A 55177-nucleotide genomic window follows, 5' to 3' on the forward strand; every position below is an offset into this window, starting at 1 on the left:
CGGGAGGGCGCGGCGCCGGCGGATAGTCGGCGGGGAGTTCGTCCTGGGTTCGGCGGCCACCGGGCAGGATGCCGGAAATGATATCGCCGATCGTCGTCGACGGAGAGTCCGGCTGGACTGCGGCCGGCGGCGGCAGATCGAGGCCGCGGCCGGTGCCGAACAGCGGCGTCGGCGTATAACCCTTCATCGCGGACGTCATATATTCCTTCCAGGCCTTTGCCGGCAGACCGCCGCCGGTTACCTTCTTCATGAAGGCGCCGTCGTCGTTGCCGAACCAGATGCCGGTCGTCATGATGCTGGTATAACCGACGAACAGCGCGTCGCGGAACGACTGGGTGGTGCCCGACTTGCCGGCTGCCTGCCAGCCGTCGATCCTGGCGGCCTTGCCGGTACCTTCGTTGATGACGCGGTTCATCATGCCGTTCATCGTCGCCGCCACCGGCTCGCTGAGCACGCGCGGCGGGTTGGCGTAATCGGCCTCGTAAAGCACCTTGCCATCCGGATCGATGATGCGCTTGACGATATGCGGCGTCGCCTTGTAGCCGCCGTTCATGAAGGATGCGTAGGCAGACGTCAGCTCGACCAGCGAGACTTCCGAGGTGCCGAGCGCGATCGAGGCATTTGCCTGGATGTCGGAATCGATGCCGAGCCGGTGGGCGAGGCTCACCACCTTGTCGGGACCGACCTGCATGGCCAGCTGCGCGGCAACCGTATTGAGCGATTGCGCGAAGGCCGAGGCGAGCGTCACCGGGCCGCGGTATTTCTCGTCGAAATTCTCTGGCGACCAGTTGCCGATCTTGACCGGTGTATCGTTGACCATCGAGTCCGGTCGGGCGCCGGCTTCGAGTGCGGCGGCATAAACGAAGGGTTTGAAAGCCGAGCCCGGCTGGCGCTTCGCCTTGACGGCGCGGTTGAACTGGCTCGTCGCATAATCGCGGCCGCCCACCAGCGCCCGGATCGCGCCTGTCGCATCGACCGAGACGAGGGCTGCCTGCGAGGCGTTGAGCTTGCCGCCCTCCTTCTTGAGAACATCGTTCAGCGACTTTTCGGCGGCGGCTTCAAGGCGCATGTCGAGCGTGGTCTCAACAGTCACATCGACTTTCGGCTCGCCGATCAGGCTCTTCACCTCATCGACAACCATGTCGGCGGCATAATGCTGGGCGCCGGTCCAGTAGCGCTTTGCCTTGGCCGGCGGCTGCGACATGGCACTCTTCAGGTCGCTGTCGGTGATGTAGCCTTCCTCGCGCATCGTGCCGAGCACGACCTGGGCGCGCGCCTCCGCTGCCTTCGGATCGCGGGCCGGCGAGAGGCGGGAAGGTGCCTTGAGGAGACCGGCAAGCGTTGCCGCTTCGCCGAGATTCGCGTCGCGGGCAGACTTGTTGAAATACCGCCGCGAGGCGGCCTCAACGCCATAGGCGTTCGAACCGAAGAATACCCGGTTCAGGTACATGGCGAGGATCTGGTCCTTGGTGAACTTGTGCTCCAGCCAGAAGGACAGGAGCACCTCCTGGATCTTGCGTTCGAACGTGCGGTCCGGCGACAGGAACAGGTTCTTGGCGAGCTGTTGGGTGATGGTTGAACCGCCCTGGATCGGCTGGCCGGTCAGGTTGTTGACCAGGGCGCGCGCCAGGCCCAACGGATCGACGCCGAAATGCGAATAGAAACGCCGGTCCTCGATGGCGATCACCGCCTGCGGCAGGTAGGGCGACATTTCTTCGAGCGCCAGGGCCTCGCCGCCAGTCGAGCCGCGATTGGCGACGACCGAGCCGTCGACCGCGGTGATCTTCATGTTCGCAGGGCGGTCCGGGATCGACCAGGTACTGGCGGCCGGCATTTTCGCACCGTAATAGAGCACCAGCCCGCCGACGGCGATGCCGGCCCAGATGCCGAGCACGAAACACCAGTAGACCAGCCGCTTGAGCGGCGAGAAGAGCCCGCCGCCCTGGCGACGGGTGGAGGCTTTCCTGTCGCGGGAGGGACGGGCGCGTTCAGGGCGATCGGAACGCTCGTCGCTTTCGGCTTTCGATGGACGTCGGCCAGGCCGGCCGTTGCCCACGATTCGCTCATCCGCGTCGAGACGTAAATCGCCACTCGGCCGCGAACCTTCGAACGACGGTTCAACGCGTTTGTCTGATTTGCCTCTGGCTGCCATGGTGAGCCGGCATACCCCCGTTACGCGCCTGTCAAAACAGGCTGTTACTCGAATGTCTGATCGCCCAAGCCTTTGGCTGGACTCTAAATGCGGCGATTTAAGGAGGCGTAAAGGACGCGCTTATTTGGCCGGGTCTTGAACCGCTTGACTTCCATCTCCATTTATGAGAACAAATAGAGAACATTTAGAGGTGCTGATGAGCAGAACCGAACAGGTGATCGAACGTGCAATGGCCGCAGTCGCGGCATCGAAGGCTCTGCGCGAGGCTGAAGCGCAGCGTCGGCGCGAGACGTTCCAGAAGATACAGATCGCCAACCGGCGACGTCCGAATATTCCCAAGGGCATCCAGCTGCCGCTGGACCTTCATTGAAATGCCGCAACGCCCTGGAAGGCCGGGCGTTGGCCTATGTTACAAAAGCTGCCCGATACCGCATCCAACCTTAAAAAAATCCGATTCCTGATGGAACAAGGAGGCAAGATCCGCGTTACGACGGATTCCACCTTGGAGGAGGGGAGGATATGCAGAAAATCGTCGAGGCAGTCGTCCGAAATGGCGACCAGCGCGTCCCGGTCGGGCTGGTCAGCGTCAAGCAGGCACTTGAAATGCCTGAAAGGGGAATGCTGGAGTTCAGCCACCCTGCTTATGAAGCCGGGAAGACTGATATTTTCGTCAATCGCGAAACCCTTTCAAAACTGATGTAATCGCCGCGAAGCGATGAAACAGGCCGTATGAGGCAACCTGAAAACGCGAATTCGTGATTTCGGGTTCATCGCACTACGGGTTACCTTTGCACCCGCAACCACAGCGAAAGGAGAATGGCATGAAGACAGTTCTCGTCATCGCCGCCGTGCTCGGCCTGTCGTCCACCGCAGCCCTTGCGGAATGCGCCGGCCACGACGTCACGGCTTCCGCCAAGGTGGACAAGGAAGTCACTACGGCAAGCATCGCGCCTCCGAAAGTGGACCCGCGCGAGGAAGCCGTCGTGCTGAAGCAGTCTGAAGGACAGGCTAAAGTCACCGAATAATGGTTTTGCCCGCGCCGGCCCTGTCGGCGCGGGTTTTTCATTCCCTTCAGACAAAGGCCTGCCCTTTCAGATGGGAAGCTGGAGACGGAACCTCGCGTTCCGTTTGGGTGTTGTTTCCGAAAAGGAGACTTCAATGGCCAAAAAACCTCTCGCTGCCGGCTTTACCGGTGATGTCGCCGAAGAGACAGGCGTTGGTGCCCGTACGAAATCTGCCGTTCATCATGTCAAGGACGAGGCGGGCATGGTCGCCGCCCACGCCGTCGACCATCCGGCCGCTACCGGCTCGGCAATTGCTACCGTCGGTCTGCTCGGCCTCGCGATAGGCTACATGCTCGGCATGTCGTCCGCCTCCCGCGACCGGCGCCGGTATCGCTGAAGGCGAGTGAGGTTTTCTTCGGGAATACTGGCCGCCCGCGGAACTGTGGCTGGCCTCAGTCGTTGGTTTCCTGACAGGAAAAGGAGGCCATCATGCCCAATCGAGACCCTATCCCCGCTCCGAGCCCTCAGCCGCGCGGGCCGACACCGGCGGGCGGCGTACCCGATCGGACCCAGGAGAAGCCGCCATTGACGCCTGCGCAGGATCCCGGCGACAGCAAGAATCCGCAGGATCCGACGCTCAATCCCGCCCTGATGCCGACCGGCGATCCGGCGGGCATGGCATAAGCCGTCGTTGGACCTTCATGCCCGTTCGTGGACACCTAAAGGACCCGTATAGGTAGTAACCCGTACGGGTCCACCCTTATATTACACCCGTCTATTATTGTTATTGTCAATTTATTAGCCAAGGCTCAAAATCCTCCCTCCTGTGGCTTGTAGACCTTTTTGTTCCTCGGGCGCCGACAAGGCCGGCGCAAGTCTGTCGCAATAGAAGGCCGCTGGTAAGTTTCTCCAGCCGCCATTGTAGAGCAGGGCGAGGAGAATGGTCCGCCGGTCGGGCACCGTATGATCGGGAGGGTTATATGCCTACACAGATGGTTAGAAATCCTGTCAATCCGGACCAGCTCAGCTTGCTGCAGCAGGTCTTTGACCAGGCTTGCGCCGAACACCAGATCGACAAGGCGAGCCCCGATGCCGAGGCACTCGCGCTGATCCTCGTGAACTCCCTTCAAAAAGGCTCGGACGACAAGCAAAAGCTCTCGGCGCTGGCCGAGGCGCTGGCGAAAAGCCGATAGGTTCTTGCTTTAAACGAGGAACCTATCAGTCCTTCGGCAGTTGAACGGTCTCTTGAAAAACGCAAGGAGGCCGTAATGGCAGAGCCCGTCAGAAACCTGAACACCCCCGCGAAATCGAATACGCCCTCTTTCGATCACGAACCCGGCGAAAACGTTAGGACCGAGATCGCGACGCTGCGTTCCGAGATTGCCAACCTGCGCGAAATGCTCTCCGAAAAGACCGGTGCAGCCTATGGCAAGGTCACTGAGCGCGCCGGCAACGCTGCGCATTACGTACAGAACGAAGCAAGTTCGGTTGCCGGCACTATCCGCGAACATCCCGCTGCGACCACGACGCTGTTTACCCTGATCGGCGCGATCGGTTTTGCCATCGGCTATGTGGTTGCAACCGCTTCGGCGGAAAGCAAGCACGCCTGGTACGACCGTTACTTGAGCGGCCGCCTCTAAACCGGATCCTGACCGACATCGATCCAGGTCGCTGCGGTCAAGTCCGCCATGCGGTCGGGGCTGATGCGCACAGCAGCATTGGTGGCGCCGGCCGCAGGCACGACTTCCGGGAATTTCCGCAGCGACACGTCGCAATAGATAGGGATCGGGGAAGGCAACCCGAACGGACACACGCCGCCGATGGGATGGCCGGTGATATCGGCCGTCTCGTCACCGCCGAGCATGCGCGGCTTGGCACCGAAATGATCCCGGAATTTGCGGTTGTCCAGGCGGCTGGTCCCCGACATCACCACAAGCACGGTGATTTCCCCGGCGCGCACGCAGATCGTCTTGGCAATCTGCTCGGGCGCCACCCCGTGAGCGAGGGCGGCAAGCGGCACGGTGGCCGAGCTTTCTTCGGTAATGATGACGTGGACGTCGGGGGCGTTGGCGGCGAAGAAGGCGCGGACGGATTCGAGGCTCATGCACTCAGACTGGCGCAGGATGGAGCCGGCTGCAAGAGGACAAGGGAGCCATGCGAGAATTGCAATGCTGCACTGCGATATCGTGACTGTTTTTTAAGCTTCGCTCCTGTATGTTCAATTCATCGACGGGCGCACTCCTCCTCCCAGCGCCCCAGATGGGACCGACAACACCTCCTCCTCCCAGTTGTTGGTCAGTTTCGGAAACCCGGCGCACCTCCTCCCGCGCCGGGTTTTCTGTTTTATGCGCCTTGAAATCGCTGGCTATTTCGCCCTTGAAAGCGCGGCTTAATTTTCCCGATCTTGACCTTTTTGACCGGAGCCATTATCTGGTTCGCCATCGATATTTGTTTGATAGCCAGCACTATGCGCCTCGCGGCGTTTGCGACGATCTCTCTTCAAATACGAAACTTCAACGTTCCAAGCGCTCGAGCGTGGAATAGTCGGTCATATTTGCAAGGGAAAGGCATCGTTATGGCTACCGGTACTGTAAAGTGGTTCAACGCAACCAAGGGCTACGGCTTCATTCAGCCTGACGACGGTTCGCAGGACGTTTTCGTTCACATCTCCGCCGTTGAGCGCGCTGGCCTCGGCCAGCTCAAGGACGGTCAGAAGATCTCCTACGAACTCGTCAGCGACAAGCGTTCTGGCAAGGTTTCCGCAGACCGCCTCCAGGGCGCATGATCTGCTGAAGACCTGAGTGTCGAACTCGCGAAAGGCCGGCTTGTCCGGCCTTTCTGCTTTTCTGGAGCAGGCTCCTCCAGTGTTTAGAGCGATTCTAAACTTAACCCCTTGTAAACGGAAACCTTAGCTCCCATCTTGGGTTCAATAGCGTTTCCGACGCACCGCATGGTCGGGGCTCCAAAGGCCTGAGCGAGCATGTGTGTTACGGCAAATACGGGCGACCGTGCCGTCTTGAGGCAGTTTTCATATCCGCGTTAACGGGATGTTTACTTAACCGAGGGACGATGACCGCTAGAGCCGCAGTGATCTGAAAAGGTCGAAGAGCGGCCGCGTCGGAAATGCTTGTCCCATTTCGAGTGACCACGGATGTACTGGCACCAGTGAATGGGAGTGGAAAGGTCGGGCTTGCCCCGGCCTTTTTGTTTTTAAGGGCCTGACGCGGAGACGCGTCGGGCCCTTCTCCGTTTCAGGCCTGCAGAGGTCAGTCAGCCAGCGCCGCGATGATGCGCGCCCACGAGCGGATACCCTTGTGGAAGGAGCGCAGGTCGTATTTTTCATTCGGCGAGTGGATGCGGTCGTCGCTGAGGCCGAAGCCGACGAGCAGCGATTCCATGCCGAGCGTCTTCTGGAAATCGCCGACGATCGGGATCGATCCTCCGACGCCGACAACCAAGGCCGGCTTCGGCCACTCCTCGGAAAGCGCCGTCTTCGCCTTGGTGAGCACCGGCGAATCGTAACCGAGCTGGATAGCCGGCGAGCCGCCATGCGTCAGGAACTCGACCGAGCAGTCAGCCGGGATCTTCGAGCGCACATAGGCGCGAAAACTCTCGCGGATCTTTTCGGGGTCCTGGCCTCCGACGAGACGGCAGGACACTTTGGCCGAAGCCTTCGACGCTATGACGGTCTTGAAGCCCTGGCCTTCGTAGCCGCCGCTGATGCCGTTGAATTCGCAGGTCGGCCGCGCCCAGAGCAGTTCGAGCAGCGAACGGCCCTTTTCTCCGGCCAGTTCCGACAAGCCCACCTCTCCCAGAAAGTCGTCGCGACCGCTGACCAGGTTTTCCCAGGCCGCCTTGATGTTGGACGGCGTCTCCTCGATGCCGTCGTAAAAGCCTTCGAGCGTCACGCGGCCGGTATCGTCATGCAGTCCGGCGAGGATTTTCGACAGGATCTGGATCGGGTTTGCCGCAGCGCCGCCGTACATGCCGGAATGAAGGTCGCGGTTGGCGGCGGTGACGATGATTTCTTCGCCGACCAGGCCGCGCAGCGACGCCGTGATCGCCGGCGTATCCGCATCCCACATGCCGGTATCGCAGACGAGTGCGTAATCGGCCTTCAACTCGGCGGCATTGGCGTCGAGGAAGGGTTTGAGCGACGGCGAGCCGGATTCTTCCTCGCCTTCGAAGAGGATGGTGACGCGCACCGGCAGCGAACCATGGGCATCCTTGTAGGCCCGGCAGGCTTCGACGAAGGTCATCAGCTGTCCCTTGTCGTCGGCGACGCCGCGGCCCGTCACCACCTTGCGGCCGGCACCGAGTTCCTTGACCTTGGGATCGAAGGGATCGTCCTCCCAGAGATCGATCGGATCGACCGGCTGGACATCGTAATGACCGTAGAACAGCACGTGCGGCGCATCAGCGCTGGCGCCCGGGTGGTGGCCGACGACCATCGGATGACCGGTCGTATCGCGAACCGACGCCTCGAAGCCGAGATCCTTCAGTTCGGCCACCAGCCACTCGGCCGCCTTGCGGCAATCGGATTTGAAGGCGGGGTCGGTGGAGATCGACTTGATGCGGACGAGGCCGAACAGGCGCTCGAGGCTTGCGGGAAGGTTCTGGTCGGCGCGGTCGAGGACAGCGGAAAGATCGGTCATGGGAAATCCTGTCTTTGAAATGCGAGACCTCGAGCCCGGGAGGCAAGAAGCGGCCCATCGTTTCGAATGCCCGACCTTGTTAGCAAGTCAGGGGCAGCGGAGACAATGGCAAAGACGCCAACGCCGTTGGCTTAGATCTTGCGTGCGTTCTCGACGATCATCCGCATGTATTCGATCATCAGCTCGCGCTCGAAGCGACGAAAGCCTGAGAACAGGGCCGCATCCGCTTCGGAGGCAGCTTCCACGGCTTGGACTTCCAGCTCGCGGCCGAGCGAGGTCAGCGTGATGATCTGTGCCCGGCGGTCGTTCGGATGGGGGGTGCGCTGGATGAGGCCGTCCCGCTCCATGCGGGCGAGCGTGTTGGCGAGCGTCGCCTGTTCGACCTCCAGCTTGTCGAGGAGCTGCTTCTGCGTCAGCCCGTCTTCCTGCCAGAGTTCGAGCAGGACGGGAAACTGGCCGGGGGAAAAGCCAAGCACCATCGCCCGCTTCTGCAAGGAGCGCGCAAAGCCTTTGGCGAGTTGGCCCGCCAGGTATGTCGCAGAATGCGAGCGGTCGAATCCCATGGCTGGTCTTCATCCCTCCCTGAACGAGCCCGTTTGCGAGCAATATCTGCCAGATATATCGCACGCCATGCTTTCGCCAAGCCTGTGCGAAGATGGGGGAAATGACAAGTCTTTCCTGCGAAAGGGCAATAAAAAACCGCCACGGCAGGGAGGGGACAGCCGTGGCGGTTTCTGATGGAAGGACAAAGGCCCGGAGAGGGGGATAGGCCTTTGTCCGGTCTGGTTCGGCGGGGGACAGGCCGGCTGCCAGACTGCGGCGTGATCAATCGCCGGTGAGTAGGAAATGTGGGGCCGAGCCGGGCTTTTCAAGAGAAGGCATATTACAAATCGGTAACGTTCCGGTGAGGGCGGGAGGCTTCGCGGCAGCGAAGTTTTCGTGGACGGATCAAAAGCCCCACGCTATTCCTTGCGCCATGAAAAAAGGCGATCATCTTTTCCTTATCGACGGTTCCGGCTTCATTTTCCGCGCCTTCCACGCGCTGCCGCCGCTCACCCGCAAATCCGACGGCCTGCCCGTCGGCGCCGTCTCCGGCTTCTGCAACATGTTGTGGAAGCTGCTGACCGATGCGCGCGACACCTCGGTCGGCGTGACGCCCAGCCATTTCGCCGTCATTTTTGACTATTCCGCCAAGACCTTCCGCAAGGACCTGTACGACGCCTACAAGGCGAACCGTTCGGCGCCGCCGGAAGAACTGATCCCGCAATTCGGCCTGATCCGCCAGGCGACCCGCGCATTCAACCTGCCCTGCATCGAGACCGAAGGTTTCGAGGCGGACGACATCATCGCGACCTATGCCCGCCAGGCCGAGGCGACCGGCGCCGATGTGACCATCGTCTCGTCGGACAAGGACCTGATGCAGCTCGTGACGCCGAACGTCCATATGTACGACAGCATGAAGGACAAGCAGATCGGCGTTCCCGACGTCATCGAGAAATGGGGCGTGCCGCCGGAGAAGATGATCGACCTGCAGGCGATGGTCGGCGATTCGGTCGACAACGTGCCGGGCATTCCGGGCATCGGCCCGAAGACGGCAGCCCAGCTTCTCGAAGAATTCGGCGATCTCGACACGCTGCTTGCCCGCGCCGGCGAAATCAAGCAGGTGAAGCGTCGCGAAAACATCGTCGCCAATGCCGACCTCGCCCGCCTTTCGCGCCGGCTCGTCTCGCTTCGGCTCGACGTGCCCCTGGACCTCGATCTCGACGCGCTGGTGCTGGAGCCGCAGGACGGCCCGAAACTGGTCGGCTTCCTGAAGACCATGGAATTCGGGACGCTGACGCGTCGCGTCGCCGCCGCCTGCAACTGCGATGCCGATGCCATCGAACCTGCCGTCGTCAACGTCGAATGGGGCCAGGCCGCCCGCGGCCCGGACCTCGATGCCGGCGGCGTGGCAGCGGTCGACACCGGCGAGGCAGCGGCGGAAGCGCCGGCTCATCCCGCCAAGGCGCCGGTCGCCAAGGGCACGGAGGCGGCAACGCCGACCGCATTCGCACAGACCCGCATCGAAGCCTTTGCCAAGGCCAAACTCGATCCGAGCTGCTATGTGACCATCCGGGACCTGACGGTGCTCGACGACTGGATCCGCGCGGCGCAGGAAACCGGTCTCGTCGCCTTTGACACGGAAACCACATCGCTCGATCCGATGCAGGCGGAGCTGGTCGGGTTTTCTCTCGCACTTGCCGACAATATCGCCAATCCGTCCGGCCTTGAGGTCCGCGCGGCCTATGTGCCGCTGATCCACAAGACCGGCGTCGGCGATCTGCTCGGCGGCGGGCTTGCCGAAAACCAGATCCCGATCAGGGAAGCGCTGGCGCGCCTGAAGCCGCTTTTGGAGGACCCGTCGGTCCTGAAAGTGGCGCAGAACCTGAAGTTCGATTACCTGCTGATGAGACGTCATGGCATCACCGTCGAGGGTTACGACGATACGATGCTGATGTCCTATGTACTGGAGGCCGGCAAGGCGAACCACGGCATGGACGCATTGTCGGAGCGCTGGCTGAACCACAAGCCGATCACCTTCAAGGAAGTTGCCGGCAGCGGCAAGGCGGGCGTCACCTTCGATTTCGTCGATATCGACAAGGCAACCGCCTATGCGGCGGAAGACGCCGACGTGACGCTGCGCCTGTGGTTGGTGCTGAAACCGCAGCTGGCGGCCGCGGGGCTGACGCGCATCTATGAGCGGCTCGAGCGGCCGCTGGTTTCGGTGCTCGCCCGCATGGAAGAGCGCGGCATCACCATCGACCGGCAGATCCTGTCCAGGCTTTCCGGCGAGCTCGCCCAGCGAGCCGCCGCCTTCGAAGACGAGATCTACCAACTGGCAGGAGAAAAATTCACCATCGGTTCGCCGAAACAGCTCGGCGACATCCTGTTCGGCAAGATGGGCCTGCCGGGCGGCGCCAAGACCAAGACCGGCCAGTGGTCGACCTCGGCCAGCGTGCTGGAAGACTTGGCTGCCGAAGGTCATCCCCTGCCGCGCAAGATCGTCGACTGGCGTCAGCTGACAAAGCTGAAATCCACCTACACGGACGCGCTGCCGGGTTACGTTCACCCGGAAACGAAGCGGGTCCACACCTGCTACTCGCTTGCCTCCACCACCACAGGCCGGCTTTCCTCTTCGGAACCGAACCTGCAGAACATCCCGGTGCGTACGGCGGAAGGCCGCAAGATCCGCACCGCCTTCATCTCGACGCCCGGCCACAAGCTGGTCTCCGCCGACTACAGCCAGATCGAGCTGCGCGTGCTTGCGCATGTGGCCGATATTCCGCAGCTGCGCCAGGCTTTTGCCGATGGGATCGACATTCACGCGATGACGGCCTCGGAAATGTTCGGCGTGCCGGTCGAAGGCATGCCGAGCGAAGTGCGCCGCCGCGCCAAGGCGATCAACTTCGGCATCATCTACGGCATCTCGGCTTTCGGGTTGGCCAACCAGCTATCGATCGAACGCTCTGAGGCGGGCGACTACATCAAGAAGTATTTCGAGCGTTTCCCGGGCATCCGCGATTACATGGAAAGCACCAAGACCTTCGCGCGCGAGAACGGTTACGTCGAGACGATCTTCGGCCGCCGGGCGCATTATCCGGAGATCAAGTCTTCCAACCCTTCGGTGCGTGCCTTCAACGAACGTGCGTCGATCAATGCGCCGATCCAGGGTTCGGCCGCCGATATCATCCGCCGCGCGATGGCGAAGATGGAGCCGGCGCTCGAAACGGCCGGACTGAACGGAAGAGCCCGCATGCTGCTGCAGGTGCACGACGAACTGATCTTCGAGGTCGAGGATGAGGAGATCGACAAGACCTTGCCGGTGATCATCTCGACCATGGAGCAGGCGGCCATGCCGGCGATCTCGATGCGGGTGCCGCTGAAGGTCGATGCTCGCGCCGCCAGCAATTGGGACGAAGCGCACTGAGCCTAAGGCTCAGTGTTCCTGCGGATAGAGGGACAGAAGCGCGGTCGAAAGCAGTTCGTCGGCGTAGGTGCAGGCGGTGAGCCGCGCATCCTCCGGCATGTTCATCTCGTGACAGCGCTGGTGCACGGCTTCGAGAACGAGATTGCTGATCCCGCGGGCGTGTTCGATGTCTGCGTTCTCGGACGTGTCCATGGCAAGCGCCAACGCCGTCATGGAGACGATTTCCAGAACAACGACGCGCGCTTCCAGATCGATGGCAGTTGCCCCATCGGGACGTTGCCCTTCGCGCGGCTTGCTCTGGCCCATGATTTTTCCTTTCCTAACATAAGAAAAGGCAAATAGAGGCGGATCAGGGACTTTAAAGAACGATCGAACGTTTTTCGCTAACCAATCGGGTGGCTCGCAAAGCAACCGTTGAGGGCCTCGACCAAGGCCCTGCCGGCATCTTCCAGCGATCCGCTATTGTCGATCGTCACCACCTGGTAGTCGCCGGTCACGGTCAGCGAGCTGCGTTCGAGACGCCGAAGTATTTCCTCGCGCGTTTCCCGTCCGCGCGCTTCGAGCCGGGCCGCGAGCACGTCCAGGCTGGCGGTGATATTGATGACCACCAGCGACGGATAGGTATCCTTGAACCGGGCAAGCGCGGAACGCGAGCCGTTGGCGACGGCCAGCTGGCCCCTTGCCATGGCCTCTTTCGTCTCGACGGGAATGCCGTATCGCAGGCCGTGGGCACCCCAGGAGACCGCAAAACGGCCCGCCTGTTCCAGAGCCTCGAATTCCGCTTCGGAAACGCCGTCATGGTCTTCACCGCCGGCGGCCGCGTTGCGGGTGATGACGCGCCGTACGAAGACGACGTCATCGCGGCCCTCGAAGAACCGGGCGGCATAGGCCATCAGCGTGTCCTTGCCGGCCCCGCTGGGACCAACGACCGCGACCATGCAGCCGCTTCGCTCCGGTTCCGTTGCTGTCGGCCTGGCGTCCATCAGGCGACCCGCCGGCCTTCCCGCCAGACGGCGCGGGAGACGGGAACCCCCTCCTCGTGATGGACGCGGACGATATCGGCACGCAGGCCGGTCGCGATCCGGCCCCGGTCGTCGAGGCTGACGGTGCGGGCAGGGGTCGAGGTGACCATGGCGAGGGCCTTCGGCAGCGAGATGCTTTCAACCTCCGAGGCGAGCACGAAGGGCGCATGCAGCAGGCTGAGCGGCACGTAATCGGAGGAGAGCACGTCGAGCACGCCACGCTCGGCAAGGTCGCGAGCGGCGATATTGCCAGAATGCGACTTGCCGCGAACGATGTTCGGGGCACCCATCAGCACGCTCATGCCCGCTTCGTGCGAAGCCTTTGCCGCATCGAAACTGGTCGGGAATTCCGCCAGCCGAACGCCGTTGTCGATCGCTTCGCCTACGTGAGAGAGCGTCGCGTCGTCATGGCTTGCGACTGTAATGCCCCGCTCGGCGCAGACCTTGGAGATCGCAGCGCGGTGTGGTGTTGCGTTGCGTACCGATTCTTCCTGGCGTTTGGCGACGAAAGCGGCGAATGCCTCGTCGCTGAGGCCGCGCTTCTTCTGGTAGTAGAGCGTGTATTGATCCATCGTCTGGAACTGCCGCTGGCCCGGCGCGTGATCCATCAGCGAGACGAGCCGGACATGCGGATCGTTCTCGAAGTCGACGAAATGCTCCATGCAATTGTCGGCGGAGACTTCGCAGCGCAGATGCAGGAAGTGTTCGGAGCGCAGGCGGCCATAGGCGGCGGCAGCGGCAATCGCGTCCGCCATGTCGCGCATTTCGCCATGGGCAAAGCCGCCGTCCTCATCGGCGCCCATGCGCAGGCAGTCGAAGACGGTGGTGATGCCGGAGGTTGCGATCTGTGCGTCATGGGCCTGGATCGCCGCCGTGGTGTTCCAGCGGACGCCCGGACGCGGCGAATAATGCTGTTCCAGATGGTCGGTATGAAGTTCGACCAGGCCCGGGATCAGATAATCGCCCTCGAAATCCTCGCCAGTAGGGACATTGCCTTCCGAGATATCGGTGATCTTGCCGTTCCGGATCTGGACTGAACCGGAGATCACGCTGTCCTCGAGCACGATGCGGGCATTGGTGAGCACGAGTTCGGCGGTCATGATGCGGTCTTTCTGTTTTCGAAGGCGGACGCCAGCGGAAGCCAGCGATGGGCGATGAAGGGTGCGCCGCGCTCCGGCTCTACGAAGATGGCGAGCCCATCGACGGTCAGCGGCGCGTTGGCGAAATCGGCAAAGCGGCGGTCGAGCTCGCGGCGCATGATGGGCGCCTCTTCGGGCGGGACCTGCCCGGTCAACGTCATGTGGAAGCGGAACTCGTCCATGACATAGGGATAACCCCAGCGGTCGAGATTGGCGCGCTGGGCCGAGCTTAACATATCAGGTTTGCGCCGTGCGATATCGATCTCCGACAGCGGCGCGCGAAAATGTTCGAACTCTTCGACGACGCGTCCGGCAAAATGCTGGAGCTCCGGGTAAATGGTATCGGGAACCAGCGCGAAGAACCGCCCGAGCTGGCCGACAATGACGTTCGGGATGTCGAAGACCGTGGTCTCGGCCGCGAACCGTTCGGCGGCCTTGATCAGCTCGGCTTCCGTCCGGTCCGGATGCAGCTCGAACGGCGCCTTGAATGTCGCGTGAAAGGCGTAACGGCGCGGATCGGCGGTCAGTTCATGGACGGTGTCGCGGGACAGGCCTTCGACATCGGGCGTCGGAAACGTCTCGCCGGTAAAGGCGTCACGGCCGAGCCAACGCGCTGCCGCCTTCGTCAGCGGATGGTTCTCGGCGGGCGAAAAATAGAGAGCGTAGCGCAAAACGGGATTCCGGAATCAGGAGAAGGCCGGCCGACTTTACCTGCACGCCGGCCCGCGAAACAGGACCCTCGGCTAAAAGATTTCCATGACAGAATGATGATAATCCGGCCTGTCAGTGGCCCTTTTTGCCCATGACGCGCGAACGCAGCGCATTGGAGAGGTTGTCGAAGACGAAGACCACCAAGAGGATCAACAGAACCATGTAGGCGACCTTGTCCCAATCCGCATTGGTCTTCATGGATTCGAGCAGCTTGAGGCCGATACCGCCCGCGCCGACAGCGCCGATTGCGGTTGCCGAACGGGTGTTGGACTCCCAGAAATATAGCGATTGCGAGATGAAGATTGGCAGGACCTGCGGCACGACACCGTAACGCTGCACGATGACCGGCGCGGCACCCACGGACTTGACGCCCTCGCGCTGCTTGTCGTCGACATTCTCCAGCGCTTCCGAATAGACCTTGCCGAGCGCACCGGTATCCGTGAAGAAGATGGCGGCGATCCCCGGGAGCGGCCCCGGCCCGAAGGCGCGGGTGAAGAACAGGGCCCAGATCAGCATGTCGATCGAGCGCAGGAAGTCGAAAAAGCGCTTCATCCCCCAGTTCATTGGCCGGCTCGTGGTGATGTTGCGCGCCGCGATGAAGGCAAGCGGGAAGGCGATGAGGGTGGCGAACAGCGTGCCGACGAAGGCCATGACCAGCGTCTGCATCAGCTTGGAGAGAATATCGCCATGCTGCCAGCTGCTATTGTTCAAGAAGTTATCGAGCGCCAGCGAGGCATTGGAATGGCTCGGGTCGAGCCGCTCGCCGAAGAGCATCAGCCCGGCAACGCTGGTGACGCTGCGACCCCAGAACGGCGATTGGGTGTCGAAGAAGAAATTCGCCCAGCCGAGGAAACGCCGCTGCACATAGACCTGGCTGTTGCGGATTTCCGCCTGGCCGGCAAAGCCGAACCGGACATTGACTTTGTTGCCGTCCTGGACCATCCGCGCCGGCGCACCGGCCGGCAGTATCGCCCGGTCCCCCCTGATCGCGACGGGATAAAGCTTGCCGTCGATATAGGCGTCGACCTGGCTCGGGGTCACGTCAAGCCGGTCGTCGCTACCGAAGATCACCGTATAGCCGCCGTTGGAGGTCGGCTTCAGCCAGTCGATCGCCGCGCCGTCCGGATATTGCCCGCGGCTCGTCCATTGCGGCACGACCTGACCGTTCTGGAAGCGCAGGCGGGGCTGCGCGCGCCATGAATACCAGTCCTGGAGGTAGATCGCCGCGCGATCCCAGTTGCCGTTGACGAAGGTCGGGATGACGTTGAAGAAGGAGAAGCAGAAGGCGAGGTAGACGAAGACTGCGACGGCGGCGACCGCCAGGCCCCAGCGCTGCATGAAGCTGCGGTGAAAGACTTCCGGATAGGTAGCGAGCAGGCGTTCGCGATCGGCGGCGTTGACGGCGAGATTGGACATCAGGCAGCTCCCCGGCCGAATTCGAATGATTGCTTGCCGATCAGCCGGCGGCGTAGCCAAGCCGAGAACTGGTCGACGCAGATGACCGTAATCAGAAGAAGAATGATGATCGCATAGGTCTTGGCGGCATGGTCCCGGCCGATCGACAGGCTGAACACTTCCCCGATGCCACCGCCGCCGACGGCGCCGATAATGGTCGAGGCGCGCACGTTGATCTCGGTGCGCAGCAGCGTGTAGGAGACGAAATTCGGCAGGACCTGCGGCAGGATCGCGAAGCGGACGCGCTCCAGCCAGCTGGCGCCGGACGCGCGCAGGCCTTCGTCCGGCTTCATGTCGGCATTCTCGACCACTTCGAAGAACAGCTTTCCGAGCGCGCCGATGGTATGGATCGACACGGCGATGATCGCCGCGATCGGACCGATCGACAGGATCGCGGCCAGCAGGCCTGCGACAACGATTTCCGGAAAGGCGCGCAGGATTTCCATGATGCGTCGCACCACCCAGCGCGTGAGACCGGCGCCGACGAGATTGGTGGAGGCGAAGAAGCAGAGAAGGAAGGCGCCCGTGGCGCCGAGGATGGTCGAAACGATGGCGATGTTGATGGTGATCGCCAGTTGATAGAAGAAGTTCGGAATATAGAAACTGTCGGTGATCCAGACCCGATCGCTCGTATAGTCGAACTTGATCGATCCGTCCGCATAGGGCGACGGCAGGTCGAACATGGCGCGGAAGATCTCCAGCGGACTGTTCGGCACGAAACTCTTCAAGAAATCGAAGAAATAGGGAAGGCGTTCGAAGAACTTGCCGGAATTGGCTTCGTTGGCGAAATCCAGCGACGCGCCGAGCACGATCAGGAAAACGACGATGGAGACGACGGTATAGATCCGCCGGGTCCGCACCTGTTGCTGATAATGGTCGAGGATGGTGCGGGAGCTTTCCTGCAGCCCGCTGTACTGAGCGGGTCCGGCCACGTGCGCCATTCTGGGTATCCTTGTTGAACGAGCGGCGGCATCCTCATGATGCCGCCGCCAAGATATTGATCAGACGTTGGATCAGCCGCCGATGACAGCCTTACGAGCGTCGATGATGGTCTGGTAGAATTTCTGGTCGACCGGCGACCAGTCGACGTAACCGCCGCCCGTGAAGCTCTCGAAGCAAGTCTTGTCCTTCTTCGGCAGTTCGGCGAAGTAGGCGGTCACCTTCTTCTTCATGTCGTCCGAAAGCTTGTTGGAAACCATCAGCGGGCCGTTCGGGATGAGCGGCGACTTCCAGACCTGGACGATGTCGTCCATGTCGAGTAGGCCCTTGGAGACCATGATGTGCAGGTTGCCGGACGAGTAACCCTGTGCCCAGTCGCCGACGGCCGAGCCGAAGGTGGTGCCGACGTCGAACTTCTTGTCGAGAATGCCGAGAACGAGGTTCTCATGGCCGCCGCCGAAGCCGGTTTCGGAGAAGTACTGCTTGACCGGCATGCCAACGTCCTTCGGTAGGGCGACGTTCGGCACGAGGTAGCCGGAGGTCGAGTCCGGATCGGCAAAGCCGATCTTCTTGCCCTTGGCGTCGGCGAGCGTCTTGATGCCCGAATCCTTGCGGGCAACCATGATCGAGTAGTAGCCGGTCGAACCGTCGGCCTGCTTGGTGGTCAGGACCGGGCTAACGGCGTTCGGGTCCTTGATGTAGATCGCTGCGTAGGAAGCAGCGCCCATGACGGCGAGGTCGATCGTGCCGCCGAGCAGGCCCTGGATGACGCCGTTGTAGTTCGGCGACGGGAAGAGCTTGACGTCCGAAGCGCCGGTCGCGGCGATCAGGCCCGGCTTGACGCATTCGGTGCGGCGGATCTGGTCGGCTTCGTTTTCGCCGCCGTCGAGGCCGATACGCAGAACCGGTGCGCTCTGAGCGTGGGCCTGGCCGGCAACGGCGGCGACGGCGATCGTCGCCATCAGGATCTTGCGGAATGCAGACATGGAAGTCTCCTTTGGTGATTGGGTTGGTCAACCCGGAAAGGGCGTCAGTCTTCCGGCCGCGGGTCGGCAGCCGGAAACGGGTCAGCGCATGGCGGCGGCGTCGGCCACCATGCCGGATGTGTCGATCGCGACCGGAGCCTCGCCGCGGCGGGCGGGGGCAAGGCTGGTCGATGTCATGGTCTCGTCGATCCCGGCGCCATCCTTGTCGGAGCCGTAGATCTCGCGCACCGCATTGGCGTTGAGCTGCTGCGGCGGACCGTCGAAGACGACGCGGCCGCCCGCCATGCCGATGATCCGCTCGCAATAGCTGCGGGCCGTATCGAGCGTGTGCAGATTAGTGATGACCGTGATGCCTTCGCGCTCGTTGATGTCGCGCAGCGCATCCATGACGATCTTGGCGTTGAGCGGATCGAGCGAGGCGATCGGCTCGTCGGCGAGCATCATTTTCGGTGCCTGCACCAGCGCCCGGGCGATCGCCACGCGCTGCTGCTGGCCGCCCGACAGCGTTCCGGCCGCCTGCAGTGCCGTCTGCTCGATGCCGAGCCGCTCCAGCGCCGCCATCGCCATGACGCGCTCGTCGCGGCTGAAGATCTTCAGCAGGCTCATCGTCGTCGAACGGTGATTGAGACGGCCGAGCAGCACGTTGGTCATAACGTCGAGGCGCGGGACCAGGTTGAACTGCTGGAAGATCATCGCGCAGTCGCGCTGCCAGTTGCGCAGCGCCCGGCCCTTGAGGGAGGAGACTTCGGCGCCGTTGAAATAGATGGAGCCGGAGCTCGGCTCCTGCAGTCGGTTGATCATGCGCAACAGGGTAGACTTGCCGGCGCCGGAGCGGCCGATGATGCCGACCATCTGGCCCTGGGGAATCTCGACGTTCACGGCACTCACCGCGATACGATCGCCGAAACGGCGGGTGATGTCCCTCAATTCGAACTTCATGCTCTCTCGCCAATTCAGCTTTTTTTCTGAGAGCTCGATAGCGATGGTTGATGAAGTCTGAATGTCGGATTTATGTCGGTTTTATTATATTCCGGAAGCGCCCGCCGCGCTTCCGTTACCTGGCATGACGGGACACGAATTCCTCTGCCGAAAGTGCCCGGAAGTCGTCGAGAGCAGCCCTCAGTTTCAGGTGATCCCAGTCCCACCAGGCAAGCCGGTCCATCGCTTCGCCGATCGCTTTCGTGAAGCGCTCGCGGATGAGCTTTGCCGGCACGCCGCCGACGATCGTATAGGGCGCGACGTCCTTCGATACGACCGCACCGGCGCCGATCACCGCGCCGTTGCCGATGGTGACGCCCGGCAGCACTGTGGCGCCATGGCCGATCCACACGTCATGGCCGATCGTGACGCGATTGTCGCGCCGCCATTCGAAGAAGCTCTTCTCGTCTTCGGCATCGTCCCAGTAGCTGGCGGCGCGATAGGTAAAGTGGTGCAGCGTCGCCCGCCACGTCGGATGGTTGGTGGCGTTGATGCGCACGGAAGCCGCCATATTGACGAACTTGCCGATCGTCGCACACCAGATCGAGCCGTCCTGCATGATGTAGGAATAGGCGCCGATCTCGGCCTCGCTGATGCGGCAGCGCTCGGCAACTTCGGTATACGGGCCGAGCGTGGAATTGCTGACGTTTGCCGTCTCGTGGATCGCGGGCTCGAGCCCCACCTTGACGCTCATGCAGCGACTGCCTTTCGCGGAGAAAATTGGGAGACGTCGAGAACACGGTCGGCCACCGCCTCGCGCACTTCTTCGTCGTGGAAAATGCCGAGAAGGGCGACGCCCTCGCGTTTCTTGTCCGCAATCATGTCCACGACGACGCGCCGGTTGACCGCGTCGAGTGAAGCGGTCGGCTCGTCGAGGAGCAGGATGCGGTGGCTGGTGATGAAGCCGCGGGCGATGTTGACCCGCTGCTGTTCGCCGCCCGAAAACGTCGCGGGCGGCAAGGTCCAGAGTTCTCGCGGCAGGTTGAGCTTGGCCAGGAGCTCGGCTGCCTTGTCACGCGCTTCCGGCGCTGCGATGCCACGGGCGACGAGCGGTTCGGCGACCACGTCCAGCGCGGAGACGCGCGGGACGGTGCGCAGGAACTGGCTGACATACCCGAGCGTATGGCGCCGCACGTCGAGCACCGTGCGCGGATCGGCGCGGGCGATATCGACGATCCGGTCCTTGTGATCGACGAGGATCTGCCCGGCATCGACGGCGTAGTTGCCGTAGAGCATCTTCAAGATTGAGCTCTTGCCGATGCCTGACGGGCCGCCGAGCACGACGCATTCGCCGCTCGCAACGGAAAAGTTCACATCCTTGACGACCGGCAGCTTGATGCCGTCGCGCAGATGCATGGTGAAGCTCTTGAAGACTTCGGAAACGACGAGAGGGGTGGCCATCGGTATTCTCCTCAGACCTGAAGGATGGAAGAGACGAGAAGCTGGGTATAAGGCTCGCGGGGGTCGTCGAGCACCCGGTCGGTCAGCCCGTGTTCGATCACATGGCCGTCCTTCATCACCATCATCCGATGGGACAGGAGGCGTGCGACCGCGAGATCGTGGGTGACGACGATCGCCGACAGGCCGAGATCGTTGACGAGGCCGCGCACCAGATCGAGCAGGCGGGCCTGGACCGAGACGTCGAGGCCGCCGGTCGGCTCGTCCATGAACACCAGGCGCGGGCCGGTGACGAGGTTGCGGGCGATCTGCAGGCGCTGGCGCATGCCGCCGGAAAAGGCGCGCGGCTGGTCGTCGATGCGGTCGGTGCCGATCTCGACACGGGTCAGCCAGTCGCTCGCCGTCTCGCGGATCTTGCCGTAGTGCCGGTCACCGATGGCCATCAGCCGCTCGCCGACATTGGCGCCGGCCGAGACCGTCATGCGCAGGCCGTCGGCCGGGTTCTGGTGCACGAAGCCCCAGTCGGTGCGCATCAGGAAGCGCCGTTCAGCCTCGCTCATGTGGTAGAGGTCGCGGAAATTGCCGTCGCGCATCCGGTATTCGACACTGCCGGTCGTCGGCATCAGCCGGGTCGACAGGCAGTTGAGCAGGGTCGTCTTGCCGGAGCCCGACTCTCCGACGATGGCGAGAACTTCGCCCGGCCACAGGTCGAAGGAAACGTCCTTGCAGCCGATCCGGCTGCCGTAGAATTTCGAGACGCCGCTGACTTTGAGAAGAGGGGTGTCGGTCATTCCGCTGCCTCCTTGGCTGGCGCCAGCATGGCGCCGACATGGCCGTGTTCGCGGCGGTCCTCGCAATTGTCGGTGTCCGAACAGACGAACATGCGGCCGCCCTTGTCGTCCAGCACCACTTCGTCGAGATAGACGTTCTCGGCGCCGCAGAGCGCGCAGGGTTTGTCGAAGGTCTGGATTTCGAACGGATGATCCTCGAAGTCGAGGCTGACGACATCCGTATAAGGCGGCACGGCGTAGATGCGCTTCTCGCGGCCGGCGCCGAACAGCTGCAGCGCCTCCGACCGGTGCATCTTCGGATTGTCGAACTTCGGCGTCGGCGACGGGTCCATCACGTAGCGGCCCGCGACCTTGACCGGATAGGCATAGGTCTTCGAGATGCGGCCGTTATGGGCGATATCCTCGTAGAGCTTCACATGCATGAGCCCGTATTCTTCGAGCGCATGCATCTTGCGGGTTTCGGTCTCGCGCGGCTCGAGGAAGCGCAAGGGCTCCGGGATCGGCACCTGGTAGACGAGGATCTGTCCCTCGGCGAGCTTGTGCTCGGGAATGCGGTGGCGCGTCTGGATAATCGTGGCGTCCTTGGTGTGGGTGGTGACGGCGACATTGGCGACCTTCTGGAAGAAGGCGCGGATCGATACCGCGTTGGTCGTGTCGTCGGCGCCCTGGTCGATCACCTTCAGCACGTCTTCGGGGCCGATGATCGCTGCCGTCACCTGCACGCCGCCGGTGCCCCAGCCATAAGGCATCGGCATTTCGCGCGACGCGAAGGGCACCTGGTAACCGGGAATGGCGATCGCTTTCAGGATCGCGCGGCGGATCATCCGCTTCGTCTGCTCGTCGAGATAGGCGAAGTTGTAAGTGGCGAGGTCCGTCATCTTGGAGTATCCTGTGACTGCGTGAACCAACTAGAAGGAAAGGCTGTCATGGACGCCATCACTTCGAACGGATTGCTGGGCGTGGCCGTTTTCGCGGCCTTCGTCGCCTGCGGGATCATCATTCCCTTTTATGTCATCAAGCCGCCGAAAAACCGCGGCAGGGCCAACGCGAGCAGCGAGGGCGGTGGGGTCGGGGCCTACGGGAGCGGCTGCGACGGCGCCAACGCGGGCGGCGCCTGCGATGGCGGCGGAGGTGGTGACGGGGGAGGCGGCGGAGGCGACTGATCCGCCCCTGAACTGCGGCCGAACCGGCATCATTCGGCGGCCTCCTGAAGGCCATTGCCGCTATTGCGCGCCGTCTCGATGTCCGATCGCATCTTGCGCACAAGCGCAAGCTCGGCCTGGAAGTCGACGTAGTGCGGCAGTTTCAGGTGCTCGACGAAACCGGTCGCCTGCACGTTGTCCGAATGGGAGATCACGAATTCCTCGTCCTGCGCCGGCGCGGTGATGTCCTCGCCGAGCTCTTCGGCTCGCAGCGCCCGATCCACCAGCGACATCGACATCGCCTTGCGCTCGCTCTGGCCGAACACCAGGCCGTAACCGCGGGTGAACTGCGGCGGCGCCTTCGACGAACCCTTGAACTGGTTGACCATCTGGCACTCGGTGATCTGGATGCGGCCGAGCGAGACGGCAAAACCGAGTTCTGCAACTTCGATCTCGACTTCCACTTCCCCGATGCGGACTTCGCCGACGAACGGATGGTTGCGGCCATAGCCGCGCTGGGTGGAGTAGCCGAGCGCCAGCAGGAAACCCTCGTCGCCGCGCGCGAGCGCCTGCAGGCGCAGATCCCGGCTCATCGGAAACTCCATCGGCTCGCGGGTGAGGTCGCCGGCCTGATGGTCCTCGGAAAACTCGCCATCCGCCTCGATCAGGCCTTCATGGGCGAGAATGTCGGAGACCCGCATGATGTGCTCCGCCGGCGCGTCGCGGCGTTCCGGCTCGTCGACCGGTTCGTCGGTGAGCAGAGAAGGATCGAGCAGCCGATGGGTATAGTCGAACGTCGCTCCGAGAAGCTGGCCACCCGGCAGGTCCTTGTAGGTCGCCGAAACGCGCCGCTCGACCTTCATGGCGGCCGTATCGACCGGAACGGAGGAGCCGAAGCGCGGCAGCGTGGTGCGATAGGCCCGCAGCAGGAAGATCGCCTCGATCATGTCGCCGCGCGACTGGCGGATGGCAAGCGCTGCGAGCGCCCGGTCATAAAGCGAGGCCTCGGCCATCACGCGGTCTACGGCGAGGCCCAGCTGCTCGACGATCTGCTCGATGGTGACGGAGGGAAGCGAGCGATCGCCCCGACGCCGGTCGGCCAGCAGCCTGTGAGCATTGTTGATGGCGGCCTCGCCACCCTTGACGGCAACATACATGGTTCATTCTCCTGGCCATTACCGGCATCCCATCAAGATGCGGGAAGGTTTGGTCGTTTGGCCCCAAGCGGCGGCCCCAAGTTTAAAAAGTCGGTCGACCGTTCATTGGGTGGCGACGCGGACTGTCCGCGGCAGGCACAACAGGTTCTTGCCGGCCGTCAGGATGACATCGACGCCACGCGGGAAAAGCGCCCGGTTGTCGGCCCAAAGCCGCAGAAAAACTTCCGGAAGGCCTTTCACCATGACGGTGGTCGCGTGCGGAATGCCAGGACCCGTCAGCGTCAGCGGCAGGCCTTCGCCAAATGCTGCCACCTCGATCACCAGCGTCGTTGAACGGTCGGGATATTCCTGCGTGCCGGCCGAGAAGAGGCCGAACGAGGCAAGCGCCGCGCCGGCCTCCACGAAGGCGAAGCGGGCCTCGGCCTTCTCGCGGGTGACCGGCGCACCGGTGTGGAAGCCGATCCACTCGCCGACGGCCGACTTGAAAAGGCCCGCACTCAACCACACGGGCGTTTCATGATCACAGAGCGTCACGGCGATCGCCCCGGCCGCTCCTCCAAGCGGCTCCGGCTGGCCGACATCCGGTCCGACGGTACGGATCGTTCCCGGCCGGGCCATGCTGTCCATCAGCATGCGGAACACGTCCTGGGATTCGAAGACCGGTTCTCTAAATCCGCCGGAAAGCGCTTGCGTCTTGATGTTCATCAGTCGTCCCCCCGTACCATGGTGAAGAAATCGACGCGGGTCGCGGCCGTCTCCTCCGCCTTCTGTTTATCTTCCGTTGCGATGCGGGCCTCGATCGGACCAAGCAACGTGGCCTCCACGAAATCGCGCGTGGCGTCCTCCTGCCAGAGCGCGTCGAAAATGGCCGCGAGCCGGACATTCGCCTTCGCGGTGCCGAGCGCCTGCGCATGGCCGGCAGTGCCGGATGCCAGGAGCACGGTCGCACGTGTCACCGTCGCCTCGCCAAGATTGAAGGGTGCGCCGCCGCCGCCGATGCGACCACGGACCATCACCAGTCCGGTCTCGGGCCCGCGCACCGGTTTGACCTCCGGTTTGGTCGGCAGCTTTTCCCAGGCGGCATGCAGTTCGTTCGTCGTCGCGCGCGCAAGAAGCCCAGCGGCGCGACGGCGCGCGGCGGTTTCTGCATTCGGCTCGATTTGTTTCGCCAGGTCCATTGCCAAGCTCCTAAATGTCTATTGATATAGACAACCATACAAATTATATGTACTACTAACTTTCTGATATAACAAGCGTGTGACATGGATACCGGGCAGACAAACGTTCACCGACAAAACGGCGTAGCGCTATGGCGGCAGATCGCCGACCGCATTCGCGCCTCGATCGCCAATGGCGACTACGACGCGACCGGCAAGGTGCCGCCGGAATTCACGCTGGCCGCGCAGTTCGGCGTCAATCGCCATACGGTCAGGAGCGCGCTTGCCGCCCTTGCTCAGGAGGGCATCGTTCGTTCGGTACAGGGGCGCGGTACGCTGATCGAGCGCAAGGAACGGCTGAACTTCCCGATCACGCGGCGCACCCGGTTCAGTGAGGGCATCGGCGACCAGGCTCGGGAAAAGGAAGGCCTGCTGCTGCATTCGGCCCAGGAACCGGCCTCAGTCGACCTGTCGACCCGGCTGCGCATTCCTGAAGGTGCACCGGTGATCCGGCTGGAAACGCTGAGGAAGGCGGATCGCCGCCCGGTTTCCCGCTCGACGACCTGGTTTCCGGCCGACCGTTTCGGCGGCATCGAGGAGGCCTACAGCAAAAGCGGCTCGATCACGGTTGCATTCCGGATGCTCGGCCTTTCGGATTATCTGCGCGTCTCGACGGAAGTGACGGCTACCCATGCGGACGGCGCGGATCTCGTCGACCTGCAGCTGTCGCCGGGAGCCATCATCCTCGTGGCCCGCGCGCTCAACACCGATACGGAAGGCGTACCGATCCAATACGCCGTCAGCCGCTTCCCGGCCGACATGGTGCAGTTCACGATCGAGAATTAAGTAGGATAAGCAAGCCCAATCCGCGGTGCGGATTGGGCTTGTGAATTTGTCTCAGTGCGCGCCGGACATGTCGCCGAGAACGTCCTTCGAAGCGACGGTCGAGTCGGCTTTGAGTGTGTAGACCATCGGCACGCCGGTCGCGAGGTTGAGCTTGAGGATCTCTTCCTTGCTGAGCCGGTCGAGAACCATCACCAGCGAGCGAAGCGAATTGCCGTGCGCGGCGACGAGGACCTTTTCGCCGCGCAGCACGCGCGGCAGGATTTCCGTCATGTAATAGGGCCAGACGCGAGCACCGGTATCGCGCAGGCTTTCGCCGCCCGGCGGCGGAATGTCGTAGGAACGGCGCCAGATATGCACCTGCTCCTCACCCCACTTGGCGCGCGCATCGTCCTTGTTGAGGCCGGAAAGATCGCCGTAGTCGCGCTCGTTGAGCGCCTGGTCGCGGATCGTCTCGAGATCCGGCTGGCCGACCTTGTCGAGGACGATCTTCAACGTGTCCTGAGCGCGCTTCAGCACCGAGGTGAAGGCGATGTCGAACCTGATGCCCGTTGCCGCAAGCGCTTCGCCGCCGGCTTCGGCTTCCTGGATGCCGAGCGGCGTCAGATCCGGATCGCGCCAGCCTGTGAAAAGGTTCTTGAGATTCCAGTCGCTCTGGCCGTGGCGAACAAGGACGAGAGTTCCGCTCATGGGATGAATTCCTCCGGGAAGATTTTCAGGAAAGCCCGAGCACGTCGAGCATGGAATAGTGGCCGGGCTTCTTGTCGCGCGCCCAGAGCGCCGCGGCAACCGCGCCGCGGGCGAAGATCGAGCGGTCGCGCGCGCTGTGCGAGAGCGTCACCAGTTCGCCTTCGCCGGCAAGCACGACGGAATGGTCGCCGACGACCGAGCCGCCGCGCAGCGTCGCAAACCCGATCGTGCCGGTCGGGCGGGCGCCCGTATGGCCGTCGCGCACCTTGACGGATTGGCTTGCGAGATCGATGCCTCGGCCTTGCGCTGCCGCTTCGCCGAGCAGCAGTGCCGTGCCGGATGGCGCGTCGACCTTGTGCTTGTGATGCATTTCGACGATCTCGATATCCCACCCCGCGGCAGGCAAAGCCTTCGCCGCCTGCGCGACGAGCACACCGAGCAGGTTGACGCCGAGGCTCATATTGCCGGACTTGACCACGCGCGCGTGACGGCCGGCTGCCTTGAACTTTTCCTCGTCCTCGACCGAGCATCCGGTCGTACCGATTACATGGACGATCCGTGCCTGCGCGGCGAGGACCGAGAAGGCGACGCTGGTCGCCGGCGTGGTGAAATCGAGGACACCGTCGGCATCGAGAAAAGCCTTCAGCGGATCGGAGGTTACGGGAACGTCAAGAGTTCCGACACCCGCAAGCTCGCCGGCGTCCTTGCCGATGAACGGCGAACCTTCGCGGCTAACGGCCGCATGCAGCGTCACGCCTGCTGTTTCATGGATGACCCGGATCATGGCCTGGCCCATCCGGCCTGCAGCACCAACCACCACGAGTTTCATGTCATTTGCGGTCATGCGCGGCGCAGTCCTTGCTTCGTCGGTCAGTCTTTTCGAGCGGTTACAGCTTGTCGGGGCGAGCGTAAAGGCCGCTTCCGCACTGCGCAAGCATCTCTTGCAGGCCGTATCCAGGAAAACGAGCCTCGCCCGCGACGATGATCTCGGGCCGCATCTAACGTTGCCAGCGGCGGCCATCCATGGAAAGGCCGTAGGCGGAAGGCGTGCGGGCAAAGCTTGCAAGGCCGGCCAGCGCCGCCTGCGGATGGGTCACTACAAAGGTCGGGATCGTGCCCATCAGCTCCGTATGCGGCGCTTTATCCTCGAAGGCGGCGCGGAACTCTGGGCCTTTCAGCGCCGGAACGATCTTCTGCGAGATGCCGCCGGCGAGATAGACGCCGCCGCGCGCCATGAAGATCAGCGCCATGTCGCCGGCAACCCGGCCGAGATAGGTGGCAAACAGCGAAAGCGTTTCGACGGCCTGGGAATTCGAACGGTTCAGACCGTGGGCCGTGATATCCGCCGGATCGGAAAACGCCGGCTGCAGACCGTCGGCCGCACAGACGGCCTGGTAGATGTTGACGACGCCGCGCCCGCTCAGGATTTCTTCCGCAGAAACGCGACCCTCGATACGCTTGAGGTGCGGAAAGATCTCGAAATCCCGTTCCGAGCGCGGGCCGACATCCACATGTCCGCCTTCCCCGGGAACCGGAAACCACATGTGCCGCGCATGGACGAGGCCTGCGACGCCGAGGCCGGTACCCGGGCCGAGTACCACGCGCGACGCCATATGCGGCTCGTTGTTGGGCCCAAGCGTCTCGCGGTATTCGTCAGGCATGGCCGCGATGGCAAGCGCCTGGGCTTCGAAATCGTTGACGACCAGCACGTCCTCGAAGCCCAGATCGGCGATCATGCCTTTCGGCCGCACCACCCAGTCGCAATTGGTCAGGTCGATCTCGTCGCCATCGATCGGCCCCGCGATGGCAAGGATCGCGGAACGGGGCTTTACCGAACTCCTGTCGAGCACGATTTTCTGGATCGCGTCATCGATCGTCGGGTAGTCGGCGGTGCGCACGTTCGGGAACGGCTTCGGTTCCGTATCGGCATCGAGAAGGATCGAGAAGCGGGCATTGGTGCCGCCGATATCGCCGATCAGGATCGGAAAGGGCAGCTTGTCGGTCTTCATGTTATCGGCCATCGGGAAGCTTAGTCCTTCTGAAAGTCGATGAGTTTTTCGGCGGTGGCGCGGTTGAGCGCCATCGGTATGTCATAGACCGTTGCAAGCCGCGTCAGCGCCTTGACGTCGACATCGTGGGGAAGCGCGCTCAAGGGGTCGATGAAGAAGATCAGCATGTGGACCTCGCTGGTGGCGATCATCGCGCCGATCTGCTGGTCGCCGCCGAGCGGGCCGCTCTTCAGCCGCGTCACGTCGAGGCCGGGGCAGGCATCCTGAACCCGGCCGCCCGTCGTGCCGGTAGCGACGATGCGGAACCGCGAAAGCGCCACCTGGTGATGGCGGGCAAAATCCGCCATGTCGTCCTTCTTCTGGTCGTGCGCGATCAGCGCGATGCAGGGCTTGGCCGACATGATTGGGTATCCTCACCAGAACGATATTCAATCGATTTGTGACGCGTTCTAGCGTGCCGCTTCGTTCTTGGAAAGGTGGCGTCGAGACCGGCGTTTTCGATTGCCGGCCTCATCCGGAACTATTGCAGCGGACGTGGCGTCGGGATGGGCATGTCGTCGGAAGCAGCCGGCGGATCGTTAACGATCGCCTCGATAGTCTTTGCCGGTGCCGACGCGGCGGGCTGAGCCGTGTAGGCCACGGCGCTGCCGCCGAAGGTGGCGTCGTCTTCGGAGCGCGCGGGGGCGGCAAGCACGGCTGCGCACGCTTTCGGCAGATCCGAGAGCATGACCTGGCGAGGCTTGACCGGCTTCTTGTTCGGGTCCGGCTTCGGCGGCGGCGCCCACGGCTCCTTGCTGAACCACCAGGCGAGGGAATTGTCGCAGCCGTCGCCCTTGGTGACCGGCGCCTGGCTTTGGCAGGCCGTAGCGCCGGCCGGGCAGTGGATGCGGATATGGAAATGTTCGTCATGGCCGTAGATCGGCCGCACCTTGCCGAGCAGGCTTCGATCGCCGGTCCAGGTTTCGCAAAGCTTCTTCTTGATGGCTGGGTTGACGAAGACCCGCTCCACCTGCGGATAGCTCGCCGCCTGCATGACGACCTTGGCGTGGGTGCTGGTCCAGCGGCTGGGATCGACGGTCAGGAACTTGCTCTTGTCGAGCATGGAGGTGAACGGCAGGCTTTCGCGTTGCTGTGGGCTCAGAGGCTGGGCAGGCTTCGGCGTGAACCAGATATCGGCGTCGAGGCCGATCTGGTGTGAGGCATGGCCTGTGAGCATCGGGCCGCCGCGCGGCTGGGAGATGTCGCCGACCAGAATGCCGGAACCCCAGCCGAGCCTTGCGGCATCGCCGGAGAACCGTTCGAGCAATGAGATCATCGCCGGATTGCCCCAGCGGCGGTTGCGCGAGAGCCGCATCGCCTGCCAGGTCGGTCCGTCGGTCGGCAGCGCCACGGCACCGGACATGCAGCCCTTCGCATAGAAACCGAGCGGTTCCGCCTCCGCCGTGCTCGGGAGCTTCACGGTGCCAAAAAGCTGTTTCGCCGGCGTGCCTTCCTGCGCTGCCACCGGCCCTACAGAGGTGCCGCAAAGGAAAGCGGTCACCGTCAACCGCAAAATAATACCCGAAATCGATCTCATGCCCATCCGCCGCAAATCACCTGATCGCCTCGAATCTACCGTGAAACAGGATTTTGGTGAAATGGAGATGGTGGAAGCCTTGCCGATTTCCGGAAGATAAACGCCGGATAAAACGGATGTGAGCGCCGAACTCCTGTTTTTCGCCGCCTTTTGTCCTATGCTTCACCGCAACAGAGAAACTCGGAAGAGGTAACGAATGGTTCTGGCTCGGCTGAAGGTAGGTTTCGCGATCGTCCTGGCGACGGTTCTCGCAGCGTCGAACGTGCCGGCCCAGGAACCGAAATGGCGGCACGGCATGGCCGTTGTCGGGGACCTCAAGCTGCCGGAAGGCTTCAAGCAGCTTCCCTATGTCGATGTAAACGCGCCGAAGGCCGGCGAACTGCGCCTTGGTGACGAAGGCACGTTCGACAACCTCAACCTGGTGATCGACCGGGGTGCCGTGGCTTCAGGTGTCAGCCTGATCTACGATACGCTCATGAAGCGCTCGGAGGACGAGGTTTTCGGCACCTATGGCCTTCTGGCCGAGGCGGTGTCCTATCCGGACGACGTGTCTTCGGTGACGTTCCGGTTGAGGCCGGAGGCGAAATGGTCGGACGGGCAGCCGGTCACTCCGGAGGACGTGATCTTCAGCCTGGGGAAGCTGAAGGAGCACAGCGCCCTCTATTCCGGCTACTATCGGCACGTCACCGGTGCTGAAAAGACCGGCGATCGCGAAGTCACCTTCCGCTTCGACGAAAAGAACAACCGCGAACTGCCTTCGATCGTCGGCGACTTCCCGGTCCTGCCGAAGCACTGGTGGGAAGGCAAGGACGCACAGGGCAACCAGCGCGATATTTCCCGCACCACGCTGGAGGCGCCGATCGGGTCCGGACCCTACAAGATTGGCGCCATTCAGCCGGGCTCCACCATTCGCTACGAGCTGCGCGACGATTACTGGGGCAAAAATCTGCCGATCAACCTCGGCCAGTATAACTTCCGGACGATCAGCTATACCTATTTTTCGGATGCCGACGTGGAATTCGAGGCCTTCCGGGCCGGCACGATCGACTACCGCCAGGAAAACAGCTCGAGCCGCTGGGTCACGCGTTATGACTTCGATGCGGTGAAGGACGGGCGGGTCATCAAGGAAGCACTGACCAATCCCTTCAAGGCCGTTGGCGTCATGCAGGCTTTCGTGCCGAACATGCGGCGTGACATCTTCAAGGACGCGCGGGTCCGCGAAGCGCTGAACTACGCCTACGATTTCGAGGATCTCAACAAGAACCTTGCCTATGGCGGCCTGAAGCGGGTCGATAGCTTCTTCTGGGGCACCGAGCTTGCTTCGTCCGGCCTGCCTCAGGGAAAGGAACTGGAGATCCTCAACGGGCTGAAGGACAAGGTTCCGGCGAGGGTCTTCACAACCCCGTACACCAACCCCGTCGGTGGCGACCCCAACAAGGTGCGCGATAACCTGCGCACGGCCGTCAGCCTGCTGAAAGGCGCCGGCTGGGAGCTGAAGGGCAATCGAATGGTCAATGCCAAGACCGGGCAGCCCTTGGGTTTCGAAATTCTCCTGAACAGCCAGTCGCAGGAGCGCACCGTGATGCCCTATGTGACAAGTCTCAAGAAAATCGGCATCGATGTCCGGCTGCGGATCGTCGACGCCTCGCAATATATCAATCGAATCCGCAGCTTCGACTACGACATGATGTACGGGGTTTGGGCTCAGACCATGAACCCCGGCAACGAACAGGCGGACTACTGGGGATCGGCGTCCGTCAGCCGGCCGGGATCACGCAACTATGCAGGCATCGCCGATCCAGCGGTGGATCAGCTGATCAACATGATTACCTTTGCCGAGAAGCGGGAGGACCAGGTGGCAGCCGTCAAGGCGATGGACCGGGTGCTGCTCGCCAACCACTATGTGGTCCCGATGTTCTATTCCGGCGAAGCGAGGATCGCCTACTGGAACCGCATCACGCATCCGCAGAGACTGCCGGAATACAGCACAGGGTTCCCCGACACCTGGTCGGCCAGAAGCGCCGCGAAGTGAAGAACTGGGCGCGGACTTGCGCCGCCGACCGGCACCTGTTCCAAATGAACCCGTATGATTCGCACCGGAAAAGAGGAAAGAGCCATTTGATCGGCATTGGGATATGCGGTGAGACAAGCCCTGTAGCCACGGGCAGGGAGCTCTGATGGGCGCCTATATTCTCCGCCGTCTTCTGCTGATGATACCGACGATCGTCGGCATCATGGCGATTTCCTTCCTCGTCGTGCAGTTCGCGCCGGGCGGCCCGGTCGAGCAGGTGATCGCCCAGATCCAGGGCCAGGATACCGGCGACCGGCTTTCCGGCGGCGGCGGTGACCTGCTCCAGCAACAGGGTGGAGGTGAGGAAAGCCGTTATCGCGGCGCCCAGGGCCTTGACCCGGAGTTCATCGCCAAGCTCGAGAAGCAGTTCGGTTTCGACAAGCCGCCGGCGACGCGGTTCCTCGAAATGATGTGGAACTACATCCGCTTCGACTTCGGCGAGAGCTTCTTCCGCAATACCTCGGTGCTCGATCTGATCATCGACAAGATGCCGGTGTCGATCTCGCTCGGCTTCTGGATCCTGATCGTCTCCTATCTGATCTCGATCCCATTGGGCATCCGCAAGGCGGTCAAGGACGGCTCGACCTTCGACGTCTGGACCTCTGGCGTGATCATCATCGGTTATGCGGTGCCGAGCTTCCTGTTCGGCATCCTGCTGATCGTGCTCTTCGCAGGCGGTTCGTTCTTCGACTGGTTCCCGCTGCGCGGCCTGGTTTCGGACAATTTTTCAGAACTTTCCTGGTGGGAAAAGGTCATCGACTATTTCTGGCACCTGACATTGCCGTTGATCGCCATGTCGCTGTCGGCCTTCGCCACCACCACCCTGCTGACCAAGAACTCGTTCATCGACGAAATCAAGAAACAGTATGTGACGACGGCGCGTGCCAAGGGCCTCAACGAGCGGCAGGTTCTCTACGGCCACGTCTTCCGCAACGCCATGCTGATCGTCATCGCAGGGTTTCCCGGCGCCTTCATCTCGGCCTTCTTCACCGGCTCGCTGCTGATCGAGAACATCTTCTCGCTGGATGGACTGGGGCGCCTCGGTTATCTCGCGATCGTCAATCGCGATTATCCGATCGTTTTCGGCACGCTCTACATCTTCTCGCTGATGGGCCTGTTCGTCAGCCTGATTTCGGACCTGATCTATACCTGGATCGATCCGCGCATCGATTTCGAGCGGAGGGATGTCTGATGGAGGCGACCACCGCAAAGACCACCGCGCAGACGGCACCGCCGCAGAAGCGGCCCTGGATCTCGCCGACCAACCGGCGGCGGCTCGCCAATTTCCGCGCCAACAAGCGCGGTTACTGGTCCTTCTGGCTGTTCATGATCCTTTTCATGCTCAGCCTGTTTGCGGAATTCATCGCCAACGACCGGCCGATCGTCGCCTCCTACAAGGGCGAAATCCTCTACCCGGTCCTCGTCGATTATCCGGAAGAGAAGTTCGGCGGCTTCCTGGCGACGACCGATTACCGTTCCGATTACATCCAGCAGGAAATCGAGGCGAACGGCTGGATGGTCTGGCCGCCGATCCGCTATTCCTACCAGACGGTCAATTCCAACATCCCCCATTCGGCGCCGACAGAACCCTTCTGGCTGATGGAGAAGGCGGATCGCTGCGCCGCCTATCCCCAGAAGGATCAGGACCCGAACTGCATCCTCGGCAACCTGAACTGGCTCGGCACCGACGACCAGGCGCGTGACGTGACCGCCCGCATGATCTACGGCTTCCGCATCTCCGTCCTGTTCGGCCTGGTGCTGACGATCTGCTCGGCAGTAATCGGCGTGACGGCCGGCGCGGTGCAAGGTTATTTCGGCGGCTGGACGGACCTGCTGATGCAGCGGTTCATCGAGATCTGGTCGTCCATGCCGGTTCTCTACATCCTGCTGATCATCGCCTCGATCCTGCCGCCCGGGTTCTTCGTCCTGCTCGGCATCCTCCTGCTCTTCTCCTGGGTCGGTTTCGTCGGCGTGGTGCGCGCCGAGTTCCTGCGGGCCCGCAATTTCGAATATGTCCGTGCCGCCCGCGCGCTCGGCGTCGGCAACTGGACGATCATGTCCCGGCACCTGCTGCCGAACGCCATGGTCGCGACGCTGACCTTCCTGCCCTTCATCCTGTCGGGTTCGATCGCGACGCTGACCTCGCTCGACTTCCTGGGCTTCGGCCTGCCGGCAGGCTCTCCGTCTCTCGGCGAGATGATTTCGCAGGGAAAGAACAACCTCCAGGCGCCATGGCTCGGCTTCACCGCCTTCTTCACCATGTCCCTCATGCTGTCGCTGCTGATCTTCATCGGCGAGGCCGTGCGCGATGCCTTCGATCCCAGAAAAACGTTCGGGTGAGCCGATGACAGAGCCGCTTCTTTCCGTCCGCGATCTCTCCGTCGCCTTCCACCAGGGAAGCGATACCTTGATTGCCGTCGACCGGGTCTCGTTCGACATCATGCCGGGCGAGGTGATGGCGCTGGTCGGGGAATCCGGCTCCGGCAAGTCGGTGACGGCGAATTCCATCCTCAAGCTGCTGCCCTATCCTTCGGCAAGCCACCCGTCCGGGGAGATCTTGTTCGACGGCAAGGACATGTTGAAGGCGTCCGAGCCGGAACTGCGCCGTGTGCGCGGCAACGACGTCACGATGATCTTCCAGGAGCCGATGACCTCGCTCAATCCGCTTCATTCGATCGAGAAGCAGATCGGCGAAATCCTTGAGCTTCATCACGGAATTGCCGGTCAGGCAGTGCGTATCCGCACGCTCGAACTCCTGAACCAGGTCGGTATACGCGAGCCGGAAAAGCGGCTGAAAGCCTATCCGCACGAGCTGTCCGGCGGCCAGCGCCAGCGCGTCATGATCGCCATGGCGCTCGCCAACCGTCCGAAACTGCTGATTGCCGACGAGCCGACCACGGCACTCGACGTCACCGTGCAGGCGCAGATCCTCGATCTTCTGCGCGGGCTGAAGGGCGAGCATGGCATGTCCATGCTGTTCATCACCCACGACCTCGGCATCGTCCGGAAATTCGCCGATCGCGTCTGCGTCATGACCAAGGGCAAGATCGTCGAGACCGGCACGGTGGAGGAGGTCTTCACCAATCCGCAACACGCCTATACGCGCCATCTGCTCGCCTCCGAACCGCGCGGCGAGCCGCCGCCGACCGATCCCTCGAAGCCGGTGGTGATGGAAGGCAAGGACATCCGTGTCTGGTTTCCGATCAAGGCGGGTTTCCTGCGCAAGGTGGTCGATCATGTGAAGGCGGTCGATGGCGTCGATCTCGAATTGCGGGCCGGCGAGACGCTCGGCGTCGTCGGCGAATCCGGCTCGGGCAAGACGACACTCGGTCTGGCGCTCGCAAGGCTCATCTCCTCCAAGGGCCGCATCGCCTTCGTCGGAACGGACATCGACAAGTTCTCCTTCAAGGAAATGCGTCCGTTCCGCGACCGTCTTCAGGTCGTTTTCCAGGATCCCTATGGGTCGCTGAGCCCCCGCATGTCGGTCGGCGATATCGTCGCCGAGGGGCTGAGGGTGCATGAGCGGTCGCTTTCCGCTGATGGCCGCGACGAGCGCGTCGCCTGGGCCTTGAGCGAAGTCGGCCTCGATCCGGCGACCCGCTGGCGTTATCCGCACGAATTTTCCGGCGGTCAGCGGCAGCGCATCGCGATCGCCCGCGCCATGGTGCTGAAACCGCGTTTCGTGATGCTCGACGAGCCGACATCGGCGCTCGACATGACCGTACAGGCGCAGGTCGTCGATCTCCTGCGCGACCTGCAGAAGAAGCACGACCTCGCCTATCTCTTCATCAGCCACGATCTGAAGGTGGTGAAGGCGCTCGCCAACCACGTCATCGTCATGCGGCTCGGCAAGGTGGTGGAAGAAGGTCCCGCGGACCAGATTTTCCAGGCGCCGAGAGAGGATTATACCCGCGCCCTGATGGCCGCCGCCTTCAATCTGGAAGCCGTCGAAATCGAAGCCATCAGTCAGTAATCACAGCAATCAAGGTCAATCCGTCCATGTCTGCCAAACATCCGGTCGTCGTCGATCTTAAATTCGAGCGCCGCGAGATCGATGCCGCACTCGCCAGCGCCTTCACCGGCCGCACCGTGCTGCACGCCTCCGATCCGGGAGTGGACATGTCCGAGGCGCGCTACGCGGTAATCTGGAAGCCGGACCCGGATCTGTTCCAGCGGGCGCCGAAGCTGGAGGTGTTGTTTTCCGGCGGCGCCGGCGTCGATTATATCCTCACCATGCCCGGCCTGCCGGATATTCCGATCGTCCGTTTCGTCGACGAAAGCCTGACGACGCGGATGAGCGAATGGGTCGTGCTGCAGGCCCTGAGCCACCTGCGGCAGGTGCCGGCCTATCTCGGGCAGCAGCGCGAACGCCAGTGGCGCGAACTCTCCCAGCCGGAAGCAAAGGACCTGACCGTCGGCGTGATGGGCCTTGGCGTGCTCGGCCAGGACGCGGTCCGGAAATTGAAGATCATGGGTTTCGATGTGATCGGCTGGTCGCGCAGCAAAAAGGCCATCGAAGGCGTCGAGACCTTCGATGGCGGCGAGCTCGATGCTTTCCTTGCCCGCACCGACATTCTGGTCGGCCTCCTGCCGCTGACGCCCGAGACGCGTGGTATTTTCAACGCCTCGCTGTTTGTAAAGCTTCGCCGGGGCGGAGCCTTGGGCAAACCGGTCTTCATCAATGCCGGACGCGGCGGCAGCCAGGTGGAGAGCGATCTTGTTGCCGCGCTCGACAACGGCATCCTCGGCGGCGCGTCGCTGGATGTGTTCGAGAAGGAGCCGCTCGGTGCGGATAGCCCGCTCTGGACGACGGACAACGTCATCATTACCCCCCACGCGGCTTCCGCGTCCGATGTAAGGGCGCTGTTTCGCAATGCGGAGACCCAGATGGAACGCTACGAGGCGGGCGACCCCTTGCAGCACGTGGTGGATCGCCGGGCGGGTTACTGAGCCCTCCTGCCGGAACATTCGTTTCCGCCGACCGTTTCTTGTGCATGAGCCGGGCATTCCGGCCGAACAAGGAGCGAAATCATGAACACACGTTTCGATCCCCAGGAAGCCGAGCCCCGTCATCCGAACCCGATCGGCTCGCCGCCGGTTGTTGAGACCGCTACGGAAGCGCGGCAGGGAAGCTGGGGTGCGCCGGTCCTGAAGGTGTTGATTGCCGGCCTTATTTTGGCGATGGTGGCCTGGGCCGGCGCCGAGTGGTACGGCCAGAGCACCGCGCCGCCGGACGAACAGACCGCCACGCCGCCAGCCGGAAGCACGACGCCCGCAAACCCGAATGCGCCGCCGACCGCCAATCCTTCTACGCCGCCGGCCGCCGCGCCACCGGCAACCAACTCGCAATCCGGCAACTGACTACATCATTTCTGATTTTTTCGGCCGCGACCCCTCGCGGCCGAATTGCGTCTGGACTTGTTCTGCATTTTTTTCGATAAAAATGCCCGGAGGTTGATCAGCCGCTGCCTCCATACGCATCGAAATCGGCGGAGCCGGCCCGGAAGGGCCGGGGCAGGGGCAGGCATGACCAAGACCGATATCGCGAGCAGGGTTTATAACCACACCTGGAAGCTCGATCCGATCATCCGCAGTCTGATCGATACGGATTTCTACAAGCTCCTGATGCTGCAGATGATCTGGAAACTCTATCCGGATGTGGACGCCACGTTTTCGCTGATCAACCGCACGACCAGCGTCAAGCTGGCGGAGGAGATCGACGAGGGGGCGCTGCGCGAGCAGCTCGACCATGCCCGCACAGTCGGCCTGTCCAAGAAGGAGATGATCTGGCTAGCGGGCAACACGTTTTATGGCCGAAAGCAGATTTTCGAGCCGGAGTTCTTGAACTGGCTGTCCACCTACAAGCTGCCAGAATACGAACTCTCGAAGCGCGACGGCCAATACGAACTGACCTTCCACGGCAAATGGATGGAAACGACGCTCTGGGAAATTCCCGCACTCGCGATCATCAACGAGTTGCGCTCGCGTTCCGCGATGCGCTCGCTCGGTTTTTTCACGCTCGACGTTCTCTACGCGCGGGCCAAGGCCAAGATGTGGGAAAAGGTCGAGCGGCTGCAGGCATTGCCGGGCCTGCGCATTTCCGATTTCGGCACGCGCCGCCGTCACAGCTTCCTGTGGCAGCGCTGGTGCGTCGAGGCGCTCAAGGAAGGCATCGGCCCGGCGTTTACCGGCACCAGCAACGTCCTGCTTGCGATGGATTCCGATCTCGAAGCCGTGGGGACCAATGCGCACGAGCTGCCCATGGTGGCTGCGGCACTCGCAGAGACCGACGAACAGCTGCGCGCCTCCCCTTACCAGGTCCTGAAGGACTGGAACCGGCTTTATGGCGGCAACCTGCTGATCGTGTTGCCGGATTCCTTCGGCACGGCGGCGTTCCTGCGCGATGCGCCGGACTGGGTGGCCGACTGGACCGGTTTCCGCCCCGACAGCGCACCGCCGATCGAAGGCGGAGAAAAGATCATAGCCTGGTGGAAGAAGATGGGCCGCAACCCTAAGGAAAAGCTGCTGATCTTCTCCGACGGGCTGGACGTCGATGCGATCATCGACACCTACCGGCATTTCGAAGGCCGCGTGCGCATGAGCTTCGGCTGGGGCACCAACCTGACCAACGATTTCGCCGGCTGCGCACCCCACGAGATTGCCGGCCTGATGCCGATCTCCATCGTCTGCAAGGTAAGCGAAGCGAATGGCCGTCCGGCGGTGAAACTTTCCGACAATCCTCGCAAGGCGACCGGAGATCCGGCCGAGGTGGAACGTTATCTGAAGTTCTTCGGCCAGGAAGATCGCGTCGATCAGGTCGTCCTGGTCTAGCCGACTGCTCGAACGGGAACAGGCCCCGCCGGAAGTGGCGGAGCCTGTCTGCGCTGGCTGGCTTAAGGGGAAATGCGAAACCTTCGCTTACCGGATGACCTGCACGACGGTGTGGGTCTGCGGATCGACGATCACGCGTTGGTTGTTGACCACCGTATAGGCGTATCTCGGATTGCTGGGCACCGGTGTAACGACGACGCTCTGCGGGAGCGGCTTACCAACCACGATCGGCTGTTCGACGACTACCGAAGCGGTCGGGGCGGGCTGTTCCTCGACGTAGGTGACGACTTCGCGCGGTGGCGGGTCGATCGCGGTACCGGCTACGGCGCCGACGACCCCACCCACTGCGGCGCCGACTGGACCGCCGACGATGGCACCGGTAACCGCTCCGCCGGCTGCACCGTTGACGGTGCCTTGCTGGGCTCCGGCCTGTGTGGCGAAGGAAGCGGCGAGAATGGCGCAGGACGCGAGAATGATCTTCTTCATGGGTCTTCTCCTTTTCTTCTAACTTCCGAAGGGCTAACCCACCAGTTTTTGAGTGGTTCCTGTCTGCCGGTCACCTTTCGTAAGTGACTGAAATCTTGAGCGAGGAGGTATTCGGGAGGTGTAGCCATGTTCCGCTCGCCAAAGCTGAGCCGGCAACGTAGCCCTCATAACCTCCGGGGCAAATCTATTGGCCTAGCGGCCGGCGCTGCGGCTTGATCCCAGGGATCTAGATCAAAAAATCGATATCGGGCCCTGCTCCTATTGCCAAGCGACGATCGGAGTCTATTTGCCTCCTTCAGTCCGGGAGGATCTACCGTTGGAATATCGTTTCCTGATCGTCGAAGACAGCTTGCTGGTCGCGATGGATATCGAGGACGCCGTCCATCGAAGCGGCCATGACGTCGTCGGAATAGCACCCGACATGACCGTGGCGCTGAACTATACCCGCGACACGGATATAGCCTTCGTGGACGTGCGCCTTGCCGACGGCGAGACCGGCCCGGAGATTGCCAAGGCGCTGGCGGAATACGGCATCGTGGTAATCATGATCACCGGCAATCCGGGCCTTGTGGCGGCGGGCGTCTCCGGGGTCCTCGGCGTGATGGCAAAACCGCTCACCGACCAGGCTTCGATGGACCTCATCCAGTTCGCCGTCGATCGCAAGAACGGCCGGCCGGGCGTGCCGCCGGCGCGGCTGCGGCTCTTTCACTGAAAGCGGCCTGATTGGTCCGGCGGTTCAAATAACTTCTGTCCCTGAGATGACAGGGCCGGATATCCGCGCTATGGGATCGCCCCAGAGCGACAGCGGGTCATACATGCGTTACTTCATCACCGGGACGGCAGGCTTCATTGGTTTCCACTTGGCGCGACGCCTGCTGGAGGATGGCCACGAGGTTCTAGGCTTCGATGGGATGACGCCCTATTACAGTCTGCGCCTCAAGGAAGCCCGCAATGCCGGGCTCGCACAATTCCCTGCCTTCCGCCCGGTCATCGGCATGCTGGAAGACAAGTCGCTGCTCGACAAGTCCGTCGAGGACTTCAAGCCGGATGTGATGATCCACCTCGCCGCCCAGGCCGGCGTGCGCTACAGCCTTGAAAATCCCAAGGCCTATCTCGATTCCAATCTCATCGGCTCCTGGAATATCCTGGAGATTGCCCGCAACTACGGCGTCGGCCATCTGATGCTCGCTTCGACCTCGTCGGTCTACGGTGCCAACCCGGACATTCCCTTCCGCGAAAGCGACCGCGCCGATGAACCCCTGACCTTTTATGCAGCGACCAAGAGGGCCACGGAGCTGATGGCGCACAGCTACGCCCATCTCTACAAGGTGCCGATTACCGCCTTCCGCTTCTTCACGGTCTACGGGCCCTGGGGCCGGCCGGACATGGCGCTCTTCAAGTTCGTCAAGGCGATCATCGAGGATCGCGAGATCGAGATCTACGGCGAAGGCAAGATGAGCCGGGACTTCACCTATATCGACGACCTGGTGAATTCGATCATCGACCTATCCAAGGTCTATCCCGGTGAGGACAATCGCGTCGCGGACATCGATACGCTCTCCCGTCAGGCACCGTTCCGCGTCGTCAATATCGGCGGCGGCCAGCCCTCGGGCCTCATCGACTTCGTCGAAACCATCGAACGGATCATGGGAAAACCGGCCAAGCGCAAGATGCTGCCGATGCAGAAGGGCGACGTGCCGAGAACCTTCGCCAGCCCCGATCTTCTCGTGGCGCTGACCGGCCGCAAGCCGGAGATCGGCCTGGAGGAAGGCGTCAAGGCCTTCGTCCAATGGTATCTCGACCATCGCCACGAGATCGACTGAGCCGATATTCGCCGAGCCTCCTCAGCCGCGTCCGAACTCGTCGACGATGCGGATGATGTCGTCCTCGCCGAGATAGGATCCGGTCTGCACCTCGATCATCTCGAGCATGATCTTGCCGGGATTGGCGAGCCGATGCACCTCGCCCTGCGGGATGTAGACGGACTCGTTTTCCCTGACGGTCCGGGTTTCCTCGCCGATCGTCACTTCCGCGGTACCCTTGACGCAGATCCAGTGTTCCGAGCGGTGGTGATGTTTCTGTAGCGACAGTTTCTTGCCGGGTGTCACGAACAGCCGCTTCACCTGGAAACGATCGCCGTTGAGCACCGACGTATAACCGCCCCAGGGACGATAGGAGGTCGGATGGGTTTCGGTCAGCGCTGCAGTCGCCTTGGCCGCGGCGAGCTGCTTGACGATCTTGCCGACGTCCTGGCTGTCTTCCAGTCGGCCGATATAGACGGCGTCCTCGCTGGCGATGACGGCGACGCCATCCAGGCCCTGAACGGCGAGATGGCTGGTGCGCGACATCACGAGCGAGTTCCTGGTGTTGATCAGCGTCGTCTTGCCGGAGGTGACGTTGCCGGCCTCGTCGCGGGCGCCGAGCTTCCATACGGCGTCCCAGCTTCCAAGATCGGACCAGGTGAACGAGGAGGGCACGACCGCCGCGTTGGAGGTCTTCTCCATCAGCGCATAGTCGACGGAGATATCCGGGCTTGCGGCAAATTCCTGCGCGTCGAGGCGGGTGAAATCGAGGTCGCTCGAAGCCTTGGCAAGTGCGGTGCGGGCGGCGGCCTCGACCTCGGGCGCGAAGGTGGAAAGTTCGCTCAGCACCTGACCGGCCTTGAACATGAAGATGCCTGAGTTCCAGACAAAACCGCCGGTCGACAGCATCTTCTCGGCTTCGGCCAGCACCGGCTTTTCGACGAAGCGCTTGACCTTGCAGGCGCCGGCCGGCAGTGCCTCGCCGATCTCGATATAGCCATACCCGGTTGCGGGCTCCGTCGGAGCAATGCCGAAGGTGACGAGCTTGCCGGAAAGAGCCGTCTGTCTGGCAATGCCGATTGCATCGAAATAACCGGCATCCGCGGTGATCTCGTGGTCCGAGGCAAGCACCTGCAGGATGGCATCCTCGCCGAAGCGGCCTTCGACGAAGGCGGCAGCGACGGCGACTGCCGGGGCAGTGTTGCGGGCGACGGGCTCGAGCAGGATGCCGGAAAGCTTGATACCGAGCTCGCGGGCCTGTTCGGCGACCAGGAACCGGAAATCCTCGTTGGTGATGACGACCGGAGCTTCATAGAGCTTCGGGTCCGAAACGCGCGACAGCGTCGCCTGGAACAGCGTCTTGTCGCCGATGAACTGGATGAACTGTTTCGGCGCACTTGCGCGCGACAGCGGCCAGAGCCGAGTTCCCTTGCCGCCTGCCATGATGACGGGGATGATCTTGCTATTCATTCCAATATCTCCGGCAGTTATCGTCCGATTATCGTTCAAACTTTTGCAGCCCAGGCGCGGATGAGGTTCAGCCCCTCGTGCAACAAGGCCTTCGCCTCGTCTTCCGTCCCGGCTTCCACATAACAGCGCATTTCCGGTGCGTTGCCCGATGGTCGGAAATGCACGATCCGGCCATCTTCAAGCGCCACCCGCAGGCCATCGATATCGCTTTTCGCAACGACTGTCGAAATCGGCGCGAGGAAGGCAGCGAGATTGTCGTCGGATTGCCTGAGATGCGCCATCAGCGCGGCGCTCGTTTCCACGGGAAAATTCTCCAGCCGGTCGGCCGCCGCAAACGGCAGGCGGAAACCGGCGGCGATTTGGGACAGGGGCTTCTTCTCGCGCGCAGCCAGCACAAGTGTCGCCAGCACCGGCAGGAAACTGTCGCGGGTGGGAAGTGGTGAGAGCGTGCCGGTGCCGGTTTCGAAAGGCGAGGTGGTCAGAAGCCCGCCATTCGCCTCGAAACCCATGACGCCCGTCTTGCCGGCTTCGAGTGCTGCGAGCATGCCGGAGATGACGAACGGCGATCCGACCTTGGTGCGGGCGGTCTCGAAATCCCCAGCCGCCTCGATGCCCGAATTGGAGGTGACCGGCGTTACGACGACCTGCGCCTTCAGGAACTTTGCCGCAATCAGGCCTAGAAGGTCGCCGCGCAGCGGTTCTCCCGTTTCGTCGGAAACCAGCGGCCGGTCGCCGTCGCCGTCGGCAGAGATGATCGCGTCGAGCCCATGTTCGCGCGCCCAGCCCTTGAGGAGGTCGATAGTCTCGACCGAGACCGCTTCTGTGTCGACCGGAATGAAGTCTTCGGAGCGGCCGAGCGGCACGGCGTCTGCGCCATAACCTTCCAGAACCCGCACCATGAGATCGCGGGCGACCGTCGAATGCTGATAGACCCCGACCTTGAGGCCGGCGAGCGCGCTTGCGGGTAGCATTGCCATATTGCGGGCGAGGAACAGCGCCTCGGCTTTGGCCGAATGATCCGGCGCTTCGCCGGGCGTCGTGTCGATCTCGCTTCTGTCCAGTTCGGCAGCGATCGCGGTGATCCGCATCTCGTCCTGTTTGTCGATCTCGCCGTCGGGTCGATAGAACTTGATGCCGTTGCGGTCCGCGGGGATATGCGAGCCGGTGATCATCAGCGATGCGGCCTTGAGCTGAAGCCCGTAGAGCGCCAGCGCCGGCGTCGGCACCGCGCCGCAATCGATCGACGAAAGTCCGGCGCGCTTCAGCGCTCCGATGCAGGTGGCGGCAATGTCGGGGCTAGACGGGCGGAAATCGCGGCCGACGAGCACCGCATCACCGGGTTGTGCCGCGCCCGTTTCCAGGAGATGCCGGGCAAAGGCCTGGGTGTAGAGCGATGAAGCCCGCCCCTCCAGGTCAGTCACAAGGCCCCGAAGACCGCTCGTTCCGAATTTCATGCGCTACCCATCAAGGAGACTCCAGGGATGATCGTCCTAGTGCATTTCCTATGAAGATAAAGTTGAAATTGGCAATACCCCAAATCGGCGGTGTACCGCCCTAAGCTCTTTCCGCAAAGCTTGGCGAGCCAGTCGAAATGATGTTATCCTTTACGGCATGATCAGGCCTTGGTTCGGATATTTAGGCCCTGTTCTTGAGTTCGGCTGCTTCGGGTTCGAAGCTGGGGAGAGCCGTCATGGAAGCGAATGTCGTAAAGAGCGTCGCCTTCGTGGTGCCGATTGCCGGCCTCGCGTTTCTCATGGCCGTGGGCGAGCCGGCCGACGAGGCGTGCCCGGGAAACCTCGCGTTTGAGAAATCCCGCCAGCTCGTTGAACAACGCCCCGAGATCGTCGATGTCGTCTGGGGCAATCTTCGCTGGATCGCCGATTGCCGGTTCTCCATGGGCGGCTATGCCGACATCAACACCGACAAGGGCCTGGACCGCAGGGATTTCGAGCTCGTGATCGCTTTCGATCCGCAGCTGCGCCGATGGCAGCAGGTCAGCTTTTCGATCTCCCAATAATGCAGAGTGCGCCGTGAACCGGCCGACCCCGCAAGCCATGTCGGGGGACTAGCGGGTCGGGATCGATTTATCTGCCTCGACAGACGCGTGTCGTCTTGGTGACCCACCGCCCATGATGGCGGTACTCGACGCTCCGGACCCTGCAGTGCGGACGGTAATGGTGCCTGGAATACTGCCGGTAGTAGGGGCGATGGTAGCGATGGTACGGCCGATAGTGGTGTCCGGGCCGATATCCTCGATCGCCAATCGTTATGCTGAAACTATCGGCGAGGGTCGGGGCCGCGGTCGTGGTGAGACATCCAAGCCCGATGATGCAGGCGGCAATGAACTTTTTCATTCTCTCCTCCTTCGGATTGGCCGCTGGATTGGCGGTTTCCGTGAAGGTAGGCCGCGGAAAATGAACGAAGGCTGAGGGCCGTGTTCATGTTCCGTGAGAGTTGCCGGCCGCAGCAGAGCTTCCCGGTCAAAGCTCCGCCCATATCGACAGCGCAACGCCCCGCGGCGGCGCCTGCCTCAAGCGGCCCGGCCCGATCTGGTGCGGGATTGCCCCCGATTGTCGATGCGGAACAGATTGACGATCTCGGCCAGGGCCTCCATTTCCCGGCTTGTCCTTTCGGTGGAGGCCGAAAGATCACCGACGAGCCGGTTGCTGTGGGCATTGAGCTCGTCGAGATCTTTCATCGCGCTCGACAATTGCCGAAGATTGGCACTTTGGTTGTTGCTCTCGCTGGTTATCTGGCTGGAAAGCGAAGAGACGAATGCGATGGACGAGACGATCTGGGAAAACTGCTCGCTCGCCTGGCGGACCAGTTCGGCACCTGCCTTCACCTCCGCCTGACTTTTCTGAATGAGCGCTTTGACTTCGTTGGAAGCATTGGCAGTCGACTGGGCGAGGGAGCGCACCTCGGTTGCGACGACCGCGAACCCTCTCCCGCTTTCGCCTGCACGCGCGGCTTCGACCCCTGCGTTGAGCGCCAGCAGGTTCGTTTGGAATGCGACATCCTCGATGACGCCGATGATTTCGGAAATCTTGCCGGAGGAGACGGTGATCTGGGCCATGGCGCTTTCCGCGCCGTTCATGACATGGCTGCCGTTTTCAGCCATCTGGCTGGTATCCGAAATCACGCTGGTGGCCTCGCCAGCCCGCTTGGAGTTCTGGCCGACGGTTTCGGCAACAGCGTTCGTTGTCACAGCCGTTGTCTGAAGCATCGACGACTGGCGCGTAGACCGCCCGTTCAATTCCGTGGTTCCGCGCAGAATCTCGTCGCTGGATGCCGAGACGGACGCGCAAGCATCGGCCAGTCGTGACACGACCGCCGAGAGGCGGCTCGTTACAGCGTTCGCATTGTCCTGAAGCTCGGCAAATGCGCCTTTGTGGACACCTTCGAACCGGATCGTCAGGTCGGCATTGGCAAGTGCATCCAGGACGCGGCTGGTTTCGTTGAGCCCGCCTTCGAAGCTCGATATCAGCATATTGAGGCTCTGAGCCAGCTCATGATGTTCGGGACGGTCGAACGGACCGTTGACGCGACCGGAGAAATCGCCTTCGGTTGCCTTGTTGACGACGCCGCGCACCTGGCTCTGCAGCAGTCGGGCTTCCGCCGAGACATTGGCGAGACTGGCGGTCTGTGATTGCGCTTCCTTCTCCAACGTATCACGCATCTGGGCATTTTCCCGGAACACGGCCAGGGCATCGATCATGGCGCGAATTTCCTTGGCACCCCGCCGTTTTGGCACGACGACCTCGATGTTGCCGCCCGCAAGCAGCTTCATCGACGCGGTGATCCGCACGATCGGACCGGCAATCCGCTGGGCGACGAACAGCAGGATGACGACGCCCACCACCGCGAGAGCGGCGGCGGTCGTCAGTTCGTTGCGTATCTCGGTCTCAAGCGTGTCGCCGGCTGACACAACCCTGTCGGACGCCGCCTTGTCCACTATCGTGTTGATGTCGAGAATCCTTGCCAATATGGCCGTGCGCGAGCGGGTAAGCTGCTCGGTCGTCGGAATAGCGTTCGCCCGATCGAGCCCGAGCATGATGCGCACATTGCTGCGCCATGCAGCATGCAGTTCGGTGAGATTTTTGACGTCGTCGGAAACGGCGGGCGATAGCGAATTACGGCTGAACTCGGCAAGCGTCGTCTCCAAAGCGCCATTCGTGGTGTCAAACCGCTTCTTGACCTCTTCGACCGAAACAAACGTCGTCATCGCCAGGAGATTTGCGACCACGCCCGACACGTTCTCGAACTGTGCTCCGGTCCTTGCAGCCAGCGTCTTGGCGGCAATCGCGTCTTGCACGACGCGTTCCACATGCGCCTGGCCGTCGATCGCCTGCGATCCGACGAGAGCGGCAGCTCCCAGGCCCGCGAGAATGGAGAGAATGAGGGGAAGAAGGATCTGGAATCGGACTGAAAGTGCCATGGCGTGCTACTCAGTTTGGTAATGTCGGCAGGAGCAAATCCTGCTGCTCGGGAGTGAGGGTCTTCAGGAAAGCGATCAGGTCTTCCCGCTCGTGATCGGTCACGAAAAATGGAGATATGTGATCCGAGCGTGACGGGCTTTCGGTACCGCCGCTTTCGTAGTGAGCAATCACGTCCTCCATGGTCGCCAGGCTGCCGTTATGCATATACGGGCCTCGATAGAGGGTGTTGCGAAGGCTGGGAGTCTTGAAAGCATACAAGGCTTTGGGATTGTTCGGCTCCACCTTGGCCCGCCCTATGTCGCCTGTGGGCAGCCCGGTATTGTGAAACTTGTGGTCGGTGAAATTCCAACCCGTGTGACAGACGGAGCAATTTGCCTTTCCGGTAAACAGTTCAAACCCCCGCTTGGCACTGTCTGGGACCGCGGCCTGGTCGCCGTCCACCCAGCGATCGAACGGCGACCACGCGGAAACAACGGTTCGTTCATAGGTCGCGAGCGCCGCCAACAGCGTCTCCTGGGTCGCACCCTTGTCCGGGAATACCTGCTTGAACCAGCTGTCGTAGTCGGAAATGGAGCGCAGATCGGCCACGATCTGGTCGAGCTTGCCGTTCATCTCCGCCGGCGCCGTGATCGGTCCTGCGGCTTGCGCCTCGAGCGTCGGCGAACGACCATCCCAGAACAGGGAAGTGGTCCACGCAACGTTCAGAATTGTCGGTGCCTGCCGGGACAGATGCGTGTTGGCTGCACCCACCGGCGTCTTGACCGGCACTTCGAAGCCGAACGACGGATTGTGACAGCTGGCGCAGTTCATGTTTTTCGCGCCCGACAGTCGCGGATCGAAAAACAACATCTTTCCAAGCGTCGCCAACTGCAACGAATAGGGCGTCACCTTGTCGAAGGGGATAGCGAGAGGCCGCTTGAAATCGGCAAGATTGCCAGCGGTCGCGCCTTGGAATGACACGGCTGAGAAGAGGGCGGTGCAGAGAACCGAACGGCGCATGGCTGAATTATCCAGAATGTGAACTTAGCGCTCGATGACCGGGATTAGCCTGGTTGGAGCCGTCCGGTTGTCGTCTGGAAGGAAAGTAACCAAAAAGAGTAAAATCTTTGCATAACGAATTCCTAACTCAACCTATTATTGAAAAATTGGCAATTGATAAGAAACGGCTTCAACCCGGCGTGCGTAACGGGCGGGTCGTATATCCAGTTGAAGAGCCTGACTTGCCTTGGTTCGACGGCATCGCGCGAAGCGCGTCTCGGCTTCCATCCCCGCATGTCAATACGGCTGCAGGCACACAACCGATGCCGGCCGAATCGAAAACTCTTTGAATGACGGCTCGAATAATCCTTGGAGATGTCGCGATGGTTCCGCGGAATAAGCCAGTGGCGGGCTCGAACACTATCCGAGCGGGACGCGAGGCGATCGAGGGCATCAGCCCCCGGCCAGCAGGTACGCAGAAGAAAAAGTTATTTAGAAAGCCAATGGCGGACAAGGTGGGATTCGAACCCACGGTACGCTTTCACGCACACACGCGTTCCAGGCGTGCGCCTTAAACCACTCGGCCACCTGTCCTTGGTTGCTTTGCGTCGTCTGAGAAGCAAAACGTTGGAACGGCCGCGATATATACCGATCAATTCCCCGGGATCAACCCGAATCTGAACGTTTTTTGACAGTGGGCGGGAAAACCTTCCTGGCCGCGTTGCCAAGCCTCGGCGCGCGGACTATTTCTTCTGCCATAAATGCGGTCGTGCTGCAGGCGGCGCGACCGTGATCAACGACGCGGGCTTGTTCGGAATGGCAGTCATACGGTTCGTCTTCCATCTGCTCAGCGGCCTTGCGCTGGCTGCCGCGATCGTTGCCGGCACGCTGGATTCCATCCAGTCTGTGTCGTCCTCGTCGGTAGTGCTGACCAGCCTTGGCAACGCCTGGCTCAATCTCGATCCGGAAAGCCTGACGCTCGCGGAATTCGTCGTGAGCACATATCTCAGTCAGGATATCTGGCGGCCCTTTGTGACCCCGGTGCTGGCGCAGCCGGCATTCGTTGTGTTTCTGGCAATCGCCCTGATCTTCTGGATGGCCGGATACAGCAGGCCGCATTTCGCAGGGCGGTTTTCCGCCTGAAGAGGCTGGTCGCGCCAGTTCCCCCGCGTCGCGCCTAAAGCCGCCTGTTTGTGCAGTTTTTCCACAACATTGTCGAAGTTTTCAGCAGGTTCGTTGTTTTTTACCAGTTGAAAAAAATCTCGTGAATTTTTCCGAAACCCGTGCAAGAGTGACCGAAGCCAGACCCTTGAAGAAAAAGGGCCGGTGGCCGCAGACATGCCCGGAGAACGGGATTGCGGGGGGACCTAACAGCTAAAAAACAGGGCTGCACGATGAAGAAAACCCTTTTGAGCCTCATTGCCATGGCTGCCATGTCGGCAACCGCGCTTGCCGCGGATATCAAGCCGGCGCTGGTCTATGGCACGGGCGGCAAGTTCGACAAATCCTTCAACGAAGCCGCTTCCGTCGGCGCCGAAAGGTTCAAGAAGGAAACGGGGATCGACTTCCGGGATTTCGAACCGACCAGCGACACCCAGGGCGAGCAGGCTATCCGCAACTTCGCAAGCCGCGGCTTCAACCCGGTGGTCGCCGTATCGTTCGCCTGGACCTCGGCCATGGAAAAGGTCGCGGCTGAGTTCCCGAACACCAAGTTCGCGATCGTCGATTCGGTCGTCGACCTGAAGAACGTCCGTTCGGTCCTCTACAAGGAAGAAGAGGGTTCCTACCTCGTTGGCCTTCTCGCCGGCATGGCGTCGAAGACCGGCAAGGTCGGTTTCGTCGGCGGCATGGATATTCCGCTGATCCGCAAGTTCGGCTGCGGTTATGTCCAGGGCGTCAAGGCGGCCAAGCCCGATGCGCAGGTCTTCCAGAACATGACCGGCACGACCGGTGCTGCCTGGAACGACCCGGTCCGTGGTGGCGAGCTCACCAAGAACCAGATCGATCAGGGCGCCGACGTCGTTTACGCGGCTGCCGGCGCAACTGGCCTCGGCGTGCTGCAGACCGCTGCCGACAACAAGAAGCTGTCGATCGGCGTCGACTCCAACCAGAACCACCTGCATCCGGGTTCGGTTCTGACTTCGATGGTCAAGCGCGTCGATCTCGCCGTCTACAATGCCTTCAAGGACACCAAGGAAGACAAGTTCACGGCCGGCATCCAGGCTCTCGGCGTCAAGGAAGACGGCGTTGCCTACGCGCTCGACGACAACAACAAGGCACTGATCACGCTTGAAATGAAGACTGCTGTTGAAAAGGCCAAGGCCGACATCATTGCCGGCACCATCAAGGTGCACGACTACATGTCGAACAAAGCCTGCAACAAGTAAGGTCGGGTTTCGAGGGGCGCAGGGCGATGATGATCGCCATGCGCCCTTTTTGCATATCAGGCGGAAGGGCGAACCATTGAGCCTCGATTCTCCTAAGGAGCACGCGATCGAGCTTGTCGGCATCGACAAGAAATTCGGTACGGTACACGCGAACAAGAACATCAATCTGACGGTCGACAAAGGCTCGATCCACGGTATCATCGGGGAGAATGGTGCCGGCAAATCGACCCTGATGTCGATCCTCTATGGCTTCTACCAGGCCGACCATGGGGAAATCCGCATTTCGGGAAAGCCGGTGACGATCCGGGATAGCCAGGCAGCGATCGCCGCGGGCATCGGCATGGTGCATCAGCACTTCATGCTGGTCGAGAATTTCACCGTGCTGGAAAACGTCATGCTCGGCGCCGAAGGCGGCCAGCTCCTCGCCAAGGGCGTTGCGAGCGCCCGCAAGGAACTGAAGCGGCTGGAGGACGATTACGGCCTCGAGGTTGATCCGGATGCGGTCATCGAGGAACTGCCGGTCGGCAGCCAGCAGCGCGTCGAAATTTTGAAGGCGCTCTATCGCGGCGCCGACATCCTCATTCTTGACGAGCCGACCGGGGTGCTGACCCCGCCGGAGGCCGACCACCTCTTCAAGGTCCTGCGCGTGCTTCGCGATCAGGGCAAGACGATCATCCTCATCACCCATAAGCTGCGCGAGATCATGGCGATCACCGATACGGTGTCCGTCATGCGCCGCGGCGAAATGGTCGCGACCCGCAAGACCGCCGAAACGACCGTCGAAGAGCTCGCCGAACTGATGGTCGGCCGCCGGGTCCTGCTGCGCGTCGAAAAGGGAGCGGCCCATCCGGGAGGGGTCCTGATGTCGGTCAGGAACCTGACGGTCAAGGACAGCCGCGGCGTCACCATGGTCGACGACGTCTCCTTCGACGTGCGGGCCGGCGAGATCGTCGGCATCGCCGGCGTCGCCGGCAACGGCCAGTCCGAGCTCCTCGAAGCGATCGCCGGCATCCGTAAGCCGTCGTCCGGCGAGATCTTTATCGATGGCAAGCCCGTCGCCGGGGTCGATCCGGCGGGCCTGCGCGATCTCGGGCTCGCGCATATCCCCGAAGACCGCCACCACATGGGCCTGGTCCTGAAGTTCGAGGAATACGAAAATTCCATCCTCGGTTATCATCGCGATCCCAGATACGGCCGCGGTCCGCTCCTGGATCTCGAGGCGATGCGCAAGGATGCCGAGGAGAAGATCGGCAAATACGACATCCGCCCGCCGAACCCGCGGCTGCGGACCGCCAATTTTTCCGGCGGCAACCAACAGAAGATCGTCGTGGCGCGCGAGATCGAGCGCGACCCCAAAATGCTGATCATCGGTCAGCCGACCCGCGGTGTCGATATCGGCGCCATCGAATTCATCCACAAGCGGATCATCGAGATGCGCGATGCCGGCAAGGCGGTGCTGCTGGTCTCGGTGGAGCTGGACGAGATCCGCTCGCTCTCCGACCGTATCCTGGTGATGTTCGCGGGCAAGATCGTCGGCGAAAAGTCGGGCGAGGCAGGCGAACAGACGCTGGGCCTGATGATGGCCGGGATCGCCGCATGATGTCCGGAGTAATGACGCTTTCAGCAATGACCTATCCGGAGCATGGAATGATTGGACTTTCGGCGGCAGCACCGCGGACGAGGGCAGGGGCATGACCACCGCATCCGTTCCGCTTCCCGCCTGGATCAATTACGGCCTCATTCCGCTGCTCAATCTCGTCCTGGCCTTTTTCTTTTCCGGTCTGGTCGTCTGGGCGATCGGCGAAAGCCCGTTCGAGGCGCTGCAACTGCTGTTGATCGGCGCGCTCGGCCGCGGCGAAGGCATCGGTTTCACGCTGTTCTACACGACGAGCTTCATCTTCACCGGTCTTTCGGTGGCGGTCGCGATCCATGCCGGCCTGTTCAACATCGGTTCGGAAGGCCAAGCCTATCTCGGCGGTCTTGGTGCGGCGCTGGTGGCGCTCGCCATGGACCGCTATGTGCCCTGGTATGTAACCATGCCTTTCGCGGTGATCGGCGCTGCGCTGTTCGGGGCGGCCTGCGCCGCCATTCCCGCCTGGCTGCAGGCCAAGCGCGGCAGCCATATCGTCATCACCACCATCATGTTCAATTTTATCGTCTCGTCGCTGATGAACTACATGCTGGTGCGCGTGCTGATCGTGCCTGGCAAGATGGCGCCGGAAACCCGCACCTTCCTGCCCGGCGGCCAGCTTCCCAAGCTCGACTGGCTGATCGCCATGTTTGGCGGCAAGATCGGCGCGGCCCCGCTCAACTTCTCCTTCCTGATCGCGCTGATCATGTGCTTCCTGGTCTGGGTGCTGATCTGGCGCACGAAGCTCGGTTACGAAATGCGCACGCTCGGCATCAGCCCGACGGCCGCGAGTTATGCCGGCATCCGTTATTCCAAGATCGTCATGATCACCATGCTGATCTCCGGCGGCCTTGCCGGCATGATGGCGCTGAACCCGGTGATGGGCGCTTCCGCCCGCCTGCAGATCGAATTCGTCGGGGGCGCCGGCTTCGTCGGCATCGCCGTCTCGCTTATGGGTCGCAATCATCCGGCAGGCATCATCCTGGCGGCGCTGCTCTTCGGCATTCTCTATCAGGGCGGGGCCGAACTGTCGTTCGACATGCCGGGCATCACGCGTGACATGATCGTCGTCATCCAGGGCATGGTGATCCTGTTCGCCGGTGCACTGGAATACATGCTGCGCCCGTCCATCGTCCGGCTCTACCAGCAGCTCACCGGGAAGTAGGCTCATGGATTATTTCGATATTTTCATCAGCATTCTCGGCTCGGCGGTTCGCCTTTCGATCCCGCTTCTGTTCACGGCGCTTGCCGGCCTCTTTTCGGAACGCGCCGGCATTTTCGACATCGGCCTGGAAGGCAAGATGCTGGCATCCGCCTTCGCGGCAGCCTGCGTTGCCTACTGGACCGGCAATGCCTGGTTCGGCCTGCTCGGCGGCATCGGCGTGTCGATCGCGTTTTCGTTCGTCCACGGCTTTGCCTCGATCACCAATCGCGGTAACCAGATCGTCTCCGGCGTGGCGCTGAATTTCGTGGCTGCCGGTCTGACGATCGTGCTCGGCCAGGCCTGGTTCAGGCAGGGCGGGCGCACCGGCCAGGTTCCACCTGAAGGCCGCTTCTCGTCCATCGTCCTGCCGGGCGCCGACATGATGCGCGACGTGCCGATCATCGGCCCGCTTTATGCCAACGTGATCTCCGGCAACAACATCCTCACCTACATCGCCTTCCTGATGGTGCCGATCTCCTGGTGGGTTCTCTATCGCACCCGCTTTGGGCTGCGCCTGCGCGCCGTCGGTGAAAACCCGGGTGCGGTGGATACCGCCGGCATTTCGGTTGCCTGGATGCGTTATCGCTCGCTGATCGTCGCAGGATTCCTCTGCGGTTTCGCAGGCACCTATCTGTCGATCGCCCAATCGGCCGCCTTCATCAACAACATGTCGGCCGGCAAGGGTTATATCGCGCTCGCGGCGCTGATCTTTGCCAAGTGGAAACCGGTGCCGGTCATGCTCGCCTGCCTGCTCTTCGGTTTTCTCGATGCGTTCGCCAATTTCATGCAGGGCAAATCGCTGCCGCTGATCGGTGAAGTGCCGGTACAGATCTTCCAGGCGCTGCCCTATATCCTCACCTGCGTATTGCTCGCCGGTTTCATCGGCACCGCTCGGCCGCCCAAGGCCGGCGGCGTGCCCTATACCAAGGAGCGCTGATCAGATGTCTCACGATCTTTTCGAAGCTGCCCGCGACGCGATGTCCAAGGCTCATGCCCCCTATTCGAAATTCCCGGTGGGTGTGGCGATCCGCGCCGATGACGGCAAGGTCTATCTTGGCGCCAATATCGAGAACATCTCCTTTCCTCAAGGGTGGTGCGCCGAGCCGACGGCGATAGGCGCGATGATCATGGGCGGCGGAAAGAAGATCGTCGAGCTGGCGGTGATCGCCGAAAAGCTGGCGCTCTGCTCGCCCTGCGGCGGCTGCCGGCAAAAGATCGCCGAGTTTGCCTCTGCCAATACGCGCATCTATCTCTGCGACGATCTCGGCGTGCAGAAGACCGTCACCATGGCGGAGCTCCTGCCTTTTGCTTTCGAAACCGACGCGATCGGCTGAGGCGGTGGACATGAGGCAAGTCATCGATCTGCTCGTCGATCGCCTGGATGGTCTGGTGCCGCGCCACGCGGTCGTGCTCGGTTCAGGCCTCGGTTCGCTGGTGAACGAGGTGACGGAGGCCGTCCGCATCCCCTATGGCGCGCTCGACGGTTTCCCGGCGAGCGGCGTCACCGGGCATGCGGGTGAGATCGTCGCCGGTTATCTCGGAGCCGAGCCGGTCATCATGCTTTCCGGACGCGCTCATTATTACGAGCGCGGCGATGCCAAGGTGATGCGTTTTCCGATCGAGGTGATGAAGGGCCTCGGAGTCCAGTCGCTGATCCTGACCAACTCGGCAGGCTCCCTCAGGGAGGATATGCCGCCGGGCTCGGTGATGCAGATTTCCGACCACATCAACTATTCCGGCATGAACCCGCTGATCGGCGAGGAAGGCGACGGGCGTTTTGTCGGCATGACCACCGCCTATGATGCAGACCTCGCGCTCGACATGCGCAATGCGGCGATCCGTTGCGGCGTCCCGCTGTTTTCCGGGGTCTACATGTGGTTCTCCGGACCGAGCTTCGAGACGCCTGCGGAAATCCGCATGGCGCGCACGCTTGGCGCCGACGCGGTCGGCATGTCGACGGTACCGGAAGTCATCCTCGCGCGCTATTTCGGGCTCAAGGTTGCGGCCGCGTCGGTCATCACGAATTTCGGCGCAGGCATGACCGGTGCGGAGCTTAGCCACGCGGAAACCAAGGACATGGCCCCCGTCGGAGGGCAGCGACTGGCGGC

Annotated in this window: 57 protein-coding genes and 1 tRNA gene (2 of these 58 running past the window's edge); 28 read left to right on the plus strand and 30 right to left on the minus strand. The window is 62.1% G+C overall.

Features of this window, described 5'->3' with window-relative positions; translation table 11 throughout:
* Positions 1-2152, minus strand: partial view of a transglycosylase domain-containing protein gene (locus C5J24_RS07840; protein ID WP_105417037.1) — the 5' portion only. Its footprint begins 326 nt before the window's first position; the window shows 2152 of its 2478 coding nt (coding positions 1-2152); its start codon is at positions 2150-2152; its stop codon lies off the left edge, out of view.
* A gap of 196 nt (positions 2153-2348) precedes the next feature.
* On the opposite strand from C5J24_RS07840, the gene C5J24_RS31795 reads away from it, so the two are divergent.
* The 7 genes from C5J24_RS31795 (at position 2349) to C5J24_RS07870 (ending at position 4796) form a co-directional block, all read left to right on the plus strand.
* Positions 2349-2522, plus strand: coding sequence for a hypothetical protein (locus C5J24_RS31795; protein ID WP_172723888.1), 174 nt, complete (start codon positions 2349-2351; stop codon positions 2520-2522).
* 149 nt (positions 2523-2671) lie between these two features.
* On the plus strand, positions 2672-2854 hold the full coding sequence (locus tag C5J24_RS07845; protein WP_046638101.1) for a hypothetical protein: 183 nt from the start codon (positions 2672-2674) through the stop codon (positions 2852-2854).
* A 119-nt stretch (positions 2855-2973) separates the two neighbouring features.
* Entirely contained in the window at positions 2974-3177 is a 204-nt protein-coding gene (locus C5J24_RS07850; RefSeq protein WP_105402320.1) for a hypothetical protein, read from the plus strand.
* Between the two features lie 133 nt (positions 3178-3310).
* A complete protein-coding gene (locus tag C5J24_RS07855) occupies positions 3311-3553 on the plus strand; it encodes a hypothetical protein (protein WP_105417039.1) in 243 nt (80 codons plus the stop codon).
* A gap of 92 nt (positions 3554-3645) precedes the next feature.
* The gene (locus C5J24_RS07860) at positions 3646-3840 is read left to right on the plus strand and encodes a hypothetical protein (protein WP_105402322.1); all 195 of its coding nucleotides are present in this window, start codon (positions 3646-3648) and stop codon (positions 3838-3840) included.
* A 296-nt stretch (positions 3841-4136) separates the two neighbouring features.
* On the plus strand, positions 4137-4349 hold the full coding sequence (locus C5J24_RS07865; protein ID WP_172716915.1) for a hypothetical protein: 213 nt from the start codon (positions 4137-4139) through the stop codon (positions 4347-4349).
* Positions 4350-4424: 75 nt separating this feature from the next.
* Positions 4425-4796 carry a hypothetical protein gene (locus tag C5J24_RS07870; protein ID WP_105417041.1) on the plus strand — a complete coding sequence of 124 codons (372 nt, stop codon included), beginning with the start codon at positions 4425-4427 and terminating at the stop codon, positions 4794-4796.
* Here the strand turns inward: C5J24_RS07870 and C5J24_RS07875 are convergent.
* A complete protein-coding gene (locus tag C5J24_RS07875) occupies positions 4793-5260 on the minus strand; it encodes a YbaK/EbsC family protein (protein ID WP_105417043.1) in 468 nt (155 codons plus the stop codon). The genes C5J24_RS07870 and C5J24_RS07875 overlap by 4 nt on opposite strands.
* Positions 5261-5731: 471 nt before the next feature.
* Between C5J24_RS07875 and C5J24_RS07880 the strand changes: the two genes are divergently transcribed.
* Positions 5732-5941: a cold-shock protein gene (locus C5J24_RS07880; protein ID WP_007754264.1), complete on the plus strand. Its 210-nt coding sequence runs from the start codon at positions 5732-5734 to the stop codon at positions 5939-5941.
* A gap of 481 nt (positions 5942-6422) precedes the next feature.
* On the opposite strand, the gene C5J24_RS07885 is transcribed toward C5J24_RS07880, so the two are convergent.
* Positions 6423-7811: a M20/M25/M40 family metallo-hydrolase gene (locus tag C5J24_RS07885; protein ID WP_105417045.1), complete on the minus strand. Its 1389-nt coding sequence runs from the start codon at positions 7809-7811 to the stop codon at positions 6423-6425.
* A gap of 131 nt (positions 7812-7942) precedes the next feature.
* Positions 7943-8374: a MarR family winged helix-turn-helix transcriptional regulator gene (locus C5J24_RS07890; RefSeq protein WP_046602923.1), complete on the minus strand. Its 432-nt coding sequence runs from the start codon at positions 8372-8374 to the stop codon at positions 7943-7945.
* A 413-nt stretch (positions 8375-8787) separates the two neighbouring features.
* On the opposite strand from C5J24_RS07890, the gene polA reads away from it, so the two are divergent.
* Positions 8788-11778 carry a DNA polymerase I gene (gene polA, locus C5J24_RS07895; protein WP_105402326.1) on the plus strand — a complete coding sequence of 997 codons (2991 nt, stop codon included), beginning with the start codon at positions 8788-8790 and terminating at the stop codon, positions 11776-11778.
* Between the two features lie 9 nt (positions 11779-11787).
* Here polA and C5J24_RS07900 read toward each other — a convergent pair whose 3' ends face one another.
* The 12 genes from C5J24_RS07900 to C5J24_RS07955 all read right to left on the minus strand — a co-directional run bounded on the left by C5J24_RS07900 (position 11788) and on the right by C5J24_RS07955 (position 22075).
* The gene (locus tag C5J24_RS07900) at positions 11788-12084 is read right to left on the minus strand and encodes a hypothetical protein (protein ID WP_046602925.1); all 297 of its coding nucleotides are present in this window, start codon (positions 12082-12084) and stop codon (positions 11788-11790) included.
* A 77-nt stretch (positions 12085-12161) separates the two neighbouring features.
* Positions 12162-12761, minus strand: a complete 600-nt coding sequence (phnN, locus tag C5J24_RS07905; RefSeq protein ID WP_105417046.1) for a phosphonate metabolism protein/1,5-bisphosphokinase (PRPP-forming) PhnN — start codon at positions 12759-12761, stop codon at positions 12162-12164.
* A complete protein-coding gene (locus tag C5J24_RS07910) occupies positions 12761-13900 on the minus strand; it encodes an alpha-D-ribose 1-methylphosphonate 5-triphosphate diphosphatase (RefSeq protein ID WP_105417048.1) in 1140 nt (379 codons plus the stop codon). Before C5J24_RS07910 ends, phnN begins: the two co-directional genes overlap by 1 nt.
* Positions 13897-14610 carry a DUF1045 domain-containing protein gene (locus C5J24_RS07915; protein ID WP_105417050.1) on the minus strand — a complete coding sequence of 238 codons (714 nt, stop codon included), beginning with the start codon at positions 14608-14610 and terminating at the stop codon, positions 13897-13899. The genes C5J24_RS07910 and C5J24_RS07915 overlap by 4 nt, the downstream gene beginning before the upstream one ends.
* 112 nt (positions 14611-14722) lie before the next feature.
* Positions 14723-16066: a phosphonate ABC transporter, permease protein PhnE gene (phnE, locus tag C5J24_RS07920; protein WP_105417052.1), complete on the minus strand. Its 1344-nt coding sequence runs from the start codon at positions 16064-16066 to the stop codon at positions 14723-14725.
* Positions 16066-17046, minus strand: coding sequence for a phosphonate ABC transporter, permease protein PhnE (phnE, locus tag C5J24_RS07925; RefSeq protein WP_105417054.1), 981 nt, complete (start codon positions 17044-17046; stop codon positions 16066-16068). The genes phnE (C5J24_RS07920) and phnE (C5J24_RS07925) overlap by 1 nt, the downstream gene beginning before the upstream one ends.
* Positions 17047-17118: 72 nt before the next feature.
* The gene (gene phnD / locus C5J24_RS07930; protein ID WP_105417056.1) at positions 17119-18030 is read right to left on the minus strand and encodes a phosphonate ABC transporter substrate-binding protein; all 912 of its coding nucleotides are present in this window, start codon (positions 18028-18030) and stop codon (positions 17119-17121) included.
* Between the two features lie 81 nt (positions 18031-18111).
* A complete protein-coding gene (gene phnC / locus C5J24_RS07935; protein ID WP_046667225.1) occupies positions 18112-18969 on the minus strand; it encodes a phosphonate ABC transporter ATP-binding protein in 858 nt (285 codons plus the stop codon).
* Between the two features lie 115 nt (positions 18970-19084).
* Positions 19085-19702 (minus strand): DapH/DapD/GlmU-related protein, encoded by a 618-nt coding sequence (locus C5J24_RS07940; protein ID WP_105417058.1) that lies wholly within the window; start codon positions 19700-19702, stop codon positions 19085-19087.
* Entirely contained in the window at positions 19699-20409 is a 711-nt protein-coding gene (gene phnL / locus C5J24_RS07945; RefSeq protein WP_105417060.1) for a phosphonate C-P lyase system protein PhnL, read from the minus strand. Before phnL ends, C5J24_RS07940 begins: the two co-directional genes overlap by 4 nt.
* An 11-nt stretch (positions 20410-20420) precedes the next feature.
* Positions 20421-21197 (minus strand): phosphonate C-P lyase system protein PhnK, encoded by a 777-nt coding sequence (gene phnK / locus C5J24_RS07950; protein ID WP_046667228.1) that lies wholly within the window; start codon positions 21195-21197, stop codon positions 20421-20423.
* Positions 21194-22075, minus strand: a complete 882-nt coding sequence (locus C5J24_RS07955; protein WP_046625455.1) for an alpha-D-ribose 1-methylphosphonate 5-phosphate C-P-lyase PhnJ — start codon at positions 22073-22075, stop codon at positions 21194-21196. The genes phnK and C5J24_RS07955 overlap by 4 nt, the downstream gene beginning before the upstream one ends.
* Before the next feature lie 48 nt (positions 22076-22123).
* Here C5J24_RS07955 and C5J24_RS07960 point away from each other — a divergent pair, with 48 nt between their 5' ends.
* Positions 22124-22360, plus strand: coding sequence for a hypothetical protein (locus C5J24_RS07960; RefSeq protein ID WP_046638082.1), 237 nt, complete (start codon positions 22124-22126; stop codon positions 22358-22360).
* Between the two features lie 29 nt (positions 22361-22389).
* On the opposite strand, the gene C5J24_RS07965 is transcribed toward C5J24_RS07960, so the two are convergent.
* From C5J24_RS07965 to phnG, 3 genes are all read right to left on the minus strand, one after another.
* Positions 22390-23496: a carbon-phosphorus lyase complex subunit PhnI gene (locus C5J24_RS07965; protein WP_105417062.1), complete on the minus strand. Its 1107-nt coding sequence runs from the start codon at positions 23494-23496 to the stop codon at positions 22390-22392.
* Positions 23497-23598: 102 nt separating this feature from the next.
* Complete coding sequence (gene phnH, locus C5J24_RS07970) at positions 23599-24201, minus strand: phosphonate C-P lyase system protein PhnH (RefSeq protein ID WP_105417064.1); 603 nt, start codon at positions 24199-24201, stop codon at positions 23599-23601.
* Positions 24201-24674 carry a phosphonate C-P lyase system protein PhnG gene (gene phnG / locus C5J24_RS07975; RefSeq protein WP_105417066.1) on the minus strand — a complete coding sequence of 158 codons (474 nt, stop codon included), beginning with the start codon at positions 24672-24674 and terminating at the stop codon, positions 24201-24203. Before phnG ends, phnH begins: the two co-directional genes overlap by 1 nt.
* A gap of 84 nt (positions 24675-24758) precedes the next feature.
* Between phnG and phnF the strand changes: the two genes are divergently transcribed.
* Positions 24759-25499: a phosphonate metabolism transcriptional regulator PhnF gene (gene phnF, locus C5J24_RS07980; protein ID WP_105417068.1), complete on the plus strand. Its 741-nt coding sequence runs from the start codon at positions 24759-24761 to the stop codon at positions 25497-25499.
* Between the two features lie 51 nt (positions 25500-25550).
* On the opposite strand, the gene C5J24_RS07985 is transcribed toward phnF, so the two are convergent.
* The 5 genes from C5J24_RS07985 to mepA form a co-directional block, all read right to left on the minus strand.
* Complete coding sequence (locus C5J24_RS07985) at positions 25551-26186, minus strand: 2,3-bisphosphoglycerate-dependent phosphoglycerate mutase (protein WP_105417070.1); 636 nt, start codon at positions 26184-26186, stop codon at positions 25551-25553.
* Positions 26187-26211: 25 nt separating this feature from the next.
* Positions 26212-27030: a 4-hydroxy-tetrahydrodipicolinate reductase gene (dapB, locus tag C5J24_RS07990; protein WP_105402481.1), complete on the minus strand. Its 819-nt coding sequence runs from the start codon at positions 27028-27030 to the stop codon at positions 26212-26214.
* Between the two features lie 154 nt (positions 27031-27184).
* A complete protein-coding gene (locus C5J24_RS07995) occupies positions 27185-28207 on the minus strand; it encodes a glucokinase (RefSeq protein WP_105417072.1) in 1023 nt (340 codons plus the stop codon).
* A gap of 8 nt (positions 28208-28215) precedes the next feature.
* On the minus strand, positions 28216-28596 hold the full coding sequence (locus C5J24_RS08000) for a methylglyoxal synthase (RefSeq protein ID WP_105417073.1): 381 nt from the start codon (positions 28594-28596) through the stop codon (positions 28216-28218).
* 119 nt (positions 28597-28715) lie between these two features.
* A complete protein-coding gene (mepA, locus tag C5J24_RS08005) occupies positions 28716-29771 on the minus strand; it encodes a penicillin-insensitive murein endopeptidase (protein ID WP_105417074.1) in 1056 nt (351 codons plus the stop codon).
* A 196-nt stretch (positions 29772-29967) separates the two neighbouring features.
* Here mepA and C5J24_RS08010 point away from each other — a divergent pair, with 196 nt between their 5' ends.
* The 7 genes from C5J24_RS08010 (at position 29968) to pncB (ending at position 38673) form a co-directional block, all read left to right on the plus strand.
* Positions 29968-31803 (plus strand): extracellular solute-binding protein, encoded by a 1836-nt coding sequence (locus C5J24_RS08010; protein ID WP_105417076.1) that lies wholly within the window; start codon positions 29968-29970, stop codon positions 31801-31803.
* 145 nt (positions 31804-31948) lie between these two features.
* Entirely contained in the window at positions 31949-33034 is a 1086-nt protein-coding gene (locus C5J24_RS08015) for a microcin C ABC transporter permease YejB (protein WP_046667238.1), read from the plus strand.
* Positions 33034-34182 carry an ABC transporter permease gene (locus tag C5J24_RS08020; protein WP_105417078.1) on the plus strand — a complete coding sequence of 383 codons (1149 nt, stop codon included), beginning with the start codon at positions 33034-33036 and terminating at the stop codon, positions 34180-34182. The genes C5J24_RS08015 and C5J24_RS08020 overlap by 1 nt, the downstream gene beginning before the upstream one ends.
* A 4-nt stretch (positions 34183-34186) precedes the next feature.
* A complete protein-coding gene (locus tag C5J24_RS08025) occupies positions 34187-35815 on the plus strand; it encodes an ABC transporter ATP-binding protein (RefSeq protein ID WP_105417080.1) in 1629 nt (542 codons plus the stop codon).
* A 26-nt stretch (positions 35816-35841) separates the two neighbouring features.
* Positions 35842-36792, plus strand: coding sequence for a glyoxylate/hydroxypyruvate reductase A (locus C5J24_RS08030; protein WP_105417082.1), 951 nt, complete (start codon positions 35842-35844; stop codon positions 36790-36792).
* Positions 36793-36873: 81 nt separating this feature from the next.
* Positions 36874-37203 carry a hypothetical protein gene (locus tag C5J24_RS08035; RefSeq protein WP_105417084.1) on the plus strand — a complete coding sequence of 110 codons (330 nt, stop codon included), beginning with the start codon at positions 36874-36876 and terminating at the stop codon, positions 37201-37203.
* Between the two features lie 165 nt (positions 37204-37368).
* Positions 37369-38673, plus strand: coding sequence for a nicotinate phosphoribosyltransferase (gene pncB, locus C5J24_RS08040; protein WP_105402347.1), 1305 nt, complete (start codon positions 37369-37371; stop codon positions 38671-38673).
* Between the two features lie 87 nt (positions 38674-38760).
* Here the strand turns inward: pncB and C5J24_RS08045 are convergent, their stop codons facing one another.
* A complete protein-coding gene (locus C5J24_RS08045) occupies positions 38761-39159 on the minus strand; it encodes a DUF1236 domain-containing protein (RefSeq protein ID WP_105402348.1) in 399 nt (132 codons plus the stop codon).
* Between the two features lie 316 nt (positions 39160-39475).
* Between C5J24_RS08045 and C5J24_RS08050 the strand changes: the two genes are divergently transcribed.
* Both C5J24_RS08050 and C5J24_RS08055 read left to right on the plus strand, forming a co-directional pair.
* Complete coding sequence (locus C5J24_RS08050; protein ID WP_046667243.1) at positions 39476-39871, plus strand: response regulator; 396 nt, start codon at positions 39476-39478, stop codon at positions 39869-39871.
* Positions 39872-39974: 103 nt separating this feature from the next.
* The gene (locus tag C5J24_RS08055) at positions 39975-40982 is read left to right on the plus strand and encodes an NAD-dependent epimerase/dehydratase family protein (protein ID WP_105417634.1); all 1008 of its coding nucleotides are present in this window, start codon (positions 39975-39977) and stop codon (positions 40980-40982) included.
* 21 nt (positions 40983-41003) lie between these two features.
* On the opposite strand, the gene C5J24_RS08060 is transcribed toward C5J24_RS08055, so the two are convergent.
* Positions 41004-42431, minus strand: a complete 1428-nt coding sequence (locus C5J24_RS08060) for a mannose-1-phosphate guanylyltransferase/mannose-6-phosphate isomerase (protein WP_105417086.1) — start codon at positions 42429-42431, stop codon at positions 41004-41006.
* A gap of 35 nt (positions 42432-42466) precedes the next feature.
* On the minus strand, positions 42467-43885 hold the full coding sequence (locus C5J24_RS08065) for a phosphomannomutase (RefSeq protein WP_105417088.1): 1419 nt from the start codon (positions 43883-43885) through the stop codon (positions 42467-42469).
* 236 nt (positions 43886-44121) lie between these two features.
* Here C5J24_RS08065 and C5J24_RS08070 point away from each other — a divergent pair, with 236 nt between their 5' ends.
* Positions 44122-44448 carry a hypothetical protein gene (locus tag C5J24_RS08070; RefSeq protein WP_105417090.1) on the plus strand — a complete coding sequence of 109 codons (327 nt, stop codon included), beginning with the start codon at positions 44122-44124 and terminating at the stop codon, positions 44446-44448.
* A 513-nt stretch (positions 44449-44961) separates the two neighbouring features.
* Here the strand turns inward: C5J24_RS08070 and C5J24_RS08075 are convergent.
* The 3 genes from C5J24_RS08075 to C5J24_RS08085 form a co-directional block, all read right to left on the minus strand.
* The gene (locus tag C5J24_RS08075) at positions 44962-46869 is read right to left on the minus strand and encodes a methyl-accepting chemotaxis protein (protein ID WP_105402352.1); all 1908 of its coding nucleotides are present in this window, start codon (positions 46867-46869) and stop codon (positions 44962-44964) included.
* Positions 46870-46879: 10 nt separating this feature from the next.
* Positions 46880-47869: a cytochrome-c peroxidase gene (locus tag C5J24_RS08080; RefSeq protein ID WP_105417092.1), complete on the minus strand. Its 990-nt coding sequence runs from the start codon at positions 47867-47869 to the stop codon at positions 46880-46882.
* Positions 47870-48352: 483 nt separating this feature from the next.
* Positions 48353-48442 (minus strand) — tRNA-Ser (locus tag C5J24_RS08085).
* A 222-nt stretch (positions 48443-48664) separates the two neighbouring features.
* Between C5J24_RS08085 and C5J24_RS08090 the strand changes: the two genes are divergently transcribed.
* From C5J24_RS08090 to C5J24_RS08120, 7 genes are all read left to right on the plus strand, one after another.
* Complete coding sequence (locus C5J24_RS08090; protein WP_105402484.1) at positions 48665-48991, plus strand: hypothetical protein; 327 nt, start codon at positions 48665-48667, stop codon at positions 48989-48991.
* 251 nt (positions 48992-49242) lie between these two features.
* Entirely contained in the window at positions 49243-50235 is a 993-nt protein-coding gene (locus C5J24_RS08095) for a BMP family protein (RefSeq protein WP_105417094.1), read from the plus strand.
* A gap of 76 nt (positions 50236-50311) precedes the next feature.
* The gene (locus tag C5J24_RS08100) at positions 50312-51835 is read left to right on the plus strand and encodes an ABC transporter ATP-binding protein (protein ID WP_105417096.1); all 1524 of its coding nucleotides are present in this window, start codon (positions 50312-50314) and stop codon (positions 51833-51835) included.
* Positions 51836-51926: 91 nt separating this feature from the next.
* Positions 51927-53030, plus strand: a complete 1104-nt coding sequence (locus C5J24_RS08105) for an ABC transporter permease (protein WP_105417098.1) — start codon at positions 51927-51929, stop codon at positions 53028-53030.
* A 4-nt stretch (positions 53031-53034) separates the two neighbouring features.
* A complete protein-coding gene (locus C5J24_RS08110; RefSeq protein WP_046667254.1) occupies positions 53035-54006 on the plus strand; it encodes an ABC transporter permease in 972 nt (323 codons plus the stop codon).
* A gap of 4 nt (positions 54007-54010) precedes the next feature.
* Positions 54011-54403, plus strand: coding sequence for a cytidine deaminase (locus C5J24_RS08115; RefSeq protein ID WP_105417100.1), 393 nt, complete (start codon positions 54011-54013; stop codon positions 54401-54403).
* Positions 54404-54413: 10 nt separating this feature from the next.
* A protein-coding gene (locus tag C5J24_RS08120; RefSeq protein WP_105417102.1) for a purine-nucleoside phosphorylase crosses the window boundary here: on the plus strand, positions 54414-55177 show its 5' portion. It continues 25 nt past the right edge of the window; only the first 764 of its 789 coding nucleotides appear in the window; its start codon is at positions 54414-54416; its stop codon lies beyond the right edge, outside the window.

It is taken from the genome of Neorhizobium sp. T25_27, from assembly GCF_002968565.1.
In the GTDB taxonomy this organism is placed as follows: Bacteria; Pseudomonadota; Alphaproteobacteria; order Rhizobiales; family Rhizobiaceae; genus Neorhizobium; species Neorhizobium tomejilense.

Coding starts and splice junctions, on each gene's coding strand:
- C5J24_RS31795 (WP_172723888.1), top strand. CDS start 2,349: ATGAGCAGAACCGAACAGGTGATCGAACGTGCAATGGCCGCAGTCGCG.
- C5J24_RS07845 (WP_046638101.1), top strand. CDS start 2,672: ATGCAGAAAATCGTCGAGGCAGTCGTCCGAAATGGCGACCAGCGCGTC.
- C5J24_RS07850 (WP_105402320.1), top strand. CDS start 2,974: ATGAAGACAGTTCTCGTCATCGCCGCCGTGCTCGGCCTGTCGTCCACC.
- C5J24_RS07855 (WP_105417039.1), top strand. CDS start 3,311: ATGGCCAAAAAACCTCTCGCTGCCGGCTTTACCGGTGATGTCGCCGAA.
- C5J24_RS07860 (WP_105402322.1), top strand. CDS start 3,646: ATGCCCAATCGAGACCCTATCCCCGCTCCGAGCCCTCAGCCGCGCGGG.
- C5J24_RS07865 (WP_172716915.1), top strand. CDS start 4,137: ATGCCTACACAGATGGTTAGAAATCCTGTCAATCCGGACCAGCTCAGC.
- C5J24_RS07870 (WP_105417041.1), top strand. CDS start 4,425: ATGGCAGAGCCCGTCAGAAACCTGAACACCCCCGCGAAATCGAATACG.
- C5J24_RS07875 (WP_105417043.1), bottom strand. CDS start 5,260: ATGAGCCTCGAATCCGTCCGCGCCTTCTTCGCCGCCAACGCCCCCGAC.
- C5J24_RS07880 (WP_007754264.1), top strand. CDS start 5,732: ATGGCTACCGGTACTGTAAAGTGGTTCAACGCAACCAAGGGCTACGGC.
- C5J24_RS07885 (WP_105417045.1), bottom strand. CDS start 7,811: ATGACCGATCTTTCCGCTGTCCTCGACCGCGCCGACCAGAACCTTCCC.
- C5J24_RS07890 (WP_046602923.1), bottom strand. CDS start 8,374: ATGGGATTCGACCGCTCGCATTCTGCGACATACCTGGCGGGCCAACTC.
- polA (WP_105402326.1), top strand. CDS start 8,788: ATGAAAAAAGGCGATCATCTTTTCCTTATCGACGGTTCCGGCTTCATT.
- C5J24_RS07900 (WP_046602925.1), bottom strand. CDS start 12,084: ATGGGCCAGAGCAAGCCGCGCGAAGGGCAACGTCCCGATGGGGCAACT.
- phnN (WP_105417046.1), bottom strand. CDS start 12,761: ATGGACGCCAGGCCGACAGCAACGGAACCGGAGCGAAGCGGCTGCATG.
- C5J24_RS07910 (WP_105417048.1), bottom strand. CDS start 13,900: ATGACCGCCGAACTCGTGCTCACCAATGCCCGCATCGTGCTCGAGGAC.
- phnE (WP_105417052.1), bottom strand. CDS start 16,066: ATGTCCAATCTCGCCGTCAACGCCGCCGATCGCGAACGCCTGCTCGCT.
- phnE (WP_105417054.1), bottom strand. CDS start 17,046: ATGGCGCACGTGGCCGGACCCGCTCAGTACAGCGGGCTGCAGGAAAGC.
- phnD (WP_105417056.1), bottom strand. CDS start 18,030: ATGTCTGCATTCCGCAAGATCCTGATGGCGACGATCGCCGTCGCCGCC.
- phnC (WP_046667225.1), bottom strand. CDS start 18,969: ATGAAGTTCGAATTGAGGGACATCACCCGCCGTTTCGGCGATCGTATC.
- C5J24_RS07940 (WP_105417058.1), bottom strand. CDS start 19,702: ATGAGCGTCAAGGTGGGGCTCGAGCCCGCGATCCACGAGACGGCAAAC.
- phnL (WP_105417060.1), bottom strand. CDS start 20,409: ATGGCCACCCCTCTCGTCGTTTCCGAAGTCTTCAAGAGCTTCACCATG.
- phnK (WP_046667228.1), bottom strand. CDS start 21,197: ATGACCGACACCCCTCTTCTCAAAGTCAGCGGCGTCTCGAAATTCTAC.
- C5J24_RS07955 (WP_046625455.1), bottom strand. CDS start 22,075: ATGACGGACCTCGCCACTTACAACTTCGCCTATCTCGACGAGCAGACG.
- C5J24_RS07960 (WP_046638082.1), top strand. CDS start 22,124: ATGGACGCCATCACTTCGAACGGATTGCTGGGCGTGGCCGTTTTCGCG.
- C5J24_RS07965 (WP_105417062.1), bottom strand. CDS start 23,496: ATGTATGTTGCCGTCAAGGGTGGCGAGGCCGCCATCAACAATGCTCAC.
- phnH (WP_105417064.1), bottom strand. CDS start 24,201: ATGAACATCAAGACGCAAGCGCTTTCCGGCGGATTTAGAGAACCGGTC.
- phnG (WP_105417066.1), bottom strand. CDS start 24,674: ATGGACCTGGCGAAACAAATCGAGCCGAATGCAGAAACCGCCGCGCGC.
- phnF (WP_105417068.1), top strand. CDS start 24,759: ATGGATACCGGGCAGACAAACGTTCACCGACAAAACGGCGTAGCGCTA.
- C5J24_RS07985 (WP_105417070.1), bottom strand. CDS start 26,186: ATGAGCGGAACTCTCGTCCTTGTTCGCCACGGCCAGAGCGACTGGAAT.
- dapB (WP_105402481.1), bottom strand. CDS start 27,030: ATGACCGCAAATGACATGAAACTCGTGGTGGTTGGTGCTGCAGGCCGG.
- C5J24_RS07995 (WP_105417072.1), bottom strand. CDS start 28,207: ATGGCCGATAACATGAAGACCGACAAGCTGCCCTTTCCGATCCTGATC.
- C5J24_RS08000 (WP_105417073.1), bottom strand. CDS start 28,596: ATGTCGGCCAAGCCCTGCATCGCGCTGATCGCGCACGACCAGAAGAAG.
- mepA (WP_105417074.1), bottom strand. CDS start 29,771: ATGAGATCGATTTCGGGTATTATTTTGCGGTTGACGGTGACCGCTTTC.
- C5J24_RS08010 (WP_105417076.1), top strand. CDS start 29,968: ATGGTTCTGGCTCGGCTGAAGGTAGGTTTCGCGATCGTCCTGGCGACG.
- C5J24_RS08015 (WP_046667238.1), top strand. CDS start 31,949: ATGGGCGCCTATATTCTCCGCCGTCTTCTGCTGATGATACCGACGATC.
- C5J24_RS08020 (WP_105417078.1), top strand. CDS start 33,034: ATGGAGGCGACCACCGCAAAGACCACCGCGCAGACGGCACCGCCGCAG.
- C5J24_RS08025 (WP_105417080.1), top strand. CDS start 34,187: ATGACAGAGCCGCTTCTTTCCGTCCGCGATCTCTCCGTCGCCTTCCAC.
- C5J24_RS08030 (WP_105417082.1), top strand. CDS start 35,842: ATGTCTGCCAAACATCCGGTCGTCGTCGATCTTAAATTCGAGCGCCGC.
- C5J24_RS08035 (WP_105417084.1), top strand. CDS start 36,874: ATGAACACACGTTTCGATCCCCAGGAAGCCGAGCCCCGTCATCCGAAC.
- pncB (WP_105402347.1), top strand. CDS start 37,369: ATGACCAAGACCGATATCGCGAGCAGGGTTTATAACCACACCTGGAAG.
- C5J24_RS08045 (WP_105402348.1), bottom strand. CDS start 39,159: ATGAAGAAGATCATTCTCGCGTCCTGCGCCATTCTCGCCGCTTCCTTC.
- C5J24_RS08055 (WP_105417634.1), top strand. CDS start 39,975: ATGCGTTACTTCATCACCGGGACGGCAGGCTTCATTGGTTTCCACTTG.
- C5J24_RS08060 (WP_105417086.1), bottom strand. CDS start 42,431: ATGAATAGCAAGATCATCCCCGTCATCATGGCAGGCGGCAAGGGAACT.
- C5J24_RS08065 (WP_105417088.1), bottom strand. CDS start 43,885: ATGAAATTCGGAACGAGCGGTCTTCGGGGCCTTGTGACTGACCTGGAG.
- C5J24_RS08070 (WP_105417090.1), top strand. CDS start 44,122: ATGGAAGCGAATGTCGTAAAGAGCGTCGCCTTCGTGGTGCCGATTGCC.
- C5J24_RS08075 (WP_105402352.1), bottom strand. CDS start 46,869: ATGGCACTTTCAGTCCGATTCCAGATCCTTCTTCCCCTCATTCTCTCC.
- C5J24_RS08080 (WP_105417092.1), bottom strand. CDS start 47,869: ATGCGCCGTTCGGTTCTCTGCACCGCCCTCTTCTCAGCCGTGTCATTC.
- C5J24_RS08090 (WP_105402484.1), top strand. CDS start 48,665: ATGGCAGTCATACGGTTCGTCTTCCATCTGCTCAGCGGCCTTGCGCTG.
- C5J24_RS08095 (WP_105417094.1), top strand. CDS start 49,243: ATGAAGAAAACCCTTTTGAGCCTCATTGCCATGGCTGCCATGTCGGCA.
- C5J24_RS08105 (WP_105417098.1), top strand. CDS start 51,927: ATGACCACCGCATCCGTTCCGCTTCCCGCCTGGATCAATTACGGCCTC.
- C5J24_RS08110 (WP_046667254.1), top strand. CDS start 53,035: ATGGATTATTTCGATATTTTCATCAGCATTCTCGGCTCGGCGGTTCGC.
- C5J24_RS08115 (WP_105417100.1), top strand. CDS start 54,011: ATGTCTCACGATCTTTTCGAAGCTGCCCGCGACGCGATGTCCAAGGCT.